We start from the raw sequence: 57671 nt of genomic DNA, 5'->3' as shown, positions 1-57671 counted from the left end.
GGTATAGCACCGAAGGAACCACCCATGAGCCGACGCACCGACGCGCCCGCCCGATCACCACGACGAGCCGCCCTCGCCAGCTGGATAGGCTCCGCCCTCGAATACTACGACTTCGCGGTCTACGGCACCGCTGCCGCAATCGTGCTTAACCGTATCTTCTTCCCCGAAGACACCGCAGCCATTGGCATTCTCAAATCCATGGTCGTTGTGGGCGTCGCCTACGTTGTGCGACCTTTCGGCGCCATGATCATTGGACCCCTCGGTGATCGCTATGGCCGCCGATTCGTCCTGATGCTCACGCTCTTCCTGATGGGTAGCGCCACCTTCGCCATCGGTTGCCTACCAACCTACAGCCAAGCGGGTATTATCGCACCGATTTTGCTGGTCATCTGCCGTATACTTCAGGGCCTCTCCGCCGCCGGTGAGCAGGCAAGCTCCATCTCCATCTCCCTGGAGCATGCCAACGAGCATCAGCGTGCCTTCACCACCAGTTGGACCCTGCAGGGCACCCAGTTCGGCTCGCTGCTGGCGACTGCTGTGTTCATTCCCTTCGCCGCCCTGCCGGACGAACAGCTGCTCACCTGGGGCTGGCGCGTACCCTTCTGGCTCTCCACCTTCGTGGTGGTGACCGCCTGGCTGATTCGCCGCACCCTCTCTGAACCGCCCGCCTACCTGCAGCGTGAAAAGCTCACCGAATCCCCGCTCGTGCTGGTCTTCAAGCACCACAAGCGGGCCGTACTCACCATCGCCGTGTGCGCCATGGTCAACACCGTGAACATGGTCTTCACGACCTTCGCGCTTTCCTTCGCCACCAAGGGTTACGGCCTTGATCGCAGCACCATGCTGCTGGTGCCGGTCGCCTCCAATACCCTCGGTCTGATTGCGATTCCGCTCGCCGCCATGCTTGCCGACAAGATTGGTCGTAAGCCCGTGTTCATTACCGGTGCGGTTGCTTCTTCCCTGGTGATGTTCCCGTACCTTGGCGCGATTGCCGAGGGTAACTGGGTGGGTATCTTCGCCTACGGTGTGCTCATGCACGGTGCGCTCTACTCCATGGCGAATGGCGTGTGGCCCGCCTTCTACGCGGAGATGTTCCCCACTCGCGTGCGCGTGACCGGTCTGGCGCTGGGCACCCAGATTGGCTTCGCAATTTCCGGAGGCGTAGCACCCGCCGTGGCAACGAGCCTCGCTGGTGCCGACCTGCACAATGCGGTGTTGCCCGCCGTGTTCACGGTCGCCATGTGTGTGCTCGTGGCGTTGGGTGCGCTGACGGCTCGTGAGGGTTATAAGAAGTCCCTTGCGGAACTGGATGCATAGCCCATACAATATATTTCGTATATAGAATAAATACAGGTGGGGCTGGATAGATGACTATTAGATGACTATCCAGCCCCACTTGTATGTGGTTTTCTAAGCCCCCTGCTGTGCCGCAATCAGTGCCTCAAAATGCGCCGCCATACGCTCAGCATTCGGCTCTAGTTTGGTAAAGAGGCGGAACGCATCCACCGCCTGACCCACCGCCATGTAGCCACCCGTCAGCACCTCGCACCCGGCGGCACGCGCCGCATGCACCAGCTGCGTTTCTTCTGGCAGGTAGATGACATCCGCAACCCACAAGCCCTCACACAATACCCCGGCGCTCAGTGCCGATTCACTCAACGGCATGCCCGGATGCACGTGCATACCCACCGGGGTTGCATTCACCAAACCCTGAGCTTCCAGTAGAGATTCAATGAGGCGCTCATCGTCGCTCAGCACCTCGATTCGGGTCTGCGGGAGGAGCCCACCCAGCTGCTCCGCAAGCCCCTGAGCCTTCGCCGCGTCACGCTCAAAGAGACTCAGGCGGCGCACCCCCAGACGGCACAGTGCGTACGCCGTGGCGCTACCGGCACCGCCAGCACCCATCTGCACCACGTGCTCCAGACGCGCTGGATCCTCCGTCACCTGTGGCAGACCGCGCTTCAATGCCGCAATGAACCCCGAGTAGTCGGTGTTATCGCCGTAGAATGTGCCATCCTCGCGAATCACCACGCAATTGACCGCTCCCAAGGCGCGTGCCGCATCCGAAAGCTCGTCCAGATGCTCCATGACTGACTGCTTGCACGGGTGCGTGATGTTGAACGCGTTAAAGCCAAGCAGTGCTGCCGCATCCAGAAGCGCCGGGGCGGAAGCCCCGTCCAGGTCCAAGGCGTCCAGGTCGATGGGGCGGTACAGGTAACGCACCCCGTGCGCGTCCGCCTCCGCCTCATGCATAGGAGGGGTGAGGGAGGAGGTGATGCCGTCACCGATGAGGCCCACCAGGAAAGATTCAGTACGCAAACTCATATTCCCACTCTAAACGTCCGCTCCTCGAGACGGAACCCTGGTGTTCCGTTATTCCATAAGGGACTTCATGTCTTTGAACCGGTGCCAAATATGTGCTGGAGTTGGGGAGAAGAGAAAAATAATTTATACCCCTAAGAGCACAATGTATCTGACTTAAACATCTCAAAGGTATAAGCTTGGTATAACTACTTGTGCGCTGGAGCGCGCACGTGAGACTACACAGACACCGTCACAGTGAAGTGATACCGATATTCGGAGGATAGATTGTCAATGACTGACAAGGCTATGGCACACTTCGCTGGCGCCGATGAATGGGTCGAGCAGTATTTCCTGAACAGTCCCGAAGACGAGCGTGAAGAATTCACCCCGGCAGAGTTAGAGGATTTAGCTCGCACCCACCGTGCGCTGGCTCGAATCCGCATGCCTAAGACCCCCGTTGTTGCTGCCCGCAACGACGAATACAACACCACCCTATACGTCACGACCGACGACATGCCGCATATTGTCAGCTCCCTGACTGCGTGCCTCGCAACGAATTTTGGTGGTTTCGTTACCATTCTTCACCCCACCTTCCTCGTAGAACGTGATCCGGAAGGTGCCATCCTGAGCCTGCGCGGCACCGGCATGCGTGGCAACCTCGCCAGCGGTGATACCGCTACCCTGGGCGTGCCCTCCCTGAAGCTCAGTGAGAACGCCCCCGAGGGCGCCACGGTCGCTATTGAATCCTGGATTGCAGTCCGCCTGACCCGCTACCTCACTGAGGAAGATCAGCGCCGTTGCGAGAAGGAAGTTGAGTGCGTCCTTGCTGACGTGCGTGCCTGCCACAGCGACCTGGATGCCATGGTCACCCGCGTTTTCGACATGGCTCAAGTAATGTACGAGCTGCGTGGTGCCACCCTGGGTCACGGCGAGGAATCCTACGCCGCCAACCCGCGCGGTGTGGAGCCTGCCTCCCGCGTGGAGGTGGCACAGGACTTCCTACGTTGGCTGACCCGCGGCAACTTCGTGTTCATGGGTGTCAAAGAGCGCGTTCTGGACGGCTCTTCCGGTGCTATCTCCCTGGTGGACCGCCCCGGCTCGGCGCTCGGTATTCTACGTACCACCGAGGGCCGTAACCGCATTCAGCTCTCTGGTGAGACTCTCGAACGTGCACTGTTCCCCCGCCCCGTGTACATCACGAAGGCGAACTCCCGCTCCACGGTTGCCCGCAACGACTACCTAGACTACATTGGTGTGCGCCGCTTCGACCTGAACGGTCGAGTCATCGGTGAGTACGTCATCCTGGGTCTGTTTACCCGCCAGGCGTACTCCCTGCCCGCCATTGAGACTCCGCTGGTGCGTGAGCGTATCGCCATGGTGCGCCGCCGCCTCGGCTACCATCCCGGTTCTTACTCTGACAAGGCGCTTCTGGGTGCCCTGGAAGATTACCCGCGCCTGGAACTGCTCCACGCCTCCGCTAATGACCTGACCGAAACTTTCGGCGGCATTATGGGCCTGGAGGAGCGCCGCAAGACCCGTCTGTTCCTGCGCGCAGACCAGTTCAACCGGTTTATTTCCGCCGTGGTGTACCTGCCTCGGGACCGCTACAACACGAACGTGTGTGCGCGAATCCAACAGGTTTTCCAACAGGAATTTGATCTTAGTGCCATCGACCATGAAGTGTACCTGTCCTCCTCATCGTTGGCGCGTCTATTTTTCCGCATTCGGCTCACCAACCCTAATGATGTGCCGAAGACGGATCATCAAGCTCTCGAAAAGCGACTGCAAGAAGCCGCCCGCTCCTGGGTGGAAGCAACCGCAGCTGCTATTGAGGCATGGAAACCCGGAGCGGAAGGCCGCCGACTCGCATCAGCCTGGGCAGATGCGACGAGTGCAGCCTACCGAGCCGATTACACAGTAGAACAAGCAATCGAGGATATCGTGATTCTTGAATCTCTCTCGGGCCAGAAGCCCGCCGCAATCAAGGTTGAAGCCGGCGAAGCCAACACTACCCGACTGAAGACCTACCTGTCCGCACCTCACACCCTCACCGAGCTGCTGCCGGTTATGCAGAATATGGGTCTGGTCGTTGTTGATCAGAAGCCCTACGAGTTCAAGCCTGAGGATGGCGAAGACTACGGCTACCTCTACGACTTTGGGGTCCAGTTCCCCGAAGGTGTAGACGCGAACGCTGTGGCTTCCCTTTACGAGGATGCACTGAACGCCTACCTGCTCGGTGAGCGCGAGTCCGACACCCTGGACCGCCTGATTCTAGCTGAGGGCTTGACCTGGAAGGAAGTACGTCTGTTCCGTGCCCTGAACCATTACCTGATTCAGCTGGGCCTGGGCTACACTCCGTCCTTCATGTCAAACACCCTGCTCGCTAACCCGGCCATCACCAAGCACTTGGTCGAGTTCTTCGAGGTCAGCTTCGACCCGAACAACGGTCTCAACGATGAGCAGCGCAACGCACGCCGCGAGGAAATCGAAGCCGACCTGGTTGAGGAACTGAACCAGATTCCCACCCTGGATGCTGACCGCTATCTGCGCTCCCTCGGTAAGGTCATTCGCGCTATCCTGCGCACTAACGCATACCTTGCTGGCCGCCCCGCACTCGCATTCAAGGTGGCACCGCAGGAGATTGACTTCGCACCCCTGCCCCGCCCCAAATTCGAGATCTTCGTCTACTCCCCGCGCGTTGAGGGTGTTCACCTGCGCTTCGGTAGCGTCGCACGTGGTGGCCTGCGCTGGTCCGACCGCCGTGACGACTTCCGTACCGAGGTTCTGGGCTTGGTCAAGGCACAGATGGTGAAGAACTCCGTCATTATCCCCACCGGCGCGAAGGGTGGCTTCTTCCCCAAGCAGCTGCCCGACCCCGCAGTGGATCGCGATGCATGGATCACCGAGGGTCGCGAGTCCTACAAGGTCTTCATCGGCTCCCTGCTGGACGTCACCGACAATCTCTCCGTTGGCGCTGACGGATCCGAGACTGTTGTCCGCCCCGAGGGTGTTGTAGCACGCGACGCTGACGACTACTACCTGGTGGTCGCAGCGGATAAGGGCACCGCAGCATTCTCCGACACCGCAAACGCAATCAGCCTGGAGCGCGGCTTCTGGCTGGGCGACGCCTTCGCATCCGGCGGCTCCGTCGGCTACGACCATAAGGCAATGGGCATCACCGCACGCGGTGCATGGGAGTCCGTCAAGCGTCACTTTGCTGAGCTCGGCCACGACGCTCAGACCGAAGAGTTCACCGCAGTCGGTATTGGCGACATGTCCGGTGACGTATTCGGTAACGGTCTGCTCCGCTCCAAGGCAACCCGCCTGGTCGCAGCATTCGACCACCGCGATATCTTCCTGGACCCGAACCCTAACGCGGCAGCATCCTTCGACGAGCGTCAGCGCCTGTACAACCTGCCCCGTTCCTCCTGGCAGGACTACAACCGCGACCTGATTTCCGCCGGTGGTGGCGTGTACTCTCGCGGCCTGAAGTCCATCGAGATCACCCCCGAGGTACGCGAGGTTCTGGATCTGGACGAGTCCGTCACCGAGCTGGCACCGACCGAGCTGATTTCTGCCATCCTCAAGGCACCGGTAGACCTGATTTACAACGGTGGTATCGGTACCTACGTGAAGGGATCCACCGAGACCAACGCACAGGTAGGCGACAAGGCTAACGACGCACTGCGTGTCAATGGTAAGGACCTGCGCGCCAAGATCGTTGGCGAGGGCGGTAACCTCGGTTTCACTCAGCTGGGCCGTGTTGAGGCTGCGCTCAACGGCGTTATCCTCAACACCGACGCAATCGACAACTCCGCAGGTGTGGAAACCAGTGACCGTGAGGTCAACATTAAGATTTTGGTGGACCGCCTCGTGGCACGTGGTGAACTACCCGTTGAAGAGCGTGCTTCCTTCATCGAGTCCCTGCAGGACGAGGTTGGCGGCAAGGTACTCGGCACCAACGTTGAGCAGAACGTGCTGCTGCAGGGTGAGTTCCACGGTTCCTTCCTGGGCATCAACCTGTACAAGCGCCTCATGCACGACCTGGAAGAGCACGCCGGCCTGAACCGCGCCGTCGAGTTCCTGCCCACCGATGAGGAGTTGGATGCACGTCTGGAGACCACCGGCGAGCGTCTGACTCGCCCCGAGCTGTCTGTGCTGGCTGCGTACGTGAAGATTTACCTCACTCACGCACTGGAACAGACCGACTTCGCGGACGACCCCTACCTGGAGGGCGTGCTGCGCAGCTACTTCCCGGCAGCACTGGTTGAGCGTTTCGGCCAGCACCTGAACTCGCACCCGCTGCGTAAGGAAATCCTCTGCACCCGCGTCGCTAACGAGCTGGTCAACATCGGTGGTATCACTTTCGCATACCGTGTGATGGAGGAGTTCAACGTTGGTATCGATTCCGTCGCACGCGCCTTCATTGTGGCTCGCGAGCTCTTCGAGCTGGGCACCGCAGCTAAGCTACACCGTGAACTGTCCCCGAAGACCCCGCTGGATGCATGGTTCACCGTTCTGCGCGATAACCAGCGCGTTCTGGACCGTGCCGTCCGCTGGTTCATCACCGAACGTGGTGTGGTCGCTGGCACCAGCATCTCTGAGCTACTGGAGACCTTCGGTTCCGTCGTCGAGATGCGCCGTAACCTGCCCGAGTACCTCTCCGGTACTTCCCGTGACCGTGTTCGTGCAAAGCGCGATGCAGGCGAGGCATGGGGCCTGCCTGAGGAACTCATAGTCATCTGGATTCGCGGCTTTGAGGGCTACGCCCTGATGGACGTTATCCGTTCCGCACGCGACCACGACTTCGAGGCAACCTCGCTGGCACCGGTCTACTTCGCAACCTACGACCGTTTCAAGGTGGACGAGCTGCTCGGCCTCATCTCCGACCTGCCCCGCAACGACCGCTGGGAGATTCTGGCACGTCAGGCACTGCGCGGCAGCCTCTACGAGACCGCTGCAGAGCTGGCACTGTCCGTGGCAGAGGGCGCCAAGGGCGACTTCTCCACTGTAGAAGGTGCACAGCAGGCTCTGGAAACCTGGGTTGAGGAGCACCCGACCCGCGTGGGCAACATTGACCGCGTTCTGAAGGAGATCCGCGAGGCTGCTCCGGACGTTACCGGTCACCCGCGCCTGGCTGTGGTGTCCGTGGCTCTGCGTACTCTTTCGAGCGCATCCTAATGAACTAAGACCCGTTAGGGTCGCGTAGAGCATCCCGGTTCCTTCGCTGTTGAAGGGGCCGGGATGCTTTTATGCAGTGGGTGGGATGTCGCAAAATCTATGCAGAAAAACCTTCTCTGACAACGAACGATGCGTTTTACACTAAATGCAGTGTGAGACTTTGTTCTAAATCCCGCCAAATATCAGGTAGAGGGTTAAGGAAACCTAAGGTTTTAATCGATATATGGAGTATATTGATTCCCGGCGGCATCGCGGCAAGCTCACTGTAAGCCAAAGGGACCCGGCACCATCATCATGACGAACCCCCACCCTGCGGCACGTGATGCGGTGCTACCAACCAAAAACACACTGCCCCTAATCTTTACGATTATCGACTGAAAGTCTGCAAGATTGTCCACCAGCCACGGTACTGAGGAAAAAAAGTAACAGCGCATGGCGCCTACTCATTAACTTTCTGCTTTATGTCTCTCCGGTTGCACTGCTGACCACCGTCTTCCCCGCGGTCACCCCGACCATTTACCGGTACAACCTCGATGGTATACCCCTAATCCAGGTGATTCTGGCAGCGTCCATTACCGTTCCTTAGCTCAGTCAGGCGGCCTGCCTGCCCCTTTACCGTGCTATCCAGATGGAGCACAAGAAGATTGCGGGCGCCTGCGAAGGCCTGCGTATTCACGCTGAAATCCTTCAGCACCGGCTCAAGTGCGCCGAAGCACGTGCTGTACGCGCACGCATGTCCGAACCGCAGTTCCAGGACATGACCGCGTTCACTCCCAACTAGCTCTACCTCTTCTTCATGACCATGCTGCTGGTACTGCTTTTCGCCGTACCGTTCGCCCTCGTCCTCCACTGGGTCCCGACTGCATTCGGTGACTTCTTCATCCTGGGCGTTCTCAACATTGCGTTCGCACAGCTGCTGGTCATCCTGAACCTCGTGAAGAACCGCATCATCTGGTTCTTGCTGCCGCTGGTTGGTTCGTTGAAAATGGGACGCTTCTGCTACCCCAGCGCCGATATGGCAACCTACCTGTACCCTAAAGCTCTGGAAGAGGCACACGGTATTGGTGCGCCCATCGACCAGATGAACGAGGGCGAGAAGGACCGCGCAGTCATCCTGCCCAGCGGTATGCTCATCGAGTCCGTGGCGGAAGCCTATTACGCCTGCCAGGCAGCGCATGCCCACATCCTCGCTGAGGGTCGTGGCCACGTGTGACGTTTCGTGTTCATTGCCCGCGTGGTGCCCATTAAGGGCCTGACTGACCTGATTCGCTCCCTCGCGGTGCTGCGCCCCTCATGGAGGAGCCCAGCATCTACGAACGTTACTGTGTGAACGCCTACGACCGTATTGTCAGCTTCTGCCAGCTGCGACTGGTCATGGACCGCTACAACACGATCTACCGCGAGCTGGGCAAGCTGTCTCCTCGCGCCCCTGAATTCGACCTGGAGTACGATGGCAAATAAACTCACCCGTATGGGCGGACCCGGCAAGTTTGGTGCATGGGTCCGCTACGGCGGTAAGTCCATTACCCAGCAGCAGCTCGATTTTGCGGTCAAGAACTACTCTGTCGCAATCCTGTATCCCTGGGAACTGGATGCGGTACGCTACCTGAAGAAGCGTGCACCTCAAATGGTAGTGCTGGCGTATAAGTGCATGTCCTCCACACGCTCTTATGAGCCCGGCCCAATCTATTCTTTGGATGTGTCTTACCCGCTGGCGCAGTCAATGGCGAATTCCGGTAAGGATTTCTTCGCCCACCGCCTCAATGGCGACCGTATCGAGTGGAAGGGCTACCCTAAGCACTTCCAGCTGCAGGTGTGGAACGCCGACTACCGTTGGCACTGGGTGGACGCTGTGGTGCGCGAAATGCGTAACTCACCCTTTGACGGGGCCATGGCTGATAACGACGTGGAGAACGACTACTACGGCCTGAACCTACCCATTCAGGGCGTTCCTTATTATCGCTCAGAAGACCGCTCATACCCGTGCCTTTACTCGCGGTTGGGCTGCCCTGAATACCAGCTCGAAGGATGTGGCCGTGAAGGTCCCGTCCGGTCTGGTGGATGCGGCAAACGGCCCGGTGCCCTTGAGCTTCACGCTGCGGGCGCATCAGGGTGTGGTGTACCGCCGTAAGACGTAATTTACCGCTCGCATAGCTCTTCTGAGCTCCGTGCGACACCCCTTATTTGCGTATATAACCTCATAAACAAACCCACCGGCAATATAGCCAAATGGCTATATACCGGTGGGTTCGTTATATGTGTGTTAGATGAGCTGGGATAGCTTACTTAGCGGGGTAGGAGGGCACGTCGTAGCCGCCCATGCGCTCCAGAACGCGAATCACCTGGCAGGAGTAACCAAACTCGTTGTCGTACCAGACGTAGACAATTGCGGAGTCATCGGTCACCACGGTAGCCAGCGAGTCCACAACACCTGCGGTGCGGGAACCCACGAAGTCGGTGGAAACAGCCTCGGGGGAATCCGAGTAGCCCACCTGGCGGCGCAGCTCGCCGTCGATGGACTCGCGGCGGAACAGCTCGTTCAGTTCCTCAGCGGAACCTGCGGGCTTGGTCAGCTTCACGTTCAGGATTGCCATGGAGACGTCCGGGGTGGGAACGCGGATAGCGTTACCGGTCAGCTTGCCTTCCAACTGCGGCAGAGCCTTAGAAACAGCCTTTGCAGCACCGGTCTCGGTGATGACCATGTTCAGCACAGCGGAGCGACCGCGGCGGTCACCCTTGTGGAAGTTATCGATCAGGTTCTGATCGTTGGTGAACGCGTGAACGGTCTCAACGTGGCCGCGCTCCACACCGTATGCGTCATCCAGAACCTTCAGCGCCGGAGTGATTGCGTTGGTGGTGCAGGATGCTGCGGAGAGGATCTTGTCCTCATCAGTGATGACGCTGTCATTGACACCGAACACAATGTTCTTCATGTCGCCCTTACCGGGAGCGGTCAGCAGAACACGAGAAATGCCGGGGCGGTTCAGGTGCTGCTCAAGGCCCGGAACGTCGCGCCAGCGGCCGGTGTTGTCCACCAGTAGAGCGTCGTTGATGCCGTACTCGGTGTAGTCAACGGTGGTCGGGTCGGAGGAGTAAATGAAGCGAACCGGAACACCGTTAGCGATGATGGTGCTGTTCTCTTCGTCTACCTCAATAACGCCCTTGAAGGGGCCGTGAACCGAGTCGCGCTCCAGCAGGGATGCACGTTTGACCAGGTCCTGATCGCCGTTCTTACGCACCACAACAGCGCGCAGGTTCAGACCAGAACCCAGTGGCGAGGAGGAACGCTCCAGCAGAATACGAGCCAGCAGGCGACCAATACGACCGAAGCCGTACAGCACAACGTCCTGCTCCTTGGGCTGGTTGCCCTGGTGGTTCACGGAGGAACCCAGCTGCTCGGGCAGCCACATGGACAGCTCGGGGGAGCCAGCCTCATGGTGAGCCTTGTGCAGAGCAGCAATGTTAATCGAGCATGCACCCAGGTTCAGCTCAGCCAGAGCACGCACCAGCTCCAGGGAGTGTGCGGGGTTCAGAGGTGCACCATCAATGTGAGATACAAAATCGTGCAGCTTCAGCAGCTCAATGACAGACTTGTTGACCAGGCTACGGCCGTGAATGCTCAGCACCACGCCGTTCTCACGGTGCAGCTTACCGATGAGAGGGATCAGCTCCTCTGCGGTAGCCTCACGGTTAACCCAGGTAGCGGTTGCAGTCGTCACGTATGACCTTCTTCCTAACTTCGTCGTTGGAGGGTAGGCGCGACGGTGCTGTCGCGTCAATACCGTGCCGGGCGTTAAAGACCCGGCGTCGGTTTAAGTCTAACCCGTGCGAACCCCTCCAGAGCCTCAAAATTAGCGATATTGGGGCTAAAAGTCAGAAGAGGTAGAAGTCAGTTCCTGCACCCGCCCGGCAAGCCAACACAAGCCCTCAAAAGGAAAAGTAAAACCACTTTAAATACCCACAAAAACACACCCCACGACACGGGAAAACATAGGTAAAATTGGAACCATGTTGACTGTAATCGGTGAAGCACTCGTAGATGTCGTCCACCAGTACGACGGAGAAACCCGCACCTACCCCGGCGGATCGCCCATGAACGTAGCCGTCGGCACACGCCGCCTCGGCCACTCTACCAACTTCGTCGGCCACTACGGCCCCGACGCCTACGGTGAAAGTATCAATGCACACCTGCAGGCATCGCGGGTGACCCAGCCCTTCGAACCGACTGCCGAACGTACTTCCATTGCCCAGGCAACCATTGGTGCCGACGGTGCCGCAGAGTACGAATTCGACATTACCTGGTCCCTCGACTCCATCGCCGAGAAGCTCACCGAACTGGCACACACCTCCGATGCAGTGCACACCGGCTCCATCGCCGCCATGCTCGAACCCGGCGCGCACGTGGTCGCCGTAGCCTTCGAAGCCGCCCGCGACAGTGCCCTGCTCAGCTACGACCCGAACTGCCGCCCCACCCTCATCCACAACGTTGATGAGGGCCGCGCCTGGGCTGAAAAGTTCGTGTCCCTCTCCAGCGTCGTCAAGGCCTCTGACGAGGACCTGCAGTGGCTCTACCCGGATCGTTCTCTCGACGACAGCGCACGCGCATGGCTTGACCTCGGCGCCGAGCTGATGGTCATCACCCGCGGCGAGGACGGCCCCATCGCCTTCACCAAGAAGTACCCTGAGGGCATTAGCCAGCCCGCACACCGCGTTGAGGTTGCGGACACCGTCGGTGCCGGCGACTCCCTCATGGCGGCGCTCATTGCGGCTCTACTCGACCGCGGTATCGCCGGCGCTGAGGCGCGCACCAAGGTAGCCGCACTGACCGCCGAAGACATCGCCGACCTGCTGCGTTTCTCTGCAACCGCAGCCGGCATCACCGTTTCCCGCGCGGGCGCTAATCCGCCTACCCGCGAAGAACTCGACGCCGTACTCAACGGCTAAATAATCTATGCCTCGCCGGTGGATAGCTCACTCTGTCCGCCGGCGTCGCCATACCCACCCGCACCCCACCATTGAGGAGCATGATGAGCAACCTTGGCACCGCACCCCTGCCCCGCGAACCCTACGCGGGCTTGCCCGAACTACCCGAATTCACCCTGACCTCCACCGACATTCAGGACGGCGGCACCGCCCCTGAATGGATGTGCTCCGCCCTCTTCGGCGTGGCAGGGGGTCAGGATCGCTCCCCGCAGCTGTCATGGAGCGGCTTCCCCGAGGGCACCAAATCCTTCGTACTGACCTGCTTTGACCCGGATGCGCCGGTTCCCAGCGGCTTCTGGCACTGGACTATCTCCAACATTCCCGCCAACGTGACCAGCATTGGCACTGGCGCGGATGCACCCGCCGGCGCTCTGATGCACCGCAATGACGCCGGCGTGGCGGGCTTCCTGGGTGCTGCCCCTCCGGCTGGTCACGGCCCGCACCGCTACATCTTCTGCGTCACCGCCGTGGATGTGGAGAAGCTCGACATTGACGAGAACGCCAGCCCCGCCGTCGTGAACTTTAACCTGCTCGGCCACGGTCTGGGTCGCGCATTTCTGACCGTCACCTACGCGGAACCGGCGGCATAGCGGCATACCGGCTCGCTGGCGCAGTCTAACGAGCTCCGCGCTTTATCCCGTACCGATACACCCCACGACTGAAGGCAAACACTGCATGATTAAACTCATCGCCAGCGACCTGGACGGCACCCTCATCGGGCACGATTTCCGGTTCCGCCCGCGCACCCTGCGCGCCCTTGAGGCTGCCCGCGCCGCCGGGATCAACATCGTCTTCGTGACTGGCCGCCCAAGCCGCTGGCTCACACCCCTACGCGAGCAGACCGACTTTGACTCCTACGCAATCTGCTCTAACGGTGCCGTGGTGTATCACCTGGGCGCGAATGAGGTAGAAGAGATCAACGGCGCAGATCCCGCGGTGATTGCCCGCACCCACGAACTCCTAGAACCCATATTCCCCGATGCCACCTACACCCTGGAAACCGTAGACACCGTCTATATTCAGGGGCCGCACGACAGTGGTGAGGTGCTTGAGGGTGCCCGCGTTATTGAGTCGAGTATTGCTGATTCCCTGGAACGAATCGGCTCAACCCCGGTGATCAAGTATCTGATCCGTGTGCCCGGCATGGACCCCGATATCCTGCAAGCGCGCGTGCATCAGGCGGTAGGTTCGCTGGTCGCAGTTACCCGCGGGGTGGTCGGTGAACCGCTCGTTGAGATGGGCTCTAAGACCGTGAATAAGGGACGGATTTTGGAGAAGTTCGCGGCACGCCACGGCATTGAGGCGCACGAGGTGATGGCATTTGGCGACATGCCGAATGACGCGGAGATGCTCTGCTGGGCGGGGGAGGGCTTCGCTATGGCCTCGGGTCAGCCGGCACTCATCGCGAAGGTGGGGCGTACCTGCCCGCCCTTCCACGAGGATGGTGTGGCGCAGACGATTGAGGCGATGCTCGCCGAACGGTCCTAGTCGCCTAGCACTAGTCATCCAGCGCTAGCGGCTGTGTGAGCCCTTGCAGATATAACTCAGACATAAACTTTTATGTCTACACATAAAAAATTTGAGTCTAGACATAAAAATTTATGTCTAGACTCAAATTTTTGTGTCTGATTTACATCTGTTTTGTGTCTAAGCAGGGTGGCAGTTGTGTGTAATACCCAGAAGACGTAAAAAGCGGCCCGGATGGAATCTAATCCATCCGGACCGCTTTTTACACCCTGCGCCTCAGGAGCATTACTCCAACGGGCGCAAGCGTGAGGGGCTAAAACCTAGTGTCCTTCAGACTTCGACGGGTCATAAGGCTCCAGCGGGTCGCCAGTATCCTTCGTGTACTTCGCGATGAAGGTCATCAGGTGGAAGATAATTAGGGTCGCAGCGGTACCCAGAGCAATACCGGCGAAGGACAGCTCACCGAAGGTCCAGGTGTAATCCGCAATACCAACAATCAGTGCCACAGCAGCGGTGGTCAGGTTGATCTGGTTTGAGAAATCAACACGGTTCTCGCTCCAAATACGAACACCGAGCATACCGATCATGCCGTACAGAACGGTTGCGGCACCACCCAGAACACCTGCCGGGACGGTCGCAATAGCAGCACCGAACGCGGGGAACATGGATAGGCCAATCGCGAAGATAGCTGCCACCCAGTACGCCGCGGTGGAGTACACTTTAGTCGCTGCCATCACGCCGATGTTCTCAGCGTAGGTGGTGGTACCCGAACCGCCACCGAAACCGGCGATGGTGGTTGCCAGGCCGTCCGCCATGAGGGCGCGGCCGGAGTAGTCGTCCAGGTTGGTGTCAGTCATTAACGCAACGGACTTCACATGGCCAATGTTCTCAGCCACAAGCACCAGAATCACGGGGATGAACAGACCAGCGAGCTCCCAGTGGAACTCGGGAGTCTGGAAGTGCGGCAGACCAATGATGCCCTGAGTCTCAACGGTCTTGTGAATGGTGGAGAAGTCCACCTCGCCGCGAATTACCGCGGTGATGTATCCGATAATGACGCCTAGCAGGATAGACAGACGACCAATGATGCCCTTGAACAGTACCGAAATTAGCACAATAGAGCACAGGGTTACCAGCGCGGTAATCGGTGCCTTCATGAAGTTGTCTTTAGCGCTGGGCGCCAGGTTGAAGCCAATCAGTGCCACAATCGAACCGGTGACGACCGGGGGCATGAGCTTGGTCAGCCAGCCGGTGCCAGCGAACTGAACAATCAGACCGACGAGGAACAGGGCGATACCCGCCATGACGATGCCGCCGAGCGAACCCGCGGGGCCGTGCGAGGAGCTCGCAGCGGCCAGGGGTGCAATAAACGCGAAGGAAGAACCCAGGTACGAGGGGACGCGTCCGCGAGTAATGAGCAGGAACAAGACCGTGCCGACACCCGAGAAGAATAGGGTGGTTGCCGGCGGGAAGCCGGTCAGCAGCGGAACGAGGAAGGTCGCGCCGAACATTGCAACCACGTGCTGTGCGCCAATGCCGATGGTAATCGGCCAGGCGAGGCGCTCGCTCGGTGCTACGACGGAACCAGGCTTTACGGTGCGGCCGTCGCTGTGGATTGACCAGTCAAAGCCGAGAAGTTTAGAGATGCTCAAAAGGGAGCTCCTGAGATGAATATGGTGGTGTATAAAATTCCACATAATTCTACGCGTATACAGGTGTAGGTCACAGCTAAACGCCTATAAATATGAGCAGGGATACGTTAATTGGGGCATAGTATTCTTTTATCGTGGGCCCCATATCCCGTATATAGCCCATAATGCATCAATACCCCGTATATGCAATTCAAAGGATATACGGGGTATTGATGCAGAAAGTGAATAAAAACACTCGCTACACGGAGCTCATTAGCTTAGAGAGCATCACGCAGATTCTCCAAGTGATCATAACGCGCCAACTCATATCGCAGGTGGCCTTCAGTCGGGGACTGAACCGGCAGGAACGACGCCTCACGCAGGCGACGAGCAGTCGGGGAACCAGCCACGTAACCGGCGCCTCCAACAACCTGCAGCTCAAAGTGAGTAGCAATGGTTGCAAAGTGCGAAACACCCAAACGCAAACTCAGCAGGTCACGACGCTCAGCACGCTCCGGCTCAGACGCCAGGCGAACCAGCTCCTCACGCAGGCTCTGGTACTCCGCCAGAATCAGTGGGAACTCAGGACGGAACACACCCTGGGAGACGTCCAGATGCTTAGCGGCCTCCTGTAGGGCACCAGCGGCAAGACCCAGGCAGAACGACGACTGAACCAACAGGAACGGTGCAGTCACATCGTGCAGGAACGCTTCAATGTTATCGCTCAGAATGTCCTCGCTCGGAACGAAAACGTCCTCAAACTTCAGGGTGCCAGACTCGGTGCCGTTCAATGCCAACAGATTGCGGTGGTAGTCAATGCTCAAGCCCTCAACGTCCTGGCGAACCGTCACAATGTAGCGATCCGGGTGGTTCTCCGGGGCGTTCTGCACAGCCACCGGAAGAACAATCACACCGCCCGGGTACAGGTTCGATGCCCACGACACGGAACCATTCAGCTTTACGCCACCCTCAACAAGAGTGCCCTCCACCTTGATTGGTGCCAGGCCCGAAGCCTCCTTGTACGCTGCCGCCATGGCGGTAGTGCCGCTGACGGTCGCATCCGCCAGGCCGGCGGGAAGCTTGCGACCCACAGCGTCAAAGAACGCGATGGTGGAGCGGTGAGTCCACAGGGAGAATGCCGTCGAGGCGTCCTCGGTGGCAAGGTCGAAAGCCACCGAAACCTGGGGGGCCAGGGAACCGCCGTCGCGACCCAGGGTAATCAGGCCGTCTTTGGCGATTTCGCGCAGGTTTTCGAAGGGGGAACGCTCGCCGCGGTCAACAGCATCTGCGTGGGTTCGGGCGAGGGCGAGCACCTGCTCGCGCTGGGGGTAGTCGTGGAGGGGTTCGAGAGTGAACTCGGACATGGGGTTTCTCCTAATCGGGGAGTATCACGTCTATGCGTGCAGCTTGAACAGTCGGTCAATGGGGGTGCTGACGGCCTTACGGGCGCGAACAACAGCTTCTTCGTCGGGTGCGTCGTAGAAGCAGAGGCACTTTGCAGTGTCTTCGCGAACGTAGGTGCGCAGGAAGGAAACCTCAGGTACTTCAGCGTACTTGGGCGCGTTTGCCTTCTTGCGGGTCAGGTACTGTTCCATAGTAATCTCTGCGGGGATGTCCCACTCAACCAGGTAGTCTGCATCCTTCTTGAGCTTCTTGATGTCTTCGAGCTCTGCGCCGACCAGGCGGACTGCGTCGGGGCCTGCGACGGTTGCGCGCTCACCGATGGCTGCGGCGAGGTCGGGGCCGAATGCGGTGTTCTCAGCTTCGACGATGACGAAGACGATCTTGTGGTCTGCGGAGACCTGGGTTTCGATGATCTCGGCGCCGTGGCTCAGGGATGAGTTGATGGTCTCGATGAGTGCGGTTGCTTCGTCCTTGGACGGCTGGGCGGGGGTCAGTTCTACCAGGTAAAGTGCCATGATGTTCTCCTCGGCTAAGGGTTGAAGGATCGTCCCGGAAGGGGTCTTCCGGTTCGTTATGGAATCACCTTAGACCTGTGGTTGAGGACTGTCTAATAGATTTCGGTTCGTGGCTTAATGCGTCCTTATTTGACTCTAATGTTCGTCATGCGTGTTCATGCGGAGACATAAATCGTCACAGTTTCGTGCCTTGGAACGCGCCTACAGCTGTAGAATTTTCGCGCGGGTTATCGTGCCCAATGGCGCATCTATCCGCGCCGTCCCGCTCGTGCCGCAAAATCGTCAAGGGCGCGGTTGAGAGCGGGGACAGTCCACACTTTTTGCCCCTGAATTTTGACGCGTTCTTCACGCAAAATCTGTAACTCCACCATGCGGTTGAGAAGACGATACGCACTAGCTCGGAACCCCTGCGTGTGTTCCTCCACCATGCGTGCGGTGAAGTCGGGCTCGGTACAGCACAGGTCGGTGAGGGAACGCAGGAGAGGGGTTTTAGGCTGGGCAATGGACAGTACCTCATCGCGTAGGGTTTCAATGTCTTGCGCTAGGATTTCTGCGTTGATAATTGCCTTCTGTGTGGCGTCGATGAAGAGCTCGATGATGGGCCCGGCATCGCCTGCACGGTAGTCGGTGAGCGCCTGAATGTACCCTTTGGTATCGTGCAACACACTTTGATTTTCATATTAAGGCGCCTAATAAGAAAATCAGCGCGGAATGTCTCATTAAGGAAAACGTCCCGAACGCCCCTAAACCCGCCCTCCTGAACCTCCCCCAAACATTCCGAGGCTCCGGGTACCGGTGTATATGCTGGGGCATGTACCCCGGCGTACAGTAGGGGCCCCGAACCCTTGGTAATTCAAGGATTCGGGGCCCTATGCCTATAAACGCTCACGCTGCCCGAAGCAGTGAGTTGGCGGTGTAGGCAAGCAACTGTGTGGCTACTTCACGCCGCGCATCATCTTCTGAACCGGCTTGTGCACCAGGAACAGCAGCACACCGGTCGCGATGGTGATAATACCCATCCACGTGAAGTAGGGAACCTCAGTTTCCATGCTGTAGAACTGAGCCAGCCAACCCGACAGCACGGTGCCCATTGCCACGGAGGTATAGTACAGCGCCATCATGTTCACGCGGTGCGCCTTCGGTGCGAGCTTGGTCGCCAGCGAAATACCCACCGGGGAAATAATCAGCTCAGCGATGGTGCAGACGAATAGAATCAGTACAATCCAGCCGACGTTCACGCTCTGAACGCCCGCCTGAGCGAGGAAGATCCAGAACGCCAGGCCAATAATAATTAGCGCTGCGGAGAATTTCACGGTGGTCACCGGCTGACGTTCACCCCACTTGGTCCACAGGGTGGAGAACATCATGCCGAAGATAATGATGAAGATCGGGTTGATGGAGTTGACCAGGTTCGGGCTCAGCTCCATGCCCAGAATGTTCCAGTTAAGACGCTCATCCGAGTACACAGCCATCACGGTGAACTGCTGTTGGTACAGTGCCCAGAACACAGAGTTAGCAATCCACAGGGGAATGAATGCGGTGACGCGGGAACGCTCATCAGAGGTGACGTCCTTAGCGCTCAGCAGTTGAGCAAACAGGGCGATAGCGCCGATGAAGATGAAGCCCATGACCCAGTTCTTGAGGTTGCCTGCGGTCATCAGGCCGGTTGCCAGCAGAATACCGAGAACGACCATGATACCGACCAGTGCCAGGAAGAAGTTACGCTTCTGAGCGCTGGTGAAGGGGGTGGCAATCTCGTGCACGGAGGCGGGCAGGTTCTTGCGGGTCAGTGAGTACTGAATCAGGCCTGCAGCCATACCGATAGCAGCCAGGCCAAAGCCGAGGTGGAAACCGCCGGTGGTCCAGCCCCAACCGGTCAGGATTGGGCCGATCAGTGCACCGGTGTTCACACCGATGTAGAAGATGGTGAAGCCTGCGTCGCGGCGGTGGTCGTTGTCCGCGTAGAGGGAGCCGACCAGCACGGCGGCGTTACTCTTCAAACCGCCGGAGCCGATAGCGACCAGCAGCAGACCAATCACCACACCCGGAATTCCGGGGATGAGGGAGAGGGAGATGTGACCCGCCATGATGCCGATGGCGGAATAGAAGAGGGTACGCTCGGGGCCGAGGAGACGGTCACCGAGGATGCCGCCAAGAATTGTCATGAGGTACACGACTGCGCCGTACGCGCCGATAACGCCGGTGGCGAGGGCCTGGTCGAGGCCCAGGCCACCCTTGTCGGCGGTGTAGTACAGGTAGTAGATCATGATGCCCTGCATGCCGTAGAAGGAGAAGCGCTCCCACATTTCTACGGTGAACAGGTTTGCGAGCATGCGTGGGTGGCCGAAGAAGGTCTTGGTTTCCTTGGGTTCGGCACCTGTGGTGGTGTGAGACATGTTGGAAATCTTTTCTCTGAAAGCCCAGGGTTCTGTGTGACCCGGGCAATATGTGTTTAATTCTATATCCTTATAGGTGCATACGTATGCACCACGTCCGAATCTCACGCCCCCACATACCGGGCTAGATGCATCACGCACCCCCAAAGCGCTAGAGTGGAACCACAACTATGCCCACCCGGCACCCCGCCGTGCCGACCGGCTCATCCTAGTTCAATTCAAAGGAGAACCCCATGACCGCTGTACCCCAGGTTGACCCCCGCGACGTTCCCGCAGACGCAACCATCATCGACGTGCGTGAAGACTACGAATGGGAGGGGGGCCATGCGACCGGTGCCAAGCACATCACCCTCGGTACCCTCACCGAGCGTCTAGCAGAACTGCCCGCACCCGGCGAAGACTTCTATGTCATCTGCCACGGTGGCGGCCGTTCGAACCGTGCGGCAACTTTCCTGCGCGAGCACGGCTACGCCGCACACAACATTGCAGGCGGCACCAGTGCGTGGTTCGCAGCTGGCCTGCCGATGACCAGTGAAAACGGTGAAGCACCCGCAGTCGTTCACTAAACCGCTAGTTCGCCTGCACGCCATACAATGGAGTCCGTGACTGAAAATTCCGCGGACCGTATTTTTTCTACCCCGAACGCTCCCGCTTCTGCGTCCCCGCATGCCCTGCCGAGTATTCTGCAGAGCACCCCGTGGGATGCGCAGACGCGGGAGCTTGCCGTGCGCCCGCTGCCTTTCGCGGTGAACTGCGAGGAGGCATACCCGCTGCTGACCGGTGGCGCCGAGTATTCCTTCTGGCTGGATTCGGCGCGCGAGGAGTCGCCCATGTCGGTCGCCTCGTATGTGGGTGTGATCCCGGCGCAACTGTCGCCTTTGCGCGTGGATTCGGCGCGTGCGGCGGCTGAATCCGGTGCGGAAGACCCCTTCGCCCAGTTGGAGACGGCGCTTGCCTGCGCACCGCGCGTGCACCCTGATGTTGCGGCGGCGACCGATCTGCCCGCGGGTTTGCGTGGCGGTTACGTGGGCTATTTCGGCTATGAGGCACGTGCCGCCATGGGCCTGGAGCACGGCCACCCGGTGCCGGGCTACCTGCCGGCGCATGAGGCGCCGACCCCGGATTCTCTGTGGTTGCCGGCGGTCCGCTACCTGGTGCATGAGCATGCCCGCCCGGGTTGTGCGGCGCGTAGCTGGCTGGTGGGCGATGAGTCGTGGTGTGAGGCAGCGGAGCGGCTACTGAGCGCGGCGCTGACTCCGGAGGGGGAGTGCGCCTCCGAAACTACTCCCGTAAATACTCCCGGCAATGCCCCCGAGCTTACCGAGCCTCTGCTCTTCCCAGCACCCGCCGCGGAAGCCTACATGGACGCCGTTCGCGCTAGTCAGCACGAAATCTACGAGGGTAACAGCTACGAGGTGTGCCTGACCGCGCAGACGAATGCGCGCATCCAGAATCCGAGCCCGGAGCTTTTCTTTGAGCTGTACCGCCGCCAGCGTGCCCACAATTCGGCGCCGTATGCGGCGTATCTGCGGTGCGGTGATTTTTCGGTGCTTTCTTCCTCGCCGGAGCGTTTTTTGAGCGTGGATACGCACCGCAACGCGCAAACCAAGCCAATTAAGGGCACGATTGCTCGCGGCGCCACCCCGGAAGAAGATGCCGCGGCGGCGGCATGGTTGCGTACAGATGAGAAGACCCGCGCCGAGAACCTCATGATCGTGGATTTGCTGCGTAATGACCTGTCCACGGTGTCTGACCCGGCGTCCGTGCGCGTGCCCGTGCTTATGGGCGTGGAGAGCTATTCGACGGTGCATCAGCTGGTGTCTACGGTCAGTTCGCGTCTGCGTGAGGGTGTGAGCGCGGTGGCTGCCGCGCAGGCGTGCTTCCCGGGTGGTTCGATGACGGGTGCCCCGAAGCCCTCGACCATGCAGATTATTGAGCGCCTGGAGGATCGCGCTCGCGGCGTGTATTCGGGTGCTCTGGGCTTTGTGTCGGCGGATGGTTCGGCGAACCTGTCGATTGTGATTCGCACGCTCGTGGCGCACGATGACGGCGCGGTGACTCTTGCCGCCGGTGGTGCGGTGGTTGCCGATTCGGATTCTGCCGCCGAGTATGAGGAGATGCTGACGAAGTTGCGCGCCGCGTTGCCGCCGTCGGTGGGACGCGTGGTGGAATAACCTAGCGCTGAAATAGCACAGGGAATAGCCTGCGCCGCCTGCGCGTGAGCCGCTACACTTGAACTATGACTAAGCTTTCTGAAAACCTCCCTATTGAAGAAGCCCGTGAACGCCTGCGCCAGCTGATTTCTGAGCTGGCTGTGGTGCGCGGGCACGTGGTCCTCGCCTCCGGCAAGGAAGCCGACTACTACGTTGACCTGCGCCGCATTACCCTGCACCACGAGGCTTCTCGCCTTGTCGGTCAGGTCATGCTGGACCTGCTGGATAAGAACGGCATCGAATTTGAGGCTGCTGGCGGCCTGACCATGGGTGCTGACCCGGTGGGTACCGCGATTATGCGTGCTGCTGGTGATCAGGACCGTGCGATTGACGCGTTTGTGGTGCGTAAGGCTCAGAAGTCTTACGGCATGGGCCGTCAGGTGGAGGGCCCCAGCGTTGAGGGTCGCCGTGTGGTTGCTGTGGAGGACACCTCCACCACCGGTGGTTCTGCGCTGACTGCTGTTGAGGCGCTACGTAAGGCTGGTGCTGAGGTTGTGGCGGTTGCTGTGATTGTTGACCGTGCGACCGGCGCTAAGGAGCATGTGGAAGAGGTTGCGGGCGTTCCGTGCCTGTACGCGTACTCGAAGGACGAGCTGGGCCTGGACTAGTCTCTACTGGCTTGGACTAGGACCTCGTGAATTTTTAAGACGTTCCCGTTGCGGCGGGTGAACCCGTGCCGCTGGCTACTGTGTGTGGCTGGTGGCGCGGGTTTTTGTCTGTAAGATGGCTCTGTGGGCGCCGGTCGTGGCGCTGGTTGTTGGCGTGAAGGTGGTTGTGATGGTTGAGAATCGTGAGGCGGCTGAGGCTGTACCTGCTGAGACGGCTGTAGCTGAGGTTGTTGAGGGTACTGAGCAGGGTACTGCCCGTTTTGAGGTGGGTGTGGGCCCGTGGGAGGGTCCGTGGCCTGAGGGTGACCATTGGGATGAGGAGCTGCTGCGTGAGGGCGACCGCCGTAATGTGGTGGATAAGTACCGTTATTGGTCGATGGACGCGATTATTGCTGACCTGGATATGCGCCGCCATGATTTTCATGTGGCGATTGAGAATTGGCAGCATGATTTGAATATTGGCACGGTGGTGCGTACTGCGAATGCGATGTTGGCGAAGGAGGTCCATATTATTGGGCGTCGCCGTTGGAATCGTCGTGGTGCGATGGTGACGGATCGTTATCAGCATGTGCGTCATCATCCGACGATTGAGGATTTTGTGGCGTGGGCGCAGGCTGAGGGTCTGGAGATTATTGGTATTGATATTTTTCCGGATTCGGTGCCGCTGGAGACGTATGATCTGCCGAAGAAGTGCGTGCTGGTTTTTGGTCAGGAGGGTCCGGGCTTGTCGGAGGAGTTGCATGCGGCGGCTAGGGATACTCTGTCGATTGAGCAGTTTGGGTCGACGCGTTCGATGAATGCGGCGACGGCTGCGGGTATTGCGATGCATGCGTGGGTTCGCCGCCATGTGTTTGGCCAGATCCCGTCGTAGTTTGGCGGCTGTTTATGAGGTGTTTAAAGGTTCCGATGCGTTGTGTGCGCGTCGGAACCTTTTTCGTTGTGGTTTGGGCGGCTTAAACCATGCATGGAATTACCTAGGCATGTTAGTGTTAATGCAAGTCACAGGAGATGTGAGAACCGCACTCTCAATTTCAGTTTGGGACATGCGATGGATTTCCTGACTTTGGCTCGCTAATGATTGCGGGTTGTGGGTATGAATGACCGCGACGTCATTCCCCTGAAAGGAGTCGGTAACAATGAAGAAATCTGCTGCTCTGTTCGCCTGCTTTGCTTTAGCTTTAAGTTCCTGTGCCGCTGCGCCTAAAGATACTAGCCTCAAAGCCCAGCTGGATTTTGAAAATAACTATATTACTCTTCCGCTCGACGAATACGACAGGAGTGACCAGGCCGAAGATATAACATATAGGGCGTATTTGTTGATTCTTAAAGAGTGCTACGCGAAAAAAGGATACGATTTTGAAATTCTAGAAAACGGCTGGGCTTCTGGCAAGGCCGCCCAGTATGGTCTCTGGAATGTGAAGCATGTGGCGCATCATTTTACGTTCCTCAAAGTCGGAGAAGAGCAGGAAAGGATTTATGAGAGCATCCCTGAAGACGTCAGGGCCAGCTGCCGCGAAGAGCATCGGGAAGAACTGGATATGCTCTATTTTGATGTGGCTGATGAGGAAAAGTATCGCCCTGTCGGTCGTATCCGTAGTGAAGCGTACCTGCGTGCGCAGGGTGACCCTGAATGGAAGAAAGCCCGCTCAGATTGGTGGGACTGTCAGCGTCAGGAAGGGTTGACGCCTCGCACCGGGGACGGTGAATGGACGAGTAAAGAATTGGCCAGTCTGAATGCTGATGATCCCAAAGTGTTGGAGGAGGTTATCCGCCTGGCAACCATTGAAGCTCAATGTAGTGAGAAGGTGAGGTTGGCTCAGCGTTTGGGTGATCTTGAGGCGTCCTATCAGGGGCCTTTGATTGAGAAGAATCAGGCGTTGCTGAATGCTTTGAAGGCCGATCGTGATGCGAAGATAGCGAAGGCGCGCGAAATTATCGCCACCCACCAGTAGCCGCAGCCACCTGAAAGGCAGAACGGGCGAACCAGCCGCGGATAGCCTCCAAGAAAATCCGTGCATACGAAAATTTCACAAGAAGGAGCCGGGGAGTGTCACCACTCCCCGGCCCTCACTTTATCCACTCTCAACCTCGCAACCTAAGCTGGTGCACCTACATGCCAGCCAGCTCAAGGCTACTCAGCGTCAGGTTACTGAGCCCTTTAGCCCACCGGGACGTTAACGTTCACCAGCGAGTACAGATCCTTCGGATCATCCGGGCTAGCAACCAGGTCAATGAACTGCTGCAGGTCGGTGTCCTGCGTAGCCTTACGGGCATAACGCAGACCCGAGAAGTCAGCAATCGCGAAGCCCACCGAATCAAACAGGGTAATCTGCTCATCCGAGACGCGGCCCGGCTCCTCACCGGTCAGAACCTTCCAGAACTCCACCACGGGGAAGTCCGGGTCCTTCTGCTGAATCTCGCCCTCAATGCGGGTCTGCGGCGGGAACTCAACGAACACGGTGGAGCGGTCCAGAATTTCGCTTTCCAGCTCAGTCTTGCCGGGGCAGTCGCCACCAATAGCGTTCAGGTGCACGCCGGGCTTTACCTGGCGGTCCAGCAGAACCTTCGCCTGCTGCTTATCTGCGGTGCAGGTGGTGATGATGTCGGCATCCTGAACAGCCTCGTCCACGTCCTTAGCCAGGTGGATGCGGAAGCCCAGCGGCTCCAGGTTACGGCGGAACTTCTCCATCGCGTGCGGATCAACGTCGTAGACGGACAGGTCCTCAATGCCGAGCACCGCGCGCATACCCAGCGCCTGGAACTCAGACTGGGAGCCGGTACCAATCATCGCCATCTTCTTCGAATCCTTGCGTGCCAGGTGCTTAGCAACCATGGCGGACACGCCAGCGGTACGCAGCGCGGTCAGCAGGGTCATCTCAGCCAGGAACACGGGGTAGCCGTTGTCCACGTCAGCGAGCAGACCGAACGCGGTCACGGTCTGGAAGCCGCGTGCCGGGTTGGACGGGTGGCCGTTCACGTACTTGAAGGAGTAGGTGATGTTGTCGGAGGTGGGCATCAGCTCAATCACGCCGAAGGGGGTGTGGGAGGCGACGCGCGGGATCTTGTCGAAACTCTGCCACTTCTTGAAGTCTTCTTCGAGGAAGTCGACCATGCCGGCAATGATGTTGCCTACGCCGTCCTTCTGAATCCACTTCGCCATCGAGGCGACGTCAACAAATTCCACCGCGTGTGCGCTAGGACGTTCAGTCATGATTTTCTCCTTTGAATATCTGCACAAAACTTCTTTGTGCATCTGATGGTCACTGCGGATATCTATTATCTCAAAATATATTGCAGGACACACCGTATTAGAAATGCTGTAGATATATACTTTGCTTTATGTATTACACGGATGTAATACGGAAGCGAACACGAAAAGACGTACGGGGAGGGGGTTCTAGAGTCTAGAGCTCCTAGACTAGGGCTAGGGTCTAGAACCCCTCATTCGCCTTCGCCGGGATATTACCGGGATTACAGGCAACCGGTCGGGTTAGCTGCCCTTCGGGTTGTCCTCGTCCTCAAACTCACCCAGGTCAATGTGGGTACGAGGCTCTGAAACGAGCTTCTTCACCACGGGGCGGGCAGCAATCACAGGCACGGAACCGGTGTAGCCTTCACGGATGCGAGCAATCTCGTTGACGCGGTCACGAACCGTGTACCAGCCGATAATCAGCAGCGGGATAACCAGCAGCAGCGATGCCAGGGTGTAGGTGCCCACCGGGTAATCCAGAGCCATCAGCACCAGCACAACAGCCAGGAAGCCCATCACAGCCCAGTCGCTGAAACGACCGCCGGGTGCACGGTAGTTGGGGCGCTTGTACTTGCCCTCGCCGACCAGCTTCAGGTATTTCTGGTGCGACATTGCGATAGCCGCCCAGCTAGCCATGGTGCCCACAGATGCGATGTTCAGCACGACCTCGAACGCCTGCTCGGGAACGAAGAAGTTCAGCACAACACCGAAGAGGCCCACCACACCGGTCAGCAGAATACCTGCCACCGGAACGCCGGAGCGGGACACCTTGGTGGCGAACTTCGGTGCCGAACCGGCAACACCCATCGAGTGGAGGATACGGCCGGTGGAGTACAGGCCAGCGTTCAGTGAGGAAGCAGCCGCGGTAATCACGACCAGCTGCATAATCGGTGCGGTGCCTTGAATACCGATAGCGTCGAAGAAGGTCACGAACGGCGACTCTGCGTCCTTGTATGCGGTGTAGGGCATGAGCAGGCAGAGCAGAACCACGGAACCAACGTAGAAAATCGCGATACGCCAGATCACGGTGTTGATAGCGCGGGGGATAACCTTCTCAACGTTCTTGGTTTCACCACTGGTGGTGCCGACCAGCTCAATACCGGCGTAGGCGAACACAACACCCTGAACCACGATAAGAGCGGGAAGAATGCCGTTGGGGAAGAAGCCGTCATTGGCTGCAATAAGGCTCAAGCCGGGGGTGACGCCGTTGATGGGTTCACCGAAGACCAGGTACCAGATACCTACCGCCATGAAGGACAGCAGGGCAAGAATCTTAATGAGCGCGAACCAGAATTCCAGCTCACCGAAGAGCTTCACGGAGATGAGGTTCAGGGCCACGGTGACGATAACGACGATGAATGCGCTAAGCCACTGGGGAATGTCTGCGAAGAACTGGTTGTATCGACCGAACCAGCTGATGTAGATGGCGATAGCGGTGGCGTCTGCAACGGCGGTCATTGCCCAGTTCAGCCAGTAAAGCCACCCGGATACGAATGCGGCCTTTTCGCCGTAGAATTCGCGGGTGTAGGAGACGAAGGAGCCCGAGGAGGGGCGGTGAAGAATCAGCTCGCCGAGGGCTCGAAGAATCAGGTAGCCGAAGAAACCGATGACGGCGTAGATGACGGCGAGCATGGGGCCTGCGTCCTGCAGGCGGCTACCGGTGCCCAGGAACAGGCCGGTACCAATTGCGGAACCGATGGCAATCATCTGGAGCTGACGTGCGCCAAGCCCCTTGTGGAAGCCTTCCTGTTCGTGTGCAAACGGGTCGTCTGTGGGGGGCTTAGTGTATTGATCCGCTGCAGAAGTCTGCGGATTCTTGTTCGGTGAGGTGCTCATGCTATACCTCCTTGAATAGTTACATCTGGAGCACGTGCTACATGAAATGTGGTTGGGAACACGCCTGTGAGTTGTAATGACTATAGCACGACAATTTGGTTAAATATAATCCGCGTCACGTAACAATTTATATACATATAATGCATATCTTATGAATATATTTGGTTCATGTTGTATTGTGTGGTTTTCATTGTTTTGTGAAATAGATTAATTGAACTCTGAGTTTAAAAAATCAATTCCCCCACCAGTGCACAGCACAAGAGCACCCACAACGGGGTGCTCCAGCAACCTATTCAGAATGGGGAGTTAGCCCTCTAGCAGGCGGTCAATCTTCGCCCGCAACGCACGCTCACGACGATTCAACCACCACCAGCTCGGCCAACGCATCAATGACTTACGACCCACCTGCACGACCGAGGGGAGCTTCGCCTCCGCAAGCGCCACATCAATCTCGTGGTCGCTCGCACCCTCATCACGCATTTTCTCTATTAACTCAAGGGATTTCGCCATATCGCCATGCCCCAAAACATGACGACTCTTACGTTCCAGAACCTCATCCAACAGGGCGCGCACCGGGGCAATAGCCGCCGCATTCGGGTGCTCACGCTCAGCACGACGCTGCGCCTGGCGGGCACGCTTCTCACGCTTCGCGTCGAGCTGTTTCGGATTATTTTTAGCGCTCGCCTTGATCATGGGAGGATCCTTTCGCTGCGTCCTGGTGATGTGTATGCTGACCTGCGCACAGAATACATCAAGTCATTAACACCTCTACTTTACCGCGGTATTTGGCAGAACTTTTATTGCGGTAAACCCAAAAAAACCCACAAAAAATTAGCGATAAATAAGTCGTATCTTGGTAAAATAGTGTGAGTAGGAGGCGTCTCGCGCGCCAACAAAATACGGTGAACCGGCCCAATATCGGTAACCGGTCGCATCTATCCAAGGAGTCAGCATATGGCTATTGCAACCCCCGAAGTTTACGCAGAAATGCTGCAGACCGCGAAGGAAAAGGGCTTCGCGTACCCCGCAGTGAACGTGACCTCCTCCCAGACCCTGAACGCTGCTATCCGCGGCTTCGCAGAGGCTGGCTCGGACGGCATCATCCAGGCATCCACCGGTGGTGCAGCATACTGGTCCGGCGCTTCCAAGAAGGACATGGTCGTTGGCTCCCTGGCCTTCGCAGCATACGCACGCGAGGTTGCTAAGCAGTACGACGTGAACATTGCACTGCACACCGACCACTGCCCCAAGGACAAGCTGGAAGGCTTCGTTCTGCCCCTGCTGGCAGAATCCGAGAAGGCTGTTGCTCGCGGTGAAGACCCCATCTTCAACTCCCACATGTGGGACGGCTCCGCAATCGACCTGGATGAGAACCTGAAGATTGCTGCTGAGCTGATTGAGCGTACCTCCAAGGCAAAGCTCGTTCTCGAGGTTGAGATTGGTGCCGTTGGCGGCGAGGAAGACGGCGTTGAAGGCGCTATCGACGACTCCCTGTACACCACCGTTGCAGACGCAATCAAGACCGTTGAGGCAATCGGCCTGGGCGAGAAGGGTACCTACATGGCTGCTCTGACCTTCGGTAACGTTCACGGTGTGTACAAGCCCGGTAACGTTCACCTGCGCCCCGAGCTGCTCAAGGAAATCCAGACCGAGGTAGGCGCTAAGTACGGCAAGGGCGACAAGCCCTTCTACCTGGTCTTCCACGGTGGCTCCGGCTCCACCGAGCAGGAGATTGCAGACGCAGTGTCCTACGGTGTTATCAAGATGAACATTGACACCGACACCCAGTACGCGTTCACCCGCCCAGTTGCTGGCCACATGTTCAGCAACTACGACGGTGTGCTGAAGGTTGACGGCGAGGTCGGCAACAAGAAGACCTACGACCCCCGCGTTTGGGGCGCAGCTGCAGAGGCAGGTATGGCCGCACGCGTGGTCGAGGCTTGCCAGCAGCTCGGTTCCGTCGGTACCTCCATCAAGTAAGGTACTGTTCGCCCGCCGCAGCCTCCGTAGGTGCTGCCGGGTGCGAACCTAAGCTTCGTTAAGCGAAAACGGTGCCCGCTTCCTCATGACGAGGAGGCGGGCATCGTTCTTTTAAATTTCAGGTGAGAGTCAGCCGGGGCAGGAACTCGCGTTAGTTCCTGTGCTGGGTCTCAACAGGGCTCTTAGTTGGGTAGGGGTGGGTTTACTTGCCGCAGCCGCAACCACCGCAGCCGCAGCCGCCGGACTTCACAGCCACCGAACCGGAGGTGGGAATACCGTCGCCGGTGTCGCCGCCCATGAGGTTCACACGGTTGCCAATCTCGGGGCCGCCAATCGGCTGGGGTGCCTTACCCGCCAGGGTCGCCGCGAAACCTGCAGGCTCCACCAGAGGGCTCAGGTTCGGGATCATTGACGCCGCCGGGGAGCCGGAGGGGCCGCACGCAGCCGCTGCCGCATTAGCCTTCGGCTGAGCAACCAGGTGAGCGCGGGAGAAGCGCTTAATCTGCTCGGCGGTCGGGTACGCGAAGGACACCTTCACCTCACCGTTGACGAGCATGAGCGGCAGAACCTCGCGGCCGTTCATCTCAATCTGCTCGGCGACCGGCGCGCACTCTTCAAATGCGGAAGGGTAGGAGTCGGTGGAGTACACCTCAATGTCCACGCCCGAATCCAGCGCCTCCTGCGCGGCACCCAGGAAGATGGAACGCTCCATATCCTGCGGATCCTCCGGGTTCTCGCCGGGGCCCGGAATAAATACTTCAAGAACGGTCTCAGCCGCTTCAGTCATCAGTTCAGCCTTTTCTCTCTTATGGGCACCGACTCGGGGGAGGGTGCCACTCCTTCACTAAGTGTACTCGCGACCTCAAGAGTGTAGAAGTGTGAGTTGAAGTTCCAGATTTGCGGAATATTTGCAGAATTCGAGTCGAATGACTCTCAGCTCATGAGCTGCAGGTTCAGGTGTTGTATTCTGAGTGCATATGCACCGGAGTGTGCGAACCCTGCAATATCCAGACAGGCGCCGCCCGATGCGACACTATAAGGCAACGACGCCCGCATCCGACGCGGACGCATTAGCGCTACAAATACACGCTATTCATAGCGCCACACGACCAGAAGGAGCATATATGTTTGGTTTCGGTAAGAAGAAGAAGGAAGCTGCCGCACAGGAAGCATCGTCCGCAGACGTCTACGTCGCACCTGCTACCGGTGAGTACCTGCCGCTGAGCGAAGTTTCCGACCCCGTTTTCTCTCAGGGCGTTATGGGCGATGGCTACGCAGTGAACCCCACTGCAGGCACCATCGTCGCACCCGTTGCAGGCACCATTGCACTGATTCAGGACACCCTGCACGCATTTATGCTCCGCACCGAAAACGGCGGCGAGGTACTGGTCCACATCGGTATCGACACCGTTGAGCTCGGCGGCGACGGCTTCACCAAGCTTGCTAACGTAGGTGACAAGGTTGAGGCAGGCGCCCCCATCATCGAGGTCGACTGGGCAGCTATCGAGGGTCGCATCCCCTCTAAGGAAACCATGGTGATGATCACCAACACCGCAAAGTTCAACATCTCCAAGGACTCTGAGTCCCGTCGCCCCGTCGCAGCCGGTGAACGCGTTGCTCAGGCATCCAAGAAGTAAGCTGAACCAGCGAAAATAGCTCAGCTTCAACAGCGGCGAAAACCCGCGAAAATACTCAACGCAAAAGGTCGCGTCCTGCAGGCTCAATCGGGCTACAGGCGCGGCCTTTTCCGTTATACGAGAAATTTTTTAACGCCGCATGAAATACCGCTATTAAAAACAGCGGAAAAGGAGGAACACATTCACCCGTATGGCACAGTGGGTAAGAATGAGGTGCATGTAATACCCTATTTGCCTGTGAGCGCAGTGAATCACCGATAAAAATCTTTATCCTACATGGAGTTGCAGCTTGAGTTGAGGGAATCCGGACCCTCAGCTATAAACCAAAAATTCAATGACCAACCACACACATTACGCTCAACTCATCAATAAAAAGGACTACTACGGTGACTGCGTTCCCGAAGATCTCCAAGAATCTGAGCCACCGTAGCTTCATTGGCGCCTCCACTTTGGTACCGGCTGCCCTTATGCCCCAGGTAGGTGAAGCCCACGCTGCAGCCAACACCCGCGCACAGCTAGCGGCAGTACACAGCGGCTCCCCCGCACATCAGCTGCTCTGCAAGACCGATGAATTCTTCATCGTCCACCCGCGGTGCCGGCAACATGAAGCCACCGCCGGCGCATCCATAGATGTGCACGGCCACACCTTCGCCGAGCTGCGTCAGAAGGTCACCACCGGCCAGGCACTGAATTGCAAGATTGTGGTGAACAAGAACAGCTTCTACTACACGGTCAATGGCCAGTACTCCAGCCCCATCAACCACAGTGCCTACCGCGGCCCGTACGTACACTTCGGCCGCTCCCACGGTACCAACGATGGCGGTCCTCTGGAACTGACTCGAATCGAGGCACGTCAGTCCTGGATTTGAGAGGACCGGTGGGCCTAGTCCACCTAGGTGCCCGCCCCGTCGCCCGCTAAACGGTGAGAACACGGGCACTGGGCAGAGCAGATGCAACACCGAGCATCCCTTCCGAGCAACGCTTTCCATAATGCTCAGATAGGCGCTCGCACACCGAGCGAGAATCCACCTGAAGAACCTACCCGAAGGGGGTCGTATCCATAGCGGATGCGGCTCCCTTCGATGTGCCCGTGGTCTTTGAGTGCGGGGGGCGGGGCAGGTTCGAGGGGGTAGGGGAGCGCGCGGGACTAGAATTAAAAGCGTCAGAGTCGACCGCACCGGCCGCCCCAACCCGAAAGGCACGCCATGACCACCTCACCCGAAAGCTCCGCCGAGAAGACCGCTGCGAAATCCGCCTCGCTGCGAGGCCGCACCGAACCGCACATGCAAAGCATCAACATGCCGCAGCGTGAACCTATCGACCCCTACGAGCGACCCTCCTACCCCTTCTTCTACGTGCCCACCGATCTGCTCATCGGCGGCAGTTGGGTCACCGGCGACAACGGCTCCTTCCCCGTACACAACCCCTCCTGCGGCCAAATCCTCGCGCACGTCGCCGACGCCAGCGTCGAACAGGGTATCGAAGCACTCGACGCCGCCTGCGACGCCCGCACCTCATGGGCGGCAACCAGCGTCCGCGAACGCGCCGACATCCTCAACCACGCCTACACGCTCATGACGCAACGCACCGAAGTCATCGCCCGGCTCATGACCCTCGAAATGGGTAAGCCCCTCGACCAGTCCCGCGGCGAAGTCGCCTACGCGGCAAACTACCTGCGTTGGTACGCCGAAGAAGCCGCCCGCAACTTCGGCCGCACCGCCGTCGCCCCCGAATCCGGGCTGCAAATCACCACCGTACGCCGCCCCGTCGGCCCCTGCCTGCTGATTACCCCCTGGAACTTCCCGCTCGCCATGGCGGCACGCAAGGTCGCCCCGGCGCTCGCGGCGGGCTGCACCGCGGTGCTCAAGCCCGCCTCCCTGACTCCGCTCAGCTCCCTGTACTTCGCGTCCCTGATGCGTGAGGCGGGCCTGCCGGACGGCGTGCTGAACGTGGTGACTACCTCCCGTACCGGTGAGGTTGTCTCCGCGCTGATGGCTGATGAGCGCCTGCGGAAGGTCTCGTTCACCGGCTCCACCGCGGTGGGCCGGACCCTGCTCGCGCAGGCCTCGCAGAACGTTCTGCGCACCTCTATGGAACTGGGCGGCAACGCACCGTTCATCGTCTTTGAGGACGCGGATATCCCCGCCGCCGTGGAGGGCGCCTACGCGGCGAAGATGAGGAACATGGGCGAGGCATGCACCGCCGCTAACCGATTCATTGTGCACGAGGACATTGCTGAAGAGTTCACGGCCGCCTTCGTAGAGCGTATGGAGGCAACCGTCGTGGGTGACGGAACCGTCGATGGAACCGACTGTGGACCGTTAATTCAACCTTCAGCGGTTGAATCCATACTTTTTATGGTCGAAGACGCCCTGGGCAAGGGCGCGCTCCTCGCCTGCGGCGGGTATATTCCCGAGCTTGAGGAGAACGTTCCGAGCGATACCGGCGGCATGCCCAAGAACCTGAACAAGGGCAACTTTGTGACCCCCACCGTGCTGACCGGCGTGACCGATTCGATGCGCGTGTGGCGTGAAGAGATTTTCGGGCCCGTAGCCCCGATTGCCACGTTCAGCGGCTACGGTGAGGAGGGTGAACGCACCGCCCTGAAGCTCGCCAACGACACCGAGTACGGCCTGGCGGCGTACGTGTACACGAGCAACCACCCGCGCTTTACGCGCATGGCGGCTGGTCTGGAGTTCGGCCTAATCGGTTACAACTCCGGCGTTATCTCGAACGCGGTAGCCCCCTTCGGCGGCGTGAAGCAGTCCGGCATGGGTCGCGAGGGCGGCCCCGAGGGTTTGGAGGAGTACACCGAGCTGCAGTACATCGGCGCGCCGAACCCGTTCGCCGGATAAGCCTGTTTGCCGGATACAGCGAGATGCCGGCTGCGACGGACCCTGGATGACGAGCTCTGGATGCAGTGAAGCCCAGGCGGGCACCCGAGAAGGTGCCCGCCGGGGCTTTGCGCTGTCTAATCATGCGCGGGTGCTAGAGCTGGTACTGCCTAGAAATGACTCTGCCTAGAGCTGGCCCAGTGCTTAGAGTTGGCGCGGGGGTTATATCTGGTGCAGCGCGAGCAACTTGCGGCTGAAAGCCTCTACTGGACCCTTACCACAGGAGTTGGGACGCGGCTCCAGGGCGACCTGCTCGAAGAAGGTGACCCAGGTGCGTCCGTCGGTGTGGGAGGTGAGTGCCGCCTCCAGGGTGGGGTGTTCGATGGTTTCTGCCGGGGGCTCAATGCCCGCCTCGAGGAGCGTACTTAGTGCCTCTGCTACCGATGTTTCACGTGAAACCAAACCTCCAGAGGTTACTTCTTCGCCCTTTTTCTCTAGTTCGAGGCGTACGGCAACCTCCGCCGCTTGCTCCACCGGGGTATCCGTGCTGCGCCCACGCAGACCGTGCAGCGACGGAATAGCGCGACTCGCCAGAGATAGGTACGCCGCCAGTGCCGAAGGCTCCGAGAGGCGACCGTAGGTGTAGCCGGTGGGCAGCATAATGCCGACCGGGGCGAAGCGGTGACCACCCGTATGTGAGCACTCCCAGACCGCATTACCCGGCAGGATATCCGCCAGGTGCGCCGCAATGGGGCGACCGCGCAGGGCACAGCAGCGGTCACGCTTGGAGTGGGCGCACACGAGAATGGCGGGGGAATCAATGAGCTCCGCGCCGGTCACCTGAATCAACTCCTGGGGGTTGCCCAGGGGTAGGTCGAGGAGCTGTTCGGGGGTGCTCACGCTGAACGAGTAGAGCTTCTCCTCGCCCGGGGTGCAGAGCGCGTAGAGCACCCGGTGGGTCGGGTTGCCGGATGCATCCGGCGCGCCGTGCAGCACGCGCCCCGCCCTGCCCGTCTGGCGGATCAGTAGGAACTTCAAACCCGCCTGCGAGACTGCCTCACCCAACGCCTCCGAAAGCTCCTCGCCGAGGGCGGAGCCGTCCAGCACGTCGCGACCCCACTGGCCCACGTGCTCGAGCGCCAGCCAAGCGGTGGTGCGTCCGGCGGTGCCGCCGAGAGCCTCGTCGCCGTAGAGGGAGCAGGAATCCGTCGGGATGCTCGTGGCGCGGGTGCGTGAAGAGAGCTCATCGGCGTGTGCGGCACGCAGGTTGTTCAGCTCGGCGGGGTTGGTGGCGCGCGGCTCGGGGGTTGCGGGGGTGCAGGATTCAGTCATGGTTCCTTGATTCTACGCCTGCAGGATGTGAATGACCTATGTTGCTCCTGCACGGTCTAAATGCTGAAAAACAACCGCACAAGGGTGATTTTTGGGGGCTATCGGATGGCAACTACTCGGGAAGGAGCGCCGCACCGCAACGGTGGAGGCATAACCACCGCGGGTTGGATAACCGGCGCAACGTAGCCGGCACAATATGGCCGGTACAAGGTAAGAAGGGTGTGTGCCATGTTCACTGAACACGGCACACACCCTTTTCTGTCGACTTACCGACTGTTATGCGCTGTTACTGGTTGTCGAGGACGTACTGCTTGAACTGCTCGTCCCGGCGCTTGAATTCTTTAAGCTCATTCTCCAGGGCTGCCTGGTTCTTGGCGACGAGCGGCTTCTGGTACTGCGCCTCCAGGTCGTAGAGCTTCTGCGAGCGGCCTACATCCTGATTGCACTGTGCCTGGATGGTGGCGATTCGAATTTCTTCTTCGGAGGCGACGGTGCTCTGACGAATATTCTTTTCTTCCTTAACGGTCACCTCACTATCGGGGGTGAGGCCCTTATCCTTGACGCATCGCTTCCACTCGTCGTCGAGAGATTTTTTGAGTTGCCTATCCCCTGCGGCATTTCGGGCGTCGGTCTCCAAACGCGTAAACGTGCTGCTTCCGAAGGGTATCTCTCCAATTTGCTTCATCTCATCGACGGCGCGCTGATAGCATTCGGTGCGGACATCTTTCCCAGGGTCGGAGGAGGGCGCAGGGGAGGACAGATCCAGCGTATTCGATTCATTGGGCTCGTGGAGGCCGTATTTTTGGGCGCGCTCAACATTCCAGAATCCGTAGGTCCTGCCGTAGTTCCTGCCGGCCCCCTCGGTGCGGACAAACATCTCGTAGTGCTGCCCGTGTTCGGCAAAACACTTTTTGCGTGCCAGCTCAAGGGCCTTGGTGAAGTATTCGTCCTTACCGGTGGTGTCGTATGCATCCAGGGGTAGGATCACCCGGTCATTTTCTACGTCGAAAATAGCGCGGGCGCTTTCGTCCTTCTCTAGAGAAGGACCGAAGGAGCAAGAAGATAGCACCGTGCTGATGAGGGCAGCCGCCAGGAGCTTTTTCAAAGCTGACATGGTGCTCCTCCAATCTATATGAGAATATGAGAAGTAGGGGGAGAGAGTTGAGATTCTCTCCCCCCACATGTGGTCTTAGCGTCGTTCAAGAGAGCTGATGCGGTCGTTCCAATCAAACGGGTCCCACCACTCAAGTCCTTCGCGAACACCCCTTAGATTATTGAAATCTCGTTTATCCGTAACAAGGCATGCCCCCTGGTACCCCTCATGTTCACAGACGCGGTAGTTCTCATTGTAGCTACGAATCGAGCTAATCGAATCGTTGTAAGTTCCGTATCCCCACCACACGGCAAGGTTTTTGACGGAGTTTCCCTTGGTGTCCAGGGTAAGGAATCCCTGCCATTGGGCGTCGGTGAAGAACTGAGCGGAATGACTTGCAGGGACATTAATCCCTACCAACGTGGTAGCAACCAAGCCGGTTGCCAACAATTTTCGTAGACGCATTGTGTGTTTCCAATCTGTCTCGGGGGCTATAGACGTCGCGGTCGTTGCCCTGTAATGCCACACGAACTTATGTGGTTTTTGAAATACTTCTCAAGAAGTATTTCAAAGATACACCAAGTCAGGAATATTTTGCGCGAAAATTAGTACATGTGTTTTGTTGAAAATATCACACAAAACCCTATGTGATTGATCTTGTAGTCGCTGATGGGATTGACTGAACCGTCAACGAGTACCGCGCCGCAACGGTGGAGGTATAACCGTCTCAGGAATAACCCTTATATGAACTCTGCCGATAGACACGGTGAAGACGCAGGACGGGCAGGCGGGCGCACCTGATTTGGTGCCCCGCCCGCCTCGCGCCACAATGAACACATGACCGCAGAAGACACCACCACACTAACCAGCGCCAGGCTCGACCTCTGGCTCTGGTCCGTGCGCATCTTTAAAACCCGCTCCCTCGCCGCCGACGAATGCAAAGGCGGCCACGTGCGCGTCAACGACGCCCCCGCCAAACCCTCCCAAAAACTCAAGAAGGGCGACGTGGTGCGCGTGCGCTACCCCGGCTGGGAACGCGTCTTCAAAGTCGAAAAACTCCTCGTCAAGCGCGTAGGCGCGCCCATCGCCGTCACCTGCTACGAAGACCTCTCCGGCCCGCGCCCCGCCTACCTCTCCATGCCTCCGGTCGCCAAACGCGAACGCGGTACCGGTCGCCCCACCAAGAAGGAGCGCCGCGCCCTCGACGAACTGCGCGGCCGAGGCGCCTAGCCGCGCCCATCTCGCGTGCCCATCTCGCAGAGTGCGCCCCACCCCGCGCGCAGGCACCCGCCGCGGCGCCGGGGAGTAGCCTAGAAGGATGAGCACACAGAAGCACCCGAATACTGAACCCGGCGATACTGCACCCGGCTCGCCCGCTAAAAATGCCGCGAGTACCGCCGCGAGCCCCAGCGCCAATGCCGGCGCCAACACCGCCGAGCCTTCGCTGAACCGGCGCATCCTCGCCCTCGCCGTACCCGCCTTCGGCGCGCTCATCGCCGAACCCATCTTCGTGCTCACCGACTCCGCCCTCATCGGCCAACTCGGCAAGGCAGAACTCGCCGGCATGAGCATCGCCGCCACGCTCGTCACCACGGTCGTGGGCCTCATGAACTTCCTCGCCTACTCCGTCACACCCGCCGTGGCGCGCGCGTTCGGCGAGAAGAACCTGCGCCGCGCCTGGCAGATCGGCGTGGACGGCGTGTGGGTCGCCTTCGGCCTCGGCATGCTCCTCATGATCGCCGGATACGCCTTCGCAGACCCGCTGCTGCGCGGCCTCGGCGCGACCGACGAAACCATGAGCTACGCCCTCGACTACCTGCACCACTCGCTGTGGGGTATTCCGCCGATGATGATTATCCTCGCGCAGGTCGGCACGCTCCGCGGGCTACAAGACACCGTCACCCCGCTCAAGGTTGCCACGGTCGGCACGCTCGTGAACATTGTGCTGAACTGGCTGCTCATCTACCCGGTCGGCTGGGGTGTTGCCGGTTCGGCGACCGGCACCTCCCTCACCCAGTGGGGCATGGCTGCCGCGCTCGGTGTGGTCATGATGCGCGGCACCCGCGAACACGCCGTCCCCTGGGCACCCGACGTCGCCGGCATGCGTTCGGTGCTCTCGCTCGGCTCCTGGCTCATGCTACGCACCCTGTCCATGCGCATCGCCTCCCTGCTGACCGTATTCGTCGTGGCACGATTCGGCACCGAACACACCGCCGCCTACCAGCTCGGTATGGGCGTATTTAACCTTTTCCTCTACGCCCTGGACTCCCTCGCCATCGCCGCACAGGCACTACTCGGCAAGGAACTCGGCGAACGCGACCTCAACGTAGAAACCGAACGTGCGAAGGTGCGCCAGCTGAAAAACCGGCTGCTCCGCATGAGCCTCATCTACGGCGTCATCACCGGCCTGATCTGCCCGCTCATCGGTTTCTTCGGCTCCTGGATTTTCACGCAGGACGCGCAGGTGGCGTTCCTTTTCACTATCGCCACCGTCATCATTGCCCTCGGCCAGCCCATCGCCGCTTACGTATTCACCCTGGACGGCATCCTCATGGGCGCGCAGGACGTGAAATACCTGGCAATCGGCTGCTTCATCATGCTCGTCATGTACGTGCCCGTCATGCTCGGCCTGCACTGGGCTGTCGGCGCCGGTGCCATGGATGCGCTCGCCGGGTATTGCGGCTTGTGGGCGGCGTATATTCTGTACTTCCAGGGAATCAGAGCGGTCATTTTCGGTCGCCGCGCCCGCTCGGATGTGTGGATGAAAGCCGGTGCCTAAACCCTTCGAACCTGACTGCTTCGGAACATACGTGCTCTGGGCGTAATGGCTCACAATTAGACCGCCCGCCCCCTCCGCAGGTGTAGCATGACAGGGTATTGAAACCCTCATGTAAAGGATGAAACCGTGACCGTAACCCGCGAAGAAGCCCTCGAAATTTTCGCCCGCCGCCGCGCAACCCGCGCCTACGATCCCGACCGCCGCATCAGCGACGAAGACTTCGCAGCAATCCTCGAATTTGCGCGCCTGTCGCCCAGCTCCGTCGGCACCGAGCCGTGGAAGTTCCTGGTCATCCAGGACCCCGAACTGCGCGAAAAGCTCAAGCCGATCGCATGGGGCATGGCGGGCGCCCTCGACGACGCAAGCCACCTGGTCGTACTGCTGGCGAAGAAGGGCCTGCGCTACGACACCCCGTGGATGCGCCGCACCCTCGAAGGCCGCAACCTCACCGAAGAGCAGATGCAGGCTGCGCTCGAACGCTACGGCAGCTTCCAGAAGAACGACATGAAGATCCTGGAAGACGACCGCGCGCTCTTCGACTGGACGTCCAAGCAGACCTACATTGCCCTGGGCAACATGATGACCGGTGCCGCAATGCTCGGCATCGACTCCTGCCCCATCGAGGGTATGAACTACGAAGCAGTGAACGAGCTGCTCACTTCTGCCGGCCTGTTCGACCCGGAGGAGTACGGCCTGTCCGTGGCTGTGACCTTTGGTTACCGTGCCCACGAGATTGCCCCGAAGAGCCGCCGCTCCATCGAGGACCTGGTGACCTGGGCCTAAGGTACTGCCCGGGTTTTAGGCGAGGTTTTCTTGCCGGGTTTTTGAGCTCGGGCTGCTGAGCTCGGGCTTTCGGGAGGGGCGTTTGAGCTAGGTGTTCACGCCTGGTGCTCAAGCCGCCGCCCGTGAAAACTAAATATAAAGAAATGTACCGCCTTTACACGGGCGGTGCATTTCTTTATATCTTTTACCGTGCAAAAAGCACGGTGAGATGCGTTTTTGAATTTTTCGTTTGAAATCGCGCGGGGCAATTCATTCTGTATAACGGCAGGGCGCTACTTCCTAAACGCCGTCAGACGCATAGAATTCAGCACCACAAATACCGAACTAAACGCCATTGCCGCAGCCGCAATCATCGGGTTCAGCAGACCCGCCACAGCGACCGGAATAGCCGCCGAATTGTAGGCGAACGCCCAGAACAGGTTCGACTTAATGGTGCGCAGCGTAGCGCGGGAGAGACGTAGCGCCGTCACCACCGAAGCAACATCCGAACGGGTCAGCACAATATCGGCTGCCTCCGCGGCAACGTCCGTGCCCGAACCCATCGCAATGCCCAGCTCAGCAAGAGCCAGCGCCGGGGCGTCATTCACGCCGTCGCCGACCATCGCCACGCGGTGACCGGCAGCCTGCAATTTCTCAATCACCTGCGACTTACCCTCCGGGGTCACGCCGGCGTACACGTTCTCAGCCGAAATGCCGACCTTCGAGGCGACCGCCTGCGCAACCTGCGGGGCGTCACCGGTGAGCAGGATCGGCTCCAGGCCGAGCTCACGCAGCTGCGCCATGGTTTCTGCCGCCTCCGGCTTGGGAGTGTCGGCAACCGAAATCATGCCGACCGGCTGCAGAGCGGAGGTGCTGCTCGGGGCTTCACCGTTCGGGGCCTCGCCGCGGGCGACAACCACCGTCGTAAGACCTGCCCGGCGAGCCTGATCCAGCAGGGCCAACTGAGCCTCACTCAGCTGCGCACCCGCTGCCTGCAGGTACTCGGGAGTACCCACCACAACCAGCTGGGAGGTACCATACTCGGCGCCTTCACCCGCGCCGCTCAGCACGCCGCGCACGCCTCCGGGAACACCCTCAAAGCCGCTCACACTCGGCGCCGAAGCACCCTCCGCCAGCACGCCCTGCTCACGGGCAAAACCGGCAATCGCGCGAGCAATCGGGTGCTCACTCAGCGCCTCCACGGCGGCGGCATCACGCAGAACAGACAGGGAACGCTCGTTCTTGGAATCGGTAGAATCCGACGAAATACCGGACAAGTCACCCACCGACTCATAGTCACCAAAGGTGCCGTAGAACGCCACAGACATCTCTCCGGTCGTCACCGTACCGGTCTTATCCAGCACCACGCGATCAACCGTGCTCGTCGCCTCCAACACCTGCGCATTACGAATCAAAATGCCCAACTGCCAGCCGCGACCCGTACCCGCCAGCAGCGCCGTCGGAGTAGCCAAACCCAAAGCGCACGGGCACGCCACCACCAGTACCGTCACTGCCGCATTAAACGCCGCCGCACCGTCACCAGAAACCAGCCACCAACCGACCAGTGTCAGCGCCGAAATCACCAAAACCACCGGCACAAACACCGCAGAAACACGATCTGCCAAGCGAGCAATCGGAGCCTTCGTCTCCTGCGCGCTCGCCACCAGCTCACCCATCTTCGCCAGAGTCGTCTCAGCGCCCACGCGGGTCGCACGCACCGTCAACGAACCAGACGTATTCACCGTCGCACCCGTGACCGCATCACCCGGATGCACCTCAACCGGCACAGACTCACCCGTCAACAGGGACGCATCCACCGCCGACGAACCCTCAACCACCACACCATCCGTGGCGATCTTCTCACCCGGGCGCACCAAGAACAGGTCATCCGGCATGAGGTCCTCCACCGGAACCTGCACCTGCTTCGTCACGCCCTGCTTATCGGTGCGCAGCAGAGTCGCCTCCTTCGCACCCATACTCAGCAGGGTGCGCAGCGCCTCCGAAGAACGATCGCGAGTACGGTGCTCAATCGCGCGACCAATCAGCAGAAACAGCGTCACCATGGACGCCGAATCAAAATACAGCGGCGCATGGTTGCCGGTAAACATCGACCAGAAACTACCGTCTGCATGATGCACATGCGCCGTCAACTCCGGGTTCATGAGCAGCTGCGCCAGCGAATAGAAATACGCCAACACCACACCGAGAGACACCAGTGTATCCATCGTGGACGAGCCATGACGCGCATTAATAAGCGCCGCACGGTGGAACGGCGCAGCACACCAAAATGCAACCGGCGCCGTCAGAACCGCCACAACCCAACCCCAATTCGGGAACTGGAACGACGGGAACATCGAAATCAAGAAAATCGGCACACCCAAAATCGCCGCATAAATAATGCGGTCAGTGAAGCCGCCATTCATGCTCGGAGTGCTGTGATGGTTACCGCCGCCGGATGCGCTCGCGTTCGTTCCAGCGCCCGCGCGCGGCCCGTTCTTAAGGTGCGCCGTGTAGCCGGCATTGTTGATGGTCTCAACGATCTGTTCGTCGCTCACGCCCTCAGGTACGATGACGCGCGCCGACTCCAGCGGCAGGTTCACCGCCGGGTCAACACCGGGGATTTTGCGGAGCTTACGCTCCACACGCCCCACACAGGATGCACAGGTCATACCCTGAATATCCACGTGAATAATTCGGGTGGACTCCGTTGATTTTACGGTTGTTCCGGCAGGATTAAAAAGAGAGCGCTCACTCTGTGATGAGGGTTCACGGGTGGTTGGTGAAGGCTGTGTAGAAGACACAATACTTCCTTAAACTCAAAAAAAGGGGGGTAGAAAAAGGTACACCAAGCCGGGGGAGGGGCCCCGAAGGACCCCGTCCCGGACAGTGTATGGTGCAGTGTTTAGGGTGCAGTACTGAGGGTGTCGCGCGAGGGCGAAAGCTGCGGATAAAACAGCGAGGCTGTAAACGCGGCGGCGGGAGTAAGGCTGCGGCTGTGAAAGCGGCGGCGAGGGTAGGGTTGCGGCGGCTCAGGGGTCGCCGGGCATCCCATCCGGCCTGCTCGTGCGCGGGCGAATACCGGTCACCTTCGCGCCACGATCAGACACACTGTAGGCACGTTTCACGGCAGCCCGCGGGAACGGTGAAGCGTTCGCCTTCTCGCGCGCTTTCACGCCCTGCTCGTGCTCGGCGGAACGTTTATTCGCGCTCGTGCCGCTACGTCGTGCCGCACCGGGCGCATCCTCACGCGCCGTATATTCGGGGCTCTGCTTCACCCACGAATCGACCAGCGCCGCATCCAGATTCATCTGCCTGGCCACGCGGGTGATCGCGTCGCGCAGGTGCATGTTTTCGGTGCCGACAAGGGTGCGAACCGCGCCAACAACCATCGCAATGTACTGCGGAGGGTAAGCCATGATGACTCCTAATCGAGCCGGCTACCGCGCTAGACGGCAGGGGTGTAGCCAGCCTCCACGATAGCGTCTGCAACAGCCTGGGTGCTGAGGGTGCCCTCGTGCTCAATGGTCACGGTGGAAACGCCGTCCTTGACGACGTCCACGGTCACGCCGGTCACGCCGGGAACTTCGCTGACCTCTTCGCTGACGCTCATAGCGCAGTGGTTGCAGGTCAGGCCGGTTGCCTTAACGGTGGTGGTGCTCATGATGATTTCCTTTCGATAATGGGTTGAAAACTTGGGCCCGCCCGGTGTTTAGGTGCGGGGCGTTTAGCTGCGCATGAGGCGGGAGATCGCGGCGGTTGCCTCTTTGACCTTGGCTTCTGCGATGGTCGGGTCGCCGGTGCGTTCGGATTCGACGGCGGCGCCGGTTACGCAGTGACCGATGTGCTCTTCGAGTAGGTTCAGAGAGACTGCGTGGAGCGCCTTGGAGACCGCAGCAACCTGGGTGAGGATGTCAATGCAGTATTTATCTTCGTCGACCATGCGGGCGATGCCGCGAACCTGCCCTTCGATGCGGCGCAGGCGCTTGAGGTGCGCCTCTTTGTTGGAGGTGTAACCGTGCTGGGTTTTGGGTGCCTCGCCGCTGCAGCATGCGCCGGTGTGCGCCTCGGTGGGTTCCTCAGTGGGGTTTTCAGTGGGCGTGCCGGATGCGGTGCTGACCTGGGTGGATGTGCTGTGACAGCACTGGTTGCTAGTGGTTTCCATGGCTTCATTATATACCCTAGGGGGGTATGCCACAAGGGGGTGTTACGGGTTGTTACGCGGTATGGGTGCGGGGGTTTGTCGATAGGGGGATTCTTCGATAGGTTACGGCCCTGTCGATAGGTTAGTGACTTTAATGCGGGTTAAAGACCCACCGTGAAGACACTAACCTACCGAAAACCTCTGTCTAAAAAGCAGGCGGCCCCGGACGCTTACATGTCCGGGGCCGCCTGCTGCGGTTATTTATATGTTGGGTTAGAGTTGGTTTACATATCGGGCCAGTCGCGGTGCAACGAATATTCCGTATCCCCATCACCGCTATCATTCAGGTGCCAACGCTGACCAGTACGAATATCAGCCTTGCGCAACCTGGGGTTCGGGTTATCCGGCTTGCCCATCGTCGGGTCGTTCTTACAACCCCACCTGGTGTCGTCGTAGCTGCAGTCACCTGCCACGCGGCCAACATCGGTCCACCACACACGCACCAGCAGCGGGTCACTGGTCGCCTGCGGGGTCACCATCATCATCTGCCACGGACCACCATCCACACGGAAACGAGCAGTGTAGTGCACGGTCGCGTACGCGTGAAAGTTGCCAGAACGCTTGTAAGCGTAGCTGGTATCCGTTCGGCGTGGACGTTCGCGAGCGTAGGTGAGGGAAGGTTCACCAGCGGTGTAGTGGGTTGCCTGGTCGCCGTTGCCGTACTCGATGACATAGGAGGAGGGCATGAGCTCAATTTCGACGTGTCCGGCGAGCATGTCTGCTTCGAGGCGGTAGGGGCCTCCGTCGTTCACGTAGAAGTTGATCTGGTCGCCCTTGTGGACGTTGGCGTCGCCTTCTGCTCGTCCGGTGCCTGCGGGGTTGTTGTAGGACTGGTGCAGGGTGGGCTTGCCGGGTTCTAGCGATTCTGCTGCATGACGGATTTCCTCCATGACTTCTTCGTAGGTTGGGCCGGTGGGGCCGGGGCTGTCGGCACTGGTGAGGGTGCGGGTATCGTTGGGAACGCAGGTTTCTGAGGTGGGGCTATGCTTGCCGAGGCCACCATCGATATAGGTCCCATCGTCACGAACGATGAGATTGTTGAGTTTTACGTGTCCAATCTTCCCGCCCTTACCTACGCAGCCAAGGATGTTAGAGTCACTTTTGGAACGAATTAGGGTAAGGCCGTTGGCGCCTTTGGTGGTGTAGGTGCTAGGTTCTGAATTGGATTGCTGAGATGGATAATTTTCCCTAGCAATATTCCCTCCGGTAGACTGATTACCGCCAGATTTGTTATTACTCTTTTGGGTTGTCTGTATCTGGCAAATTTTTGCGCTATTATCCGACGAACACTCGCTGGTATTTACAGCTGCTGTGGCAGAAATAGGAAAAGAAGCAAGAAATAACAGAGCAAAAGTCTGTGATTTAAATAATTTATAACTTTTCATGCTTTTAGTCCTCAACGGGCTCATAATTCATGATTTCCCATTTTTTCCCGTTGTGCTTCATCTCAAATTTAAAGGTATCATCGGTCTTATCGTCATTACTCCATTTGCGCCAGCTACCGTCGGATTCAACATAGGTTTCGTAGTCCCACTCGCGGTACGCCTTCCAGAAGTAGGTTTCACCATCCTCGGACCATGGGTTCCCGTCAGCTAGATAGTGGTTTATACCACCAATGACCCATCCACCCCTTTTGTAAAGGTCCTCGACATCTGAATAGGCCCTAACTTCGTTCTCAAAAATAGGGGACATGAATTTGAATGCCATCGAGTAATCGCCAGTTTGAGTACCGTAATTACCCCACAAGATCCAAGCGTCCAAAGTCTTGCGGAGACCCTCCAGAGACTTTTCGTTGTAGCCGTCCTCCGGAGCATTAGGTTTCGGTACATTCTGTGCCGGACCGTACTTATCAGCAGGGCGATACTCTCCATCGGGCGCCTTCGATCCACCCGAATAGCCTCGAACAGTAGACGGGGTTGCACTCGCCGAAGGCGATCCAGACGCAGCGGCAGTAGCCGAGGTGGTCTCACTCGGCGCCGCGGAGGCGGTGGCTGCCGCCTCGTTATTTGCCTGCTGGCCGCACGCCGCAAGCAGGGCGCCAAGGCCCATGAGTGCGCCGCTGCCCAACAGGGTGCGGCGATTGAGAATGGTCGAATCCATAGAAGATACGCTCCTATCGTCGGTGATGGTGTGTTATTTAGCTACTGGTCAGGCCGTCTTTCGCAGGTCAAACTGACTGCCGGAAGAAAAACAGCCCCGTAGTGCACCCAGCAAACGCGTCAATGCGCTATGGAACACTACAGTTACCACCCTACCGCATGTTTGTCGTCGTTTGTATTATTTTGAGGATGGTGACGGTGGTTGGTCATTATTCGGGCTTCTCAATGTTTTATGCGTCAAATAAATCTGCGCCCTCGGAGGTGCCGCCTCAGCAGAAATTGGACCATAGGCTAGTATCTTCGACCATGGTTTTTAACTACGACCAAAGACGCTAACCTATGGCACAATTTTTCGGCACGGTAAAACAAAAATGGCCCCGGACGCACACGCATCCGGGGCCGCCTGCTGCGGTTATTCAGAGCCTACGAGGCAATCTTCGCGATCTGGAACATGGACGCCGGCATCGGCCGGTCCAACGACCAGCGAATATGCATCGGCTTGGAGCCCTCGTGGGAAATGTATTTCACGGTGCCCAGGCACATATAGGGTCTGGTGCCTATAGCATCCTTATTGTTGCGGCGAACGAAAAGAACGATACGATGCCCCAACTCTTCATGATGCTGGAAGAGCTGACCCGTCGGACTTTCGGGGGACGTCGCGCTCTGAGAGTCCCATGCGAACTCGTCAGTGCTAATGGCGTAGTCCTTGTACATGGTGGTTGGGGAGAAATGCTTTTCAGACTTTTCCAAATTCACCACAAGCGCAGTAGTGTTTGACGAGTTGAAGGTTCTGACTCCCTCCCGGAAACCGGTTGGCACACCAAAACTTGCCCCTTGACCCGCCAGCCCGGCAAACAACTCCTCACGAGAGTAGTAGGCGTGAGTGCGTAGTGGAATGTCTTCACCCTCAAAAAGTGGCAGGGTGGAGTTGGTGTCCAGAATGGCGTTGCGTTGCCAGATGCTCTCCAGTTCCTGCAGTATTCCGCCGTTCTTACGCAGGGTTGCCAGACCTTCGTCAAGGCTGAACCTTTCGGTTGAGCCTACCCACTTAGCATCCGGCCAGATGGAAAACAGAAGCATCCAGGCGTGGCGGCGCTGTTCATCGGTCATATCCTGCTCCAGGATGTTCGTGTTCAGCAGCTCCAGGTAGGCATTGATACGGAAGCTGTCGTTCACGTGTCTGAGTGCCTTAATGCGCCTATTCACTTCAAGAGAAATATTGTCCTGGAAGGGAACCACCAGGTCGGGGTACAGTCCACTCGCGGCCTGGAGGCTGGTCCAGGTCGTTGCGACGGGCTTAGTGACACCGGGCAGGGTCACCTTGCTACTACGGCCGTAAATCTGCGGCAGTCCCAATCCGTAGTGGTTGATGAAGTCAACGACGGTCGGGCGAATATAGGGTTCCGCAGAGTTTTGCTGCATATTTTCCAGGTAGTTCTTGACGGTGTCGATGAGGGCGTTTTTATTCATACGCAGGGACTCGTGAATTTTCATGAGAACCTGCTTCTGAGTCAGCTCGTCCAGATGGAAGTGACAGCCAGCCGGCAGTTCAGGGCTCTCAATGTCCCGCTCAGTCAAGGTACCCTGCCGCACAAAGGCGCGGTACTTGTGGTGAACCATGAAGTTCTTGTTCTGGTGTCCCACAAAGTCGAGGACCGTCAGAACAGATTTCAACGGCGCACGGCGCAGACCGCGGCCCAGCTGCTGCAGGAAGAGGGTGAGTGACTGGGTGGGGCGCAGCATCAGAAGCGTGTCGATGTTCGGAATATCGACGCCCTCGTTGAATAGGTCCACGGTGAAAATAACAGCAAGTTCATGATCGTCACTCATGAACTTTTTCATAACCTCATCACGACGTTTGGAGATATCATCTCCCACCAAGAAATCAGCGGGAATACCCACCTCGTTGAACTTCTGTGCCATGTATTTGGCGTGCTTCACGTTCACGCAGAACCCGAGCGCCTTCATGCGCAGGGGGTTGTCGACCTTCTCGCGTAGCTCCTTCACGATGATGCGCAGGCGGCGTTTAGCATCTTCATGGTCGGTGTACCGTTTTGCCAGGTCGTTTTCGTCGTACCGGCCACCCCGAATGTTGATGTGGCGCAGGTCGGTGCCGTCGGCAATACCGAAGTACTGGAAGGGTACGAGGAGGTTGTCTTCGAGTGCGTCCCACAGGCGGATAGAGGTTGCCACGTAGCCGCCAAAGTACTTGTCGGCGATGTTCACCCCGTCTTCTCGCTCGGGGGTTGCGGTCAGGCCGATAAAATCGCGGGGCTTAAAATAGTTGAAAACTTTGTCCCAGCTGGCAGCTTCAATGTGGTGACATTCGTCCATGATGATGACGTCGAAATAGTCCGGTGCATAGTTTTCGAGGGCGGCACCTGACAATGTTTGAATGGTTGCAAAAACAGCCTCATTGTATTCAGGCTTTTTGCCGCCGGTCAGGAGCTCACCGAAATTACCTTTTAGCATGACGTCGCCGAAAGTGCGGCGCGCCTGGTCAAGGATTTCTTTGCGGTGCGCAATAAAAAGCAGCTTCAGCTTTTTGCCGGACTGCTCGCAGAGGCGCCTGTAATCGAGAGCCGAGAATACGGTTTTGCCGGTGCCGGTTGCGGCCACGGCGAGGTTGCGGTGACGACCCTTAGAACGAGCGTTCTGCATTTCTTCAAGCATGCGTGCCTGATGCGGGAACGGGTGCACATCCAGCAGGGACGAGTCGATATCGTACTCCAGGCCCTTGCTTTTACGGCCGGTAATATCCGCCTTGGCCAGGACAGTGTCGAGCTCCTGTTTCTCCTTGTCAGAGGCGGTGTAAAGAGTGAAATCGCCGCTCTTCCAGTAGCTTTCAAAGAGGCCCTCAAACTGGCGGATCAGGCCGGGCGTAATCGGGTTGGAGATACGAACATTCCACTCCAGGCCGTCAGTGAGCGCGGCACTGGACAGGTTCGAGCTACCCACATAGCCGGTGGACATGCCGGTATTGCGGTGGAACAACCAAGCCTTCGCGTGCAGGCGGGTGCTGTCGCCCTGGTAACTGATTTTTACCTCGGCACCGTACTTTTCAACAAGGCGGTCGATAGCCTTGCGGTCGGTTGCGCCCATGTAGGTGGTGGTAATAATGCGGAAAGGAATACCGCGATTTTTAATAGCTTTAAGCTGCTCACTCAAACTATTAACGCCGGACATTTTAAGAAATGAGCAGAGCAAATCTACACGGTCTGCACTTTCTAATTCTTTCTGAATTTCAGTATTGAGATTCAGGTCTTTAGAAGTATTCGTCATTAGAGCAACGTCGCTCAGAGGAATATCGGGGCGTGTAGTTTTTGCGTCAGTGAGGGTGAGCTCGCGCATCTGAATTACGTTGCTGTCGTCATCGGTCAGCAACGAGTCGTTTTGCTCTTCGGCATCCTGCGGTAGGAGCTCCATCATGCGGTTGACGAGTTCCACCTGGTCTGCGGGGGTTTTGAGGCTTTCGAGGGCGGGGGCCAGCTGGGTGGCGAAGAACTGGGTGAGCAGTTCGGGGATGTTGTAGTCGTCCTTTTCGAGGATTTCTTCCTGCCATTGCGCGCCTTCAGGGATGGCTCGGCTCATGAGCGATGCGCTCTTGAGATGTTCGTAGAGCCCCAGGGGGAGAGTTTCATCAGTCGTGGTCATAGCAGCAGCCTAGCAGCCCGGGTGGTTTGCCGCTGCTTGGGTGGTCACCGGTTCACGGGGCAGGGGACTGAATCCTGTAATTACAAAAAATTCTGCCCCACATGCACAACATTCACCAGTAAAAATGCTATTGATTCACATCACATGCTGGTGTTCTTAGGTATCCTTGGAGTAATACTCAGACAGAAGCTCTCCCTCCACTTCGAAAGGGGCCGCATGAAAACCTTCTGGACCAACCTCCCCCTCACCATCCGTGCGGCAGTCATCTTCTGCTACGGCTACGCCGTGGTGCGCATCCTCAACCTCTTCGCTGAGGCGGGCACCGCACCGCTGACCCCGCGCACATTCTTTGACGGTGCCCTCACCGCCGTGGTCGTCGTCGGTGCTCTCGCCCTGTACCTGGGTAACGCGCTGGGTGCCGCCCTCCGTGCCCGGCGAGAAGGCTACGAGCCCCGCCCGGTCGGCATCATCGTCGCCTACGCGCTCTTCGTGGCGGCGTGTGCCTACCTTGCCTACCGCCTCATCGCTTACACCGTGGAGGCGGGGCTCACCTGGCTCTTCTCGCCCGCCCTCGGCCCGGTTCTGACTGCCGTAGGCATGGCTGTTCTTGGCGTGATTAACTATGTGCGCCTCCGCCGCACCCGCAAGGACTAACCGGGGAATGGCGCTACAAGAAACCCTGTAATTACAAAAAATCTCCCGCACCGGGTAGAGCACACCTTCACGGCATGCCCCCCCCAGTGCGGGAGATTTCTATGTCAACGGAACGCTGCAGCCTTCACGCTACAGCGCCGCGTGCACCTTACAGGCTCTGTGCCTGAATTGCGGTGATCGCAACGGTGTTGATGATGTCCTCAACGGTGGTACCGCGCGACAGGTCGTTCACAGGCTTACGCAGACCCTGCAGAACCGGGCCCACAGCGGCAGCACCCGAAGACTGCTGAACAGCCTTGTAGGTGTTGTTACCGGTGTTCAGGTCGGGGAAGACGAATACGGTAGCCTGACCAGCGACCTCGCTGCCGGGCAGCTTGGTTGACGCAATGGACATGTTCGAAGCAGCGTCGTACTGAATCGGGCCCTCAACCGCGAAGTCGGGGTTCGATGCGCGCACGAGCTCGGTTGCCTCACGCACAACGTCCACGTCTGCGCCAGCGCCGGAGGTGCCGGTCGAGTAGGACAGCATAGCAACCTTGGGGGTCACACCGAACTGGCGTGCAGTCTCTGCGGATGCCTTCGCGATGTCGGCGAGCTGCTCTGCGTTGGGGTTCGGGTTCACTGCGCAGTCGCCGTAGACCAGAACGCGGTCTTCCATCAGCATGAGGAAGACGGAGGAGACGATCTTGGTGCCGGGGCGGGTCTTGATGAACTCGAGCGAGGGGCGGATGGTGTTCGCGGTGGTGTTCACGGCACCGGAAACCATGCCGTCGGCGATGCCCTTGTAGACGAGCATGGTGCCGAAGTACGAGGGGTCGGTCATGCGCTCGCGAGCAGCCTCAATGGTGACGCCCTTGTGTGCACGCAGCTCAGCGTAGGTTGCTGCGAAGTCTTCGGTGTACTCGTTGTTTTCGATGTCGATGATACGAACGGTGCTGGGCAGTTCGATACCTTCGGCCTGGCAGATCTCTGCGATCTTGGCGGGGTTGCCGAGCAGGATCAGGTCGCAGAAGTCGCGGCGTGCAATGATTTCGGATGCACGCAGGATTCGCACGTCGTAACCCTCGGGAAGGACCACGGAGCGGCGGTTTGCGCGTGCGGTCTCGATGAGGTTGTGCAGGAAGCGCAGCGGGGTCATGGATGCGGGGCGCTCAATTTCGAGGCGGGCGAGCAGTTCGTCCTTGTTGACGTGCTCATCCCAGCCGCCCATTGCTGCTGCAAGCTTGCGATGGTGGCCGCTTTCGAGGGTGCCGCGGACGCGGGAGACTGCGCGGGCAGACTTGAAGGTGTCCTTGGTGGTGGACAGCACGGGGAACGGTGCGTTGTCGATGAGGGAGCCGACCGCGGTGTTCTTGCCGGGCAGTGCGTCCAGGCCGCCGGTAAGCAGCACGCCGGAGGGTGCGGGGAAAGTCGGTGCCAGTGCGGATGCGAGGGTTGCTGCGACGATGTCTGCGCGGTCGCCGGGGACGATGACGAAGTCGCCGTCAACGAACTGGTTCAGGAAGTTGGAGACGTTCATTGCTGCGACCTTGATGCCGTGGATGTCGCGGCTGAGGTCTTCTGCCTTGATGCCTTCGGTGTCGAGCTTGAGGGCTTCGGCAACCTCACCGACGGTGGGCGCGGTCAGTTCGGGGATTTCGGGCAGTACGTAGACGGGCAGGTTTGCGTCGCCGCGCTTGACGGACTTTTCGATTTCTTCGCGCAGTTCGGGTTCTGCACGGCCGACGATGATTGCGAGCAGGTCTGCCTTAGATGCGAGCAGTTCGGTGCGTGCCACGTCGACTGCGGTGACTGCTTCTTCGACGGCTGCCTCGTGTGCGCCAACGATTGCGACGACGGGCAGGCCGAGGTCACGTGCAACCTGGACGTTTAGGTCAAATTCGACTGCGAGCGCGTTGGCGGGCAGGTAGACGCCGTCGACGATTACGACGTCGCTGTGTGCTGCGACCTTCTCGTAGGCGGAGACTGCGCGTGCGGAGATTTCTTCGGTGTCGCCTTCTGCGATGAGTGCGAGTGCGTCGGTCATGGAGACTGCGCCGCCGACCTGCTCTTCGGCCAGGCCGAAGTGTTCACGGATGAGGCGTGCCATGGGGTCGTCGGCGATGGTTGCGCCGTCGAAGACGGGGCGGAAGAAGCCGACGCGGTCTGCGCGCTTGATGAGGGAGTCTGCTAGGCCCAGGGCAACGAGGGACTTGCCCGAGTTCTGGGACATAGCGGAGAGGTAAAGACCGGTGGTCATTGTTTACTGTCCTTCTATGCGATGTTCGGCGCTGGGTCCCGCGGTTGCGCAGGGGTGTATGTGCTCCTGTGCGCGGGTGCGTCGAGCTTATATGTCATCTTCTATCTTAAGGCGTAGTGGGGATGGTGCCTAACAGGGGTGTTGCGTGCTGTATCGTGTGGGGTGGATGCGCGGCTGTTGGGAGATGGGTTATTTTGTGTGTCGCCTCCTGGTGTGGCGTACCGTTTAGGGGTTGAGGATGCGTGTGTATCGGAGGCTGTGGCCGGGTTCCCAGGAGCCGCGTGCCGCGAATTTGATGCTGCTGCGCTGGTAGCCGAGGCGCTCATAGAAGGAGAGCGCTCGTTCGTTTTCTGCCATGACCCACAGGTAGGAGTTTTCGTCCGGGTAGATGACGGATTCGTAGAGTGCCTGTCCGAGGCCGGTGCCGTGCGTGTGGTTGAGGGTGTACAGGTGCGTGAGTTTGCGGGTGCCTGCGGGCAGTTCGGGGAGGTTATCTGCGCGTTCAAGTTCCCAAGCGGATTGTTCGCATAGGGAGAGCACCAGGCCGACCGGCTTATCCCAGTCGATGCGCGCGCCGATGGAGCAGGAGAGCCGGCCGTCGGGAGTCCAGCCGGGTACGTCGTAGGCGAAGAAGCCGCGCACGGTGGGGGAGGCTAGGTGGCGGTGGAAATCTTCGAGGTATTCGTTGCGTTCGGCGCGGTGGCGGGCGGTGAAGCTTTCCCCGAGCCTGTCGAAGTAGATCGGGTCGTAGGTTTGCTCCATGCAGTCCAGCTGCAGGTTGACGTATTTTTCGGCGTCAGCCGGTTCAATCGGTGCGAGCGCGTAGCGGCCCTGACATACAAATCCCATGGGGTCTAGTCTACTCAGCTAGCCTCTGTGGAGGCGGTTTGCCGTGGGTGCGTACGCTAGGGGCGTGCGGGTGGCAGCTAGTGGGGTGTGGCGATGAGGCGGCTCTGTTGCTTTGGGTCTTGTCGGTTAGGCTAGTGGGTATGGCGAAAAAGAGCAGGGCACCGAAGAAAAGCCAAAGGGCGCAGAAGAACCGCATTGACGATACTGAGAAGACCCCCATGCAGGGTGCCACCGCTGGCGTGTACCCCATCTCTACGGGTGAGGCGGAGCTGGTCCCCGACGGCTACCACGCCGACGGCTGGCTCCTGCTCATTAATGGTGTACAGTCCTCCCACGTAATTGTGGGCGAGCCCCGTCAGCTGGATTTTGAGTACATGCGCTGGATTGCTGCGGTCGTCTCCTCGCACGTGGAGGAGCACCTGGACGCTGCGAAGCTGCGCATCACTCACCTGGGCGGCGGCGCCTGCTCCATGGCGCGCTATTTCGCTGACATGTACCCGACCAGCCGCAACACGGTCGTTGAGCTGGACGCCAAACTCGCCGAGTACGTGCGCGCCTGGTTCGACATTCCCAAGGCACCGCGCGTGAAGATCCGCGTGGGTGAGGCGGGTGCCGTCACCGCAACCTTCGCGCCCGCATCCCGTGACGTGCTGATCCGTGACGTGTTCGCCGGGGACACCACCCCCGAGGCGCTCACCACCGTCGAGTTCGCCCGCACCGTTGCTGAGTCCCTGGCACCCGGCGGCCTGTACATCCTCAATTGCGGTGACGGGCCGGTGCTGACCGGTGCCCGGGCCGAGGCGTCCGCCCTGCTTGAGGTGTTTGAGTATGTGTGCATTGTGGCGGATTCGGCAATGTTGAAGGGCCGCCGCCGCGGCAACGTCATTATTGCTGGCTCCCACGCGCCCCTGCCGGAGGCTGGTTCCGTGCAGGCTGCCGCTATCGCCCGTGAGCTCATGGGTGGAGGCGTGCCCGCCCAGTACTGGGACACCGCCCGTGTACGCCAGTTCGTGAGGTAGCGGTTTCAGACGCGGTATAGGTTTTTGGGTGGCTCAGGTTTTCTGGTCATGACCTAAGTTTTTCGGTAATGGATTAGGTTTTTTGGTCATAGGTTAGTGACTTTGGGGGCTTTTAACTACCGCCAAAGACTGTAACCTATCACCGAAATCGGCAGCCCCTCCACAGCAGACGCTACTATAGTGGCATGCGATACACCTACCTTGGCCCCTCCGGCACCTTCACCGAATCCGCCCTGCTGAGCGTCCCCGGCGCATACGACGCCGAACGGATCCCCGCCACCAGCGTGCCCGACGCGCTCGCACGCCTGAACGCGGGCGAGGTGGACGCTGCAATGGTGCCCATCGAAAACTCCGTGGAGGGCGGCGTGAGCGCCACCCTAGACGCTATCGCAGCCAGCGAAGGTGTACGCATTATCCGCGAGGTGCTCGTACCGATCCGATTCGTGCTGGTGACCGCGAAGCCCATCAGCATCGAGGACGTTAAGACCATCTCCACCCACTCGCACGCCTGGGCGCAGGTGCGCGGCTGGGCGCAGGAGAACGTGCCCACCGCCGCCTACCTGCCCGGCTCCTCTACCGCCGCCGCAGCTGTCGATCTGCTCGAAGAGGGCTGCACCTATGATGCGGCAATCTGCTCCCCGGCACTGCTGAACTACCACCCGGAATTGCACGTGTTGCAGGATAATATTGGCGACAACAAGAACGCCGTAACCCGCTTTGTGCTGCTCTCCCGCACCGCCGACATCCCCGAACCGACCGGATCAGACAAAACCACCCTGACCGTGCCGCTACCCACCAACCGCGCTGGCGCCCTGCTCGAACTGCTCGAACAGTTTTCCGTGCGCGGCGTGAACCTCTCCCGCATCGAATCGCGCCCCACCGGCGAAGGCATGGGCTCCTACTCGTTCAGCATCGATGCCGACGGCCATATTTATGAGGCACGCATGCGCGACGCCCTGCGCGGTTTGCACCGTGTCTCCCCGATGCTGAAATTCCTCGGATCTTACCCGCGCGCCGACCACGAAAACACCGAAGTCGATGCCATCCACTCCGACGGCTCCTTCGACGCCGCACACGAATGGGTCGAGTCGCTCTTCCCGAACGGCCGCCCCGCACACCTGCAGCGCCACTAGCGGCACCGCTAACAACACCCCGGCGGCACCACAAGCCGCCCGACGCTAGACACCCCCGCACCTACCCGCACCCCACCAGCGCAAACCCCGCTCACAACCCACCGCAAGATTAGGTAGGATGAAACAGTGATTGATATTAACCTCCTCCGCGAAAACCCCGACGTCTTCCGCGCCTCCCAGCGAGCACGCGGTAAGGACGAAACCCACGTCGACCGCATCCTCGAAGCCGACACCGCACGCCGCACACTCATCGGCGAATACGAGACCCTGCGCGCCGAACAGAACGCCTTCGGTAAGACCGTCGCAAAGGCACCCAAGGAAGAAAAGCCCGCCCTCGTTGCACAGGCTAAGGAACTAGCAGCCCGCGTCAACGAAGCAAAGGCAGCCTCCGAAGCAAAAACTGCTGAATACGAGGAACTAATCAGCAGTATCGAAAACCTCATTATCGACGGTGTACCCGTTGGCGGCGAAGACGATTACGTAGTCGTTAAGAAAGTCGGCACCCCCCGCGACTTCACCACTGAAGGCTTCGAACCGCGCGACCACCTCGAAATCGGCGAACTCGTCGACGGCATCGACATGGCACGCGGTGCAAAGGTCTCCGGCGCACGCTTCTACTTCCTCAAGGGCCAGGTAGCACGCCTCGAACAGGCACTCATGTGGATGGCGCTCGACCTCGCAACCGAGCACGGCTTCACCATGATGACCACCCCCACCCTGGTACGCCCCGAAATCATGAACGGCACCGGCTTCAACGTCAAGCACGATGACGAAATCTACCGCCTCGAACGTGACGACCTGTACCTGGTCGGCACGTCCGAGGTGGCGCTCGCCGGTTACCACACCGACGAAATTCTCGACTTCGAGAAGGGCGCGAAGAAGTACCTGGGCTGGTCCTCCTGCTACCGCCGCGAGGCAGGCTCCGCAGGTAAGGACACTCGCGGTATCATTCGCGTGCACCAGTTCAACAAGGCTGAAATGTTTGTCTATTGCCCCGCTGAGCAGGCAGAAGAGATGCACGAGAAGCTGCTGTCCCTCGAAGAGGAAATGCTGCAGCGTTGCGGCCTGGCATACCGCGTGATTGACACCGCCGCAGGTGACCTGGGCACCTCCGCAGCACGCAAGTTCGACTGCGAGGCGTGGGTCCCTACCCAGGGCACCTACCGTGAGCTGACCTCCACCTCTAACTGCACCACCTACCAGGCGCGCCGCTTGAACATCCGCGAGCGCACCCCGGACACCGTAGATGAGGCAGGCAACGTGCGTAAGGGCCGCACCCGCTCCGTAGCGACCCTGAACGGTACCCTGGCGACGACTCGCTGGGTGGTTGCCATCCTGGAGACTCACCAGCAGGCAGACGGCTCCGTGCGTATTCCTGAGGCTCTTCGCCCGTACATGGGTGGTGCCGAGGTCATCCCGGCAGTAGCTGCTGAATAAAAGATTCCTGCTGGAGTGAGTCTCCACTCCGGCGGGGGATTTGGTGCCTCGCGCGCTCGGAATCCCCCACCTCCGTCCCACCAGCAGGCTGACGGTTCTGTTGTGATTCCGGAAGCACTGCGCCCGTACATGGGTGGTGCCGAGGTCATCCCGGCAGTAGCTGCTGAATAAGGGAAACCCT

The 57671-nt window shown here is 59.1% G+C and carries 48 protein-coding genes; 26 read left to right on the top strand and 22 right to left on the bottom strand.

What is annotated here, in order from left to right:
* Positions 1-24: 24 nt before the first annotated feature.
* On the top strand, positions 25-1317 hold the full coding sequence (locus QFX05_RS06550; protein WP_279741911.1) for an MFS transporter: 1293 nt from the start codon (positions 25-27) through the stop codon (positions 1315-1317).
* 93 nt (positions 1318-1410) lie between these two features.
* Here the strand turns inward: QFX05_RS06550 and QFX05_RS06545 are convergent, their stop codons facing one another.
* Complete coding sequence (locus QFX05_RS06545) at positions 1411-2325, bottom strand: shikimate dehydrogenase (protein WP_279741910.1); 915 nt, start codon at positions 2323-2325, stop codon at positions 1411-1413.
* Positions 2326-2595: 270 nt separating this feature from the next.
* Between QFX05_RS06545 and QFX05_RS06540 the strand changes: the two genes are divergently transcribed.
* The 5 genes from QFX05_RS06540 (at position 2596) to QFX05_RS06520 (ending at position 9616) form a co-directional block, all read left to right on the top strand.
* On the top strand, positions 2596-7485 hold the full coding sequence (locus QFX05_RS06540) for an NAD-glutamate dehydrogenase (protein ID WP_279741909.1): 4890 nt from the start codon (positions 2596-2598) through the stop codon (positions 7483-7485).
* Between the two features lie 628 nt (positions 7486-8113).
* Complete coding sequence (locus tag QFX05_RS06535) at positions 8114-8266, top strand: hypothetical protein (protein ID WP_279741908.1); 153 nt, start codon at positions 8114-8116, stop codon at positions 8264-8266.
* 15 nt (positions 8267-8281) lie between these two features.
* Positions 8282-8698: a hypothetical protein gene (locus QFX05_RS06530; protein ID WP_279741907.1), complete on the top strand. Its 417-nt coding sequence runs from the start codon at positions 8282-8284 to the stop codon at positions 8696-8698.
* Positions 8699-8778: 80 nt separating this feature from the next.
* Positions 8779-8946 (top strand): hypothetical protein, encoded by a 168-nt coding sequence (locus QFX05_RS06525; RefSeq protein ID WP_279741906.1) that lies wholly within the window; start codon positions 8779-8781, stop codon positions 8944-8946.
* The gene (locus QFX05_RS06520; RefSeq protein ID WP_279741905.1) at positions 8936-9616 is read left to right on the top strand and encodes a putative glycoside hydrolase; all 681 of its coding nucleotides are present in this window, start codon (positions 8936-8938) and stop codon (positions 9614-9616) included. The genes QFX05_RS06525 and QFX05_RS06520 overlap by 11 nt, the downstream gene beginning before the upstream one ends.
* 151 nt (positions 9617-9767) lie before the next feature.
* On the opposite strand, the gene QFX05_RS06515 is transcribed toward QFX05_RS06520, so the two are convergent.
* Positions 9768-11204: a glyceraldehyde-3-phosphate dehydrogenase gene (locus tag QFX05_RS06515; protein WP_279741904.1), complete on the bottom strand. Its 1437-nt coding sequence runs from the start codon at positions 11202-11204 to the stop codon at positions 9768-9770.
* Between the two features lie 289 nt (positions 11205-11493).
* On the opposite strand from QFX05_RS06515, the gene QFX05_RS06510 reads away from it, so the two are divergent.
* From QFX05_RS06510 to QFX05_RS06500, 3 genes are all read left to right on the top strand, one after another.
* On the top strand, positions 11494-12429 hold the full coding sequence (locus tag QFX05_RS06510) for a PfkB family carbohydrate kinase (RefSeq protein WP_279741903.1): 936 nt from the start codon (positions 11494-11496) through the stop codon (positions 12427-12429).
* An 83-nt stretch (positions 12430-12512) separates the two neighbouring features.
* Entirely contained in the window at positions 12513-13058 is a 546-nt protein-coding gene (locus QFX05_RS06505) for a YbhB/YbcL family Raf kinase inhibitor-like protein (protein ID WP_279741980.1), read from the top strand.
* Between the two features lie 85 nt (positions 13059-13143).
* Entirely contained in the window at positions 13144-13956 is an 813-nt protein-coding gene (locus tag QFX05_RS06500) for an HAD family hydrolase (RefSeq protein WP_279741902.1), read from the top strand.
* Between the two features lie 299 nt (positions 13957-14255).
* Here QFX05_RS06500 and QFX05_RS06495 read toward each other — a convergent pair whose 3' ends face one another.
* From QFX05_RS06495 to QFX05_RS06475, 5 genes are all read right to left on the bottom strand, one after another.
* On the bottom strand, positions 14256-15587 hold the full coding sequence (locus QFX05_RS06495) for a uracil-xanthine permease family protein (protein WP_279741901.1): 1332 nt from the start codon (positions 15585-15587) through the stop codon (positions 14256-14258).
* A gap of 257 nt (positions 15588-15844) precedes the next feature.
* Complete coding sequence (locus QFX05_RS06490) at positions 15845-16930, bottom strand: acyl-CoA/acyl-ACP dehydrogenase (RefSeq protein WP_279741900.1); 1086 nt, start codon at positions 16928-16930, stop codon at positions 15845-15847.
* 30 nt (positions 16931-16960) lie between these two features.
* A complete protein-coding gene (locus QFX05_RS06485) occupies positions 16961-17485 on the bottom strand; it encodes a DUF4242 domain-containing protein (RefSeq protein WP_279741899.1) in 525 nt (174 codons plus the stop codon).
* 248 nt (positions 17486-17733) lie between these two features.
* A complete protein-coding gene (locus QFX05_RS06480) occupies positions 17734-18150 on the bottom strand; it encodes a hypothetical protein (protein ID WP_279741898.1) in 417 nt (138 codons plus the stop codon).
* 270 nt (positions 18151-18420) lie between these two features.
* A complete protein-coding gene (locus tag QFX05_RS06475) occupies positions 18421-19881 on the bottom strand; it encodes a peptide MFS transporter (protein WP_279741897.1) in 1461 nt (486 codons plus the stop codon).
* Positions 19882-20114: 233 nt separating this feature from the next.
* On the opposite strand from QFX05_RS06475, the gene QFX05_RS06470 reads away from it, so the two are divergent.
* From QFX05_RS06470 to QFX05_RS06450, 5 genes are all read left to right on the top strand, one after another.
* Positions 20115-20447 carry a rhodanese-like domain-containing protein gene (locus tag QFX05_RS06470; RefSeq protein ID WP_279741896.1) on the top strand — a complete coding sequence of 111 codons (333 nt, stop codon included), beginning with the start codon at positions 20115-20117 and terminating at the stop codon, positions 20445-20447.
* Positions 20448-20474: 27 nt separating this feature from the next.
* A complete protein-coding gene (locus QFX05_RS06465) occupies positions 20475-22055 on the top strand; it encodes an anthranilate synthase component I family protein (protein ID WP_279741895.1) in 1581 nt (526 codons plus the stop codon).
* Positions 22056-22120: 65 nt separating this feature from the next.
* The gene (gene pyrE / locus QFX05_RS06460) at positions 22121-22702 is read left to right on the top strand and encodes an orotate phosphoribosyltransferase (RefSeq protein WP_005507935.1); all 582 of its coding nucleotides are present in this window, start codon (positions 22121-22123) and stop codon (positions 22700-22702) included.
* Positions 22703-22817: 115 nt separating this feature from the next.
* Positions 22818-23573 carry a TrmH family RNA methyltransferase gene (locus tag QFX05_RS06455; RefSeq protein ID WP_279741894.1) on the top strand — a complete coding sequence of 252 codons (756 nt, stop codon included), beginning with the start codon at positions 22818-22820 and terminating at the stop codon, positions 23571-23573.
* Between the two features lie 265 nt (positions 23574-23838).
* Positions 23839-24654 (top strand): hypothetical protein, encoded by an 816-nt coding sequence (locus QFX05_RS06450; protein ID WP_279741893.1) that lies wholly within the window; start codon positions 23839-23841, stop codon positions 24652-24654.
* 206 nt (positions 24655-24860) lie between these two features.
* On the opposite strand, the gene QFX05_RS06445 is transcribed toward QFX05_RS06450, so the two are convergent.
* The 3 genes from QFX05_RS06445 to QFX05_RS06435 form a co-directional block, all read right to left on the bottom strand.
* A complete protein-coding gene (locus QFX05_RS06445; protein ID WP_279741892.1) occupies positions 24861-25913 on the bottom strand; it encodes an ornithine cyclodeaminase in 1053 nt (350 codons plus the stop codon).
* 279 nt (positions 25914-26192) lie between these two features.
* A complete protein-coding gene (locus QFX05_RS06440; RefSeq protein ID WP_279741891.1) occupies positions 26193-27788 on the bottom strand; it encodes an amino acid permease in 1596 nt (531 codons plus the stop codon).
* Positions 27789-28094: 306 nt separating this feature from the next.
* On the bottom strand, positions 28095-28481 hold the full coding sequence (locus tag QFX05_RS06435) for a cobalamin ABC transporter ATPase (protein ID WP_279741890.1): 387 nt from the start codon (positions 28479-28481) through the stop codon (positions 28095-28097).
* 261 nt (positions 28482-28742) lie between these two features.
* On the opposite strand from QFX05_RS06435, the gene fbaA reads away from it, so the two are divergent.
* Positions 28743-29768: a class II fructose-bisphosphate aldolase gene (gene fbaA / locus QFX05_RS06430; RefSeq protein ID WP_012902702.1), complete on the top strand. Its 1026-nt coding sequence runs from the start codon at positions 28743-28745 to the stop codon at positions 29766-29768.
* 202 nt (positions 29769-29970) lie between these two features.
* Here fbaA and QFX05_RS06425 read toward each other — a convergent pair whose 3' ends face one another.
* The gene (locus tag QFX05_RS06425) at positions 29971-30555 is read right to left on the bottom strand and encodes an arsenic metallochaperone ArsD family protein (protein WP_279741889.1); all 585 of its coding nucleotides are present in this window, start codon (positions 30553-30555) and stop codon (positions 29971-29973) included.
* A 337-nt stretch (positions 30556-30892) separates the two neighbouring features.
* Between QFX05_RS06425 and QFX05_RS06420 the strand changes: the two genes are divergently transcribed.
* The 3 genes from QFX05_RS06420 (at position 30893) to QFX05_RS06410 (ending at position 34260) form a co-directional block, all read left to right on the top strand.
* Positions 30893-31405: a PTS sugar transporter subunit IIA gene (locus tag QFX05_RS06420; RefSeq protein ID WP_279741888.1), complete on the top strand. Its 513-nt coding sequence runs from the start codon at positions 30893-30895 to the stop codon at positions 31403-31405.
* Positions 31406-31791: 386 nt separating this feature from the next.
* Entirely contained in the window at positions 31792-32274 is a 483-nt protein-coding gene (locus tag QFX05_RS06415) for a hypothetical protein (protein WP_279741887.1), read from the top strand.
* Positions 32275-32610: 336 nt separating this feature from the next.
* Positions 32611-34260, top strand: coding sequence for an NAD-dependent succinate-semialdehyde dehydrogenase (locus tag QFX05_RS06410; protein ID WP_279741886.1), 1650 nt, complete (start codon positions 32611-32613; stop codon positions 34258-34260).
* A gap of 201 nt (positions 34261-34461) precedes the next feature.
* On the opposite strand, the gene QFX05_RS06405 is transcribed toward QFX05_RS06410, so the two are convergent.
* A complete protein-coding gene (locus QFX05_RS06405) occupies positions 34462-35571 on the bottom strand; it encodes a sucrase ferredoxin (RefSeq protein ID WP_279741885.1) in 1110 nt (369 codons plus the stop codon).
* 286 nt (positions 35572-35857) lie between these two features.
* Positions 35858-36685, bottom strand: coding sequence for a UDP pyrophosphate synthase (locus QFX05_RS06400; RefSeq protein WP_279741884.1), 828 nt, complete (start codon positions 36683-36685; stop codon positions 35858-35860).
* Positions 36686-37501: 816 nt separating this feature from the next.
* Between QFX05_RS06400 and QFX05_RS06395 the strand changes: the two genes are divergently transcribed.
* The 3 genes from QFX05_RS06395 to QFX05_RS06385 all read left to right on the top strand — a co-directional run bounded on the left by QFX05_RS06395 (position 37502) and on the right by QFX05_RS06385 (position 40226).
* A complete protein-coding gene (locus QFX05_RS06395; RefSeq protein WP_279741883.1) occupies positions 37502-37894 on the top strand; it encodes an RNA-binding S4 domain-containing protein in 393 nt (130 codons plus the stop codon).
* An 88-nt stretch (positions 37895-37982) separates the two neighbouring features.
* The gene (locus QFX05_RS06390; RefSeq protein ID WP_279741882.1) at positions 37983-39443 is read left to right on the top strand and encodes an MATE family efflux transporter; all 1461 of its coding nucleotides are present in this window, start codon (positions 37983-37985) and stop codon (positions 39441-39443) included.
* Positions 39444-39569: 126 nt separating this feature from the next.
* Positions 39570-40226 carry an NAD(P)H-dependent oxidoreductase gene (locus QFX05_RS06385; RefSeq protein ID WP_279741881.1) on the top strand — a complete coding sequence of 219 codons (657 nt, stop codon included), beginning with the start codon at positions 39570-39572 and terminating at the stop codon, positions 40224-40226.
* Between the two features lie 272 nt (positions 40227-40498).
* Here QFX05_RS06385 and QFX05_RS06380 read toward each other — a convergent pair whose 3' ends face one another.
* The 7 genes from QFX05_RS06380 to QFX05_RS06350 all read right to left on the bottom strand — a co-directional run bounded on the left by QFX05_RS06380 (position 40499) and on the right by QFX05_RS06350 (position 50159).
* On the bottom strand, positions 40499-43009 hold the full coding sequence (locus QFX05_RS06380; protein WP_279741979.1) for a heavy metal translocating P-type ATPase: 2511 nt from the start codon (positions 43007-43009) through the stop codon (positions 40499-40501).
* A 225-nt stretch (positions 43010-43234) separates the two neighbouring features.
* A complete protein-coding gene (locus QFX05_RS06375) occupies positions 43235-43621 on the bottom strand; it encodes a chorismate mutase (RefSeq protein ID WP_279741880.1) in 387 nt (128 codons plus the stop codon).
* 29 nt (positions 43622-43650) lie between these two features.
* Positions 43651-43866 (bottom strand): heavy-metal-associated domain-containing protein, encoded by a 216-nt coding sequence (locus QFX05_RS06370; RefSeq protein WP_254755799.1) that lies wholly within the window; start codon positions 43864-43866, stop codon positions 43651-43653.
* Between the two features lie 63 nt (positions 43867-43929).
* On the bottom strand, positions 43930-44367 hold the full coding sequence (locus QFX05_RS06365) for a metal-sensitive transcriptional regulator (protein WP_256500171.1): 438 nt from the start codon (positions 44365-44367) through the stop codon (positions 43930-43932).
* Between the two features lie 263 nt (positions 44368-44630).
* Positions 44631-45296 carry a hypothetical protein gene (locus QFX05_RS06360; RefSeq protein ID WP_279741879.1) on the bottom strand — a complete coding sequence of 222 codons (666 nt, stop codon included), beginning with the start codon at positions 45294-45296 and terminating at the stop codon, positions 44631-44633.
* 499 nt (positions 45297-45795) lie between these two features.
* The gene (locus QFX05_RS06355; protein ID WP_279741878.1) at positions 45796-46506 is read right to left on the bottom strand and encodes a DUF6318 family protein; all 711 of its coding nucleotides are present in this window, start codon (positions 46504-46506) and stop codon (positions 45796-45798) included.
* A 422-nt stretch (positions 46507-46928) separates the two neighbouring features.
* Positions 46929-50159 carry a DEAD/DEAH box helicase gene (locus QFX05_RS06350; protein ID WP_279741877.1) on the bottom strand — a complete coding sequence of 1077 codons (3231 nt, stop codon included), beginning with the start codon at positions 50157-50159 and terminating at the stop codon, positions 46929-46931.
* Positions 50160-50375: 216 nt separating this feature from the next.
* Here QFX05_RS06350 and QFX05_RS06345 point away from each other — a divergent pair, with 216 nt between their 5' ends.
* Entirely contained in the window at positions 50376-50813 is a 438-nt protein-coding gene (locus QFX05_RS06345) for a hypothetical protein (protein ID WP_279741876.1), read from the top strand.
* A gap of 148 nt (positions 50814-50961) precedes the next feature.
* Here the strand turns inward: QFX05_RS06345 and pta are convergent, their stop codons facing one another.
* Both pta and QFX05_RS06335 read right to left on the bottom strand, forming a co-directional pair.
* Positions 50962-53052, bottom strand: a complete 2091-nt coding sequence (gene pta / locus QFX05_RS06340; RefSeq protein WP_279741875.1) for a phosphate acetyltransferase — start codon at positions 53050-53052, stop codon at positions 50962-50964.
* A 225-nt stretch (positions 53053-53277) separates the two neighbouring features.
* A complete protein-coding gene (locus QFX05_RS06335; RefSeq protein WP_279741874.1) occupies positions 53278-53901 on the bottom strand; it encodes a GNAT family N-acetyltransferase in 624 nt (207 codons plus the stop codon).
* Between the two features lie 140 nt (positions 53902-54041).
* On the opposite strand from QFX05_RS06335, the gene QFX05_RS06330 reads away from it, so the two are divergent.
* The 4 genes from QFX05_RS06330 to QFX05_RS06315 all read left to right on the top strand — a co-directional run bounded on the left by QFX05_RS06330 (position 54042) and on the right by QFX05_RS06315 (position 57661).
* Positions 54042-54920 carry a spermidine synthase gene (locus QFX05_RS06330; protein WP_279741873.1) on the top strand — a complete coding sequence of 293 codons (879 nt, stop codon included), beginning with the start codon at positions 54042-54044 and terminating at the stop codon, positions 54918-54920.
* A gap of 185 nt (positions 54921-55105) precedes the next feature.
* Positions 55106-56053, top strand: coding sequence for a prephenate dehydratase (pheA, locus tag QFX05_RS06325; RefSeq protein ID WP_279741872.1), 948 nt, complete (start codon positions 55106-55108; stop codon positions 56051-56053).
* Between the two features lie 126 nt (positions 56054-56179).
* Entirely contained in the window at positions 56180-57490 is a 1311-nt protein-coding gene (serS, locus tag QFX05_RS06320; protein ID WP_279741871.1) for a serine--tRNA ligase, read from the top strand.
* A 15-nt stretch (positions 57491-57505) separates the two neighbouring features.
* On the top strand, positions 57506-57661 hold the full coding sequence (locus QFX05_RS06315; RefSeq protein WP_193389033.1) for a hypothetical protein: 156 nt from the start codon (positions 57506-57508) through the stop codon (positions 57659-57661).
* Positions 57662-57671 lie beyond the last annotated feature (10 nt).

The organism is Rothia similimucilaginosa (assembly GCF_029850875.1).
In the GTDB taxonomy this organism is placed as follows: Bacteria; Actinomycetota; Actinomycetes; order Actinomycetales; family Micrococcaceae; genus Rothia.
Note: the sequence above shows the minus strand (reverse complement) of the source record. Positions and strands in the feature narration are given on the sequence as shown.

Excerpts from the sequence above, each read along its gene's own strand:
- QFX05_RS06550 (WP_279741911.1), top strand. The coding sequence starts at position 25 with ATGAGCCGACGCACCGACGCGCCCGCCCGATCACCACGACGAGCCGCC.
- QFX05_RS06545 (WP_279741910.1), bottom strand. The coding sequence starts at position 2,325 with ATGAGTTTGCGTACTGAATCTTTCCTGGTGGGCCTCATCGGTGACGGC.
- QFX05_RS06540 (WP_279741909.1), top strand. The coding sequence starts at position 2,596 with ATGACTGACAAGGCTATGGCACACTTCGCTGGCGCCGATGAATGGGTC.
- QFX05_RS06535 (WP_279741908.1), top strand. The coding sequence starts at position 8,114 with ATGGAGCACAAGAAGATTGCGGGCGCCTGCGAAGGCCTGCGTATTCAC.
- QFX05_RS06530 (WP_279741907.1), top strand. The coding sequence starts at position 8,282 with ATGACCATGCTGCTGGTACTGCTTTTCGCCGTACCGTTCGCCCTCGTC.
- QFX05_RS06525 (WP_279741906.1), top strand. The coding sequence starts at position 8,779 with ATGGAGGAGCCCAGCATCTACGAACGTTACTGTGTGAACGCCTACGAC.
- QFX05_RS06520 (WP_279741905.1), top strand. The coding sequence starts at position 8,936 with ATGGCAAATAAACTCACCCGTATGGGCGGACCCGGCAAGTTTGGTGCA.
- QFX05_RS06510 (WP_279741903.1), top strand. The coding sequence starts at position 11,494 with ATGTTGACTGTAATCGGTGAAGCACTCGTAGATGTCGTCCACCAGTAC.
- QFX05_RS06505 (WP_279741980.1), top strand. The coding sequence starts at position 12,513 with ATGAGCAACCTTGGCACCGCACCCCTGCCCCGCGAACCCTACGCGGGC.
- QFX05_RS06500 (WP_279741902.1), top strand. The coding sequence starts at position 13,144 with ATGATTAAACTCATCGCCAGCGACCTGGACGGCACCCTCATCGGGCAC.
- QFX05_RS06490 (WP_279741900.1), bottom strand. The coding sequence starts at position 16,930 with ATGTCCGAGTTCACTCTCGAACCCCTCCACGACTACCCCCAGCGCGAG.
- QFX05_RS06485 (WP_279741899.1), bottom strand. The coding sequence starts at position 17,485 with ATGGCACTTTACCTGGTAGAACTGACCCCCGCCCAGCCGTCCAAGGAC.
- QFX05_RS06475 (WP_279741897.1), bottom strand. The coding sequence starts at position 19,881 with ATGTCTCACACCACCACAGGTGCCGAACCCAAGGAAACCAAGACCTTC.
- QFX05_RS06470 (WP_279741896.1), top strand. The coding sequence starts at position 20,115 with ATGACCGCTGTACCCCAGGTTGACCCCCGCGACGTTCCCGCAGACGCA.
- QFX05_RS06465 (WP_279741895.1), top strand. The coding sequence starts at position 20,475 with ATGGAGTCCGTGACTGAAAATTCCGCGGACCGTATTTTTTCTACCCCG.
- pyrE (WP_005507935.1), top strand. The coding sequence starts at position 22,121 with ATGACTAAGCTTTCTGAAAACCTCCCTATTGAAGAAGCCCGTGAACGC.
- QFX05_RS06455 (WP_279741894.1), top strand. The coding sequence starts at position 22,818 with ATGGCTCTGTGGGCGCCGGTCGTGGCGCTGGTTGTTGGCGTGAAGGTG.
- QFX05_RS06450 (WP_279741893.1), top strand. The coding sequence starts at position 23,839 with ATGAAGAAATCTGCTGCTCTGTTCGCCTGCTTTGCTTTAGCTTTAAGT.
- QFX05_RS06445 (WP_279741892.1), bottom strand. The coding sequence starts at position 25,913 with ATGACTGAACGTCCTAGCGCACACGCGGTGGAATTTGTTGACGTCGCC.
- QFX05_RS06440 (WP_279741891.1), bottom strand. The coding sequence starts at position 27,788 with ATGAGCACCTCACCGAACAAGAATCCGCAGACTTCTGCAGCGGATCAA.
- QFX05_RS06435 (WP_279741890.1), bottom strand. The coding sequence starts at position 28,481 with ATGATCAAGGCGAGCGCTAAAAATAATCCGAAACAGCTCGACGCGAAG.
- fbaA (WP_012902702.1), top strand. The coding sequence starts at position 28,743 with ATGGCTATTGCAACCCCCGAAGTTTACGCAGAAATGCTGCAGACCGCG.
- QFX05_RS06425 (WP_279741889.1), bottom strand. The coding sequence starts at position 30,555 with ATGACTGAAGCGGCTGAGACCGTTCTTGAAGTATTTATTCCGGGCCCC.
- QFX05_RS06420 (WP_279741888.1), top strand. The coding sequence starts at position 30,893 with ATGTTTGGTTTCGGTAAGAAGAAGAAGGAAGCTGCCGCACAGGAAGCA.
- QFX05_RS06410 (WP_279741886.1), top strand. The coding sequence starts at position 32,611 with ATGACCACCTCACCCGAAAGCTCCGCCGAGAAGACCGCTGCGAAATCC.
- QFX05_RS06405 (WP_279741885.1), bottom strand. The coding sequence starts at position 35,571 with ATGACTGAATCCTGCACCCCCGCAACCCCCGAGCCGCGCGCCACCAAC.
- QFX05_RS06400 (WP_279741884.1), bottom strand. The coding sequence starts at position 36,685 with ATGTCAGCTTTGAAAAAGCTCCTGGCGGCTGCCCTCATCAGCACGGTG.
- QFX05_RS06395 (WP_279741883.1), top strand. The coding sequence starts at position 37,502 with ATGACCGCAGAAGACACCACCACACTAACCAGCGCCAGGCTCGACCTC.
- QFX05_RS06390 (WP_279741882.1), top strand. The coding sequence starts at position 37,983 with ATGAGCACACAGAAGCACCCGAATACTGAACCCGGCGATACTGCACCC.
- QFX05_RS06375 (WP_279741880.1), bottom strand. The coding sequence starts at position 43,621 with ATGGCTTACCCTCCGCAGTACATTGCGATGGTTGTTGGCGCGGTTCGC.
- QFX05_RS06370 (WP_254755799.1), bottom strand. The coding sequence starts at position 43,866 with ATGAGCACCACCACCGTTAAGGCAACCGGCCTGACCTGCAACCACTGC.
- QFX05_RS06365 (WP_256500171.1), bottom strand. The coding sequence starts at position 44,367 with ATGGAAACCACTAGCAACCAGTGCTGTCACAGCACATCCACCCAGGTC.
- QFX05_RS06360 (WP_279741879.1), bottom strand. The coding sequence starts at position 45,296 with ATGGAGGAAATCCGTCATGCAGCAGAATCGCTAGAACCCGGCAAGCCC.
- QFX05_RS06355 (WP_279741878.1), bottom strand. The coding sequence starts at position 46,506 with ATGGATTCGACCATTCTCAATCGCCGCACCCTGTTGGGCAGCGGCGCA.
- QFX05_RS06350 (WP_279741877.1), bottom strand. The coding sequence starts at position 50,159 with ATGACCACGACTGATGAAACTCTCCCCCTGGGGCTCTACGAACATCTC.
- QFX05_RS06345 (WP_279741876.1), top strand. The coding sequence starts at position 50,376 with ATGAAAACCTTCTGGACCAACCTCCCCCTCACCATCCGTGCGGCAGTC.
- pta (WP_279741875.1), bottom strand. The coding sequence starts at position 53,052 with ATGACCACCGGTCTTTACCTCTCCGCTATGTCCCAGAACTCGGGCAAG.
- QFX05_RS06335 (WP_279741874.1), bottom strand. The coding sequence starts at position 53,901 with ATGGGATTTGTATGTCAGGGCCGCTACGCGCTCGCACCGATTGAACCG.
- QFX05_RS06330 (WP_279741873.1), top strand. The coding sequence starts at position 54,042 with ATGGCGAAAAAGAGCAGGGCACCGAAGAAAAGCCAAAGGGCGCAGAAG.
- pheA (WP_279741872.1), top strand. The coding sequence starts at position 55,106 with ATGCGATACACCTACCTTGGCCCCTCCGGCACCTTCACCGAATCCGCC.